This window comes from Pedobacter sp. (assembly GCF_040513095.1).
GTDB lineage: Bacteria > Bacteroidota > Bacteroidia > Sphingobacteriales > Sphingobacteriaceae > Pedobacter.
Genome location: NZ_JBEVDX010000056.1, coordinates 1 through 46325, shown reverse-complemented (window position 1 = coordinate 46325; position 46325 = coordinate 1). Strand labels below are relative to the sequence as shown.

Sequence of the window (46325 nt, the reverse complement as noted above, 5' to 3'; positions counted from 1 at the left end):
CGCTTAGCCCCGGACGCCCGCTGTATGCAATAGGTGCTCCATTGTTTCAATCAGTGAAGCTCCATCTTGCTGGTCAAAAAACTTTCACTATAGATGCCGCTGGACAGTCGCGCGCAAATAAGTATGTAAAGTCCCTTCAGTTAAACCATCAGCCTTATGAACAATTGGTAATTGCACACAAGCAAATCATGCAGGGTGGGACATTGGAATTTGTGATGAGTAAATCAGCTGATGGTAACTGGCCGGAAGACCGTGATCCCTCAGCTTTATCAGAAACCAAAACCGCTGCTGAAATCAGTATCATTAATTATAAATTGAGTAAAAATACAGTGGAGCCGAATGAACAGTTCCGGATTTTTTTTAACCTGATTAACAAAGGCAGTCTGGGTACTCAAAAAATCGTAGTATATGCCAATGGTAAACCACTGCTGTTTAAAAATGTGCTCGTTCCTGCAGGAGGTACAGTGCAGGATTCTGTGAGTTGCCGCCTATACGATCCGGGTAATCTGACGATAGGTTTGTCGGCCCAAAATGGTCAGCGTATTACTGTAGTGGAGCCGCTAAAGCCTGTAATTTCTCCATACCAGGTGTCTGGACTAAAGTTTAGCCCTATGGTTAAGCAGCATACCGCACAAAAAATCAGCTATGTGCTGCAAAATCTGACAGGGCATACACAGGAATTTAAAATTCCACTGAAGATCAATGACCTGGTATTATTTACAGATACAATTACCCTTGGCCCTGGAAAAACTAAGTTTACTGAGCATCAGTTTGTCGCGGGGCAGGCGGGTCTATATACTTTAACGGTTGGTAACATTCTTGTCAGCCTACATCATGGATCTTCACCAACAGGTTATCAATCTGCGAAATACAAAGTTTACAGCACTGACACTTCCTCATTACTGCTTGATCTTTCGCTGGTAAAAAATAATAATGATACCCTTGCAGACCGTTCCGGTTTTGAAAATCATGCTATAATCAATGGTAAATCAGGAACCACCACCACAAAAGGTAACCAGGTATTACTTGGTGAAGACAGCTTTGTGGAGGTACCCAGTGCCATAAGCCTTGATCAAATGGGGGAAAGCCTTACAATGATGTGCTGGGTTTATCCTGAAAAGGGAAACGAAAGCGGGCTGGTGGATATGCTCAGTAAAGGGGATCATCACGTGCTGCAAACAAATAATAACAAAACTTTAACGTTTTTTGCCGGAGGATGGGGGCGTGGGGATATTACTATAGACCTCCCTGCAAACTGGATGAACCAATGGCATCACCTTGCAGGCGTATGTTCAGGAGATATGCTTTATCTCTATGTAGATGGTAAACCCAGTGCTGCTGCGAAAGTGGATGGCCTGGTCAATCTGTCGGCAGAGAGCAGGTGGCAGATCGGCAGGAATGAAGAGTTTCCGTCAGAAAGGGTTTTTCATGGGTATATTGATCAGGTCAAAGTATACGGGCAGGCTTTAAAACAGAAGGAGGTTCTTGATATTATGTCTGCAGAAAAGAAATTTTTGCGTAGTTTTATTCCATAGCGAGCTCAGTTATGGAACAACTTATCCATCGTATCCAATTTCATAACGATGAGATGGCCTTTAACCAGCTTTATCAGCAAAACGTTGTTAAGATCTTTCAGTTCGCCTATTCCTTTGTAAAGGAGAAGGAGATTGCCGAAGAAATTGTAAATGATGTTTTTGTCAGGCTGTGGTTAGACAGGGCTAAGCTGGATAAAATACGGAATTTAACAGTTTACCTTTATGTTGCCGTTAAAAATGCTTCCCTGAATTATCTGAACAGGGTATCGTCCAGGAAAAACTCATTTATGACCGCTTATGAGCAGTCTTTTGAGCTGTTTGTCCTACAGCCTAATCCGGAACAGCTGATGATCGGCAAACAGATGAAGTTATCTATAGATCAGGCTGTAAATCAATTGCCGCCACGTTGTAGGGTGATCTTTAAAATGATACGTGAAGATAACCTAACGGCAAATGAGGTTGCGCAAATCCTGGAGATATCCAATAAAACTGTATTTGCTCAACTCAGTATTGCTATAAAAAAACTCGAAGAACTTGTCGTTAAAGAGACAAAACAAAGTTAGTTCGGCTGCTCAGGTTATTATGCTAACAACTTTCAGGCTTTCATATCCGGGAATGAAGATGTCCGGTCAACACTTTTTAAAATACCGGTATTTGATACTTCACACAAGACTGATGTATTTTTTACCTACTTCCTGCGGTTTGTTTAGGTCTGCGTATACGTAAAACATGTTTTTTTTGGGGATATACCCTCATTGTCTATCTTTTTCTTAAGAAACCGCCGCAAGTTTGATGTTATTTGAAATTTCTTTAGGAATTTTATTAAAATGTGTGTCCTCATTCAAGGAATAAGCAATAAATAAGGAAGAATGGAAAAGATCAGGATCAGAGAGCTGCTGGTAAAAAAGATTTCAGCAAATGCAACCGAAGAGGAGCTGCTGGAATTGACTGCCCTGCTCAAAAGATTTCCGGAATACCAGCAAATTGAAGAGGTTACACGGGTATTAAAGTCTGATATAAAAGCTACTCCCCGTGATGAGGAAGTTCAGCTCCAGCTCAACAGGATCTGGAAACAGATCAATGCTGCAACGAACAGGCCTTCCCCGGTTTTGAAGAACAGGAAAAGCTTAGATTATAAAAGGTGGATTGCTGCTGCCGCAGTGTTACTGTGTGTTTTTACAGCTGGTGTTGTACTTTATCAAAATAGATATGCTGACCGTCAAGGGGTATCTGGCGCGTACAAAACATGGAAGGTTCCCTTTGGAAAAACCCTTCGTATACAGCTGCCAGATGGCAGTACCGTAAAAATGAATGCAGGCACCATTCTATCGTACCCTGTACATTTCGCTGCCGGCAGCAGAGAGGTGATGCTGCAGGGAGAAGCATATTTTGAAGTGACTAAAAATCCTCACCGTCCCTTTCTCGTACACGCAGGAAACTTAACCGTTAAAGTGCTGGGTACAGCATTCAATGTGAAAGCTTATCAGGATGATGCGAATGTAGAAACCACGCTCATCCACGGCAAAGTACAGGTGGTAATGGATGGTGAACCGGATAAACAGATTACGCTTGTGCCAAATGAAAAGTTAACTGTATCAAAACGGTTTAGTAACATTAAGACGGCACATTTGCCCGGCGAGGTCAAATATAAACTGCAGACAATTGCCGGCAGTATAGCTGCAGATGATATTTATGAGATTGCCTGGCTGTCCCGCAAAGTTGCATTCAACAACGAATCTTTTGGCGAAGTGGCCAAAGTGATAGAACGTAAATACAAAGTAAAACTTGTCTTTCAGCAGGAGCAACTCAAAAGCGAGCTGATTACGGGAGTTTTTGAAACTGAAGATCTGAAGCGTGCATTGCATTTGCTGCAGATGATCACGGAGTTTGAATACGAACTAAAAGGAGATACAATAATTTTAAGCATCAGTAAAACCAAGTAAAGTATGGAAAAAATCTACTATCAGGCAGATCCTTAGAAACAGGGCAGAGCAAGCTCTCCCCTGAATGAAATTAATAAAAGGAGTAAGCCTTCGAAATCTTTACTCCAAATTTTAATACTCTTAACACAAATGTATGAAAAAAAACAAAAGGGCTACTGCTGTCCTACGGATATCCCCATGTCTGAAATTTCTCCGGATCATGAAATTAGGCTTTATCATTACGCTAGTTTGCAGTCTGCAGGTTCAGGCAGCAAAAGTTTATTCTCAAAACACCTTCAGCTTTGATATAAAGCAGGCTGAAATCAGCACAATTCTCTCTGCTATACAGCATGAAAGCGATTACCGTTTCTTCTATAACAATGCCCTGCTGAAAAGGTTAGGCAAAGTTAACCTGAAAGTTGATGAAGCGCCTTTGGGCCGGATACTCAATCAGTTGTTAAGCGGTCGGCTGGCTTATTCTATTGATAGCAATGTAGTTGTGATCTCGGGGCAGGTATCAAATGAATCCAGACTGACCGTTACCGGAAAAGTGCTCGATGAAAGGGGCGAAGCTATGTTTGGTGTAAGTGTAAAAGTACAGGGTACAACCAATGGTGTATCAACCGATGCCAGCGGTCAGTTTGTGATTACCGCACCCTTAAACAGTGTCCTGGAGATTTCCTACATCGGATATGAAAAACAAACACTAACAGTTAGCAGCGAAAAAAGCCTGTTGATTACTATGAAACCTTCCGCCGGTAATCTTAATGAGGTCATAGTGGTCGGTTATGGTACACAGAAGAAATCTGCGGTCTCTGGCGCTGTTTCTGAGGTACAGACTGATAAGCTAACCTCAAGATCTCTGGGTAATTTTACCGAGGCACTTCAGGGAAAAACTCCGGGAGTAACCGTAAGCAATGAGGGCGGGGATCCAACCGGAAAACCAAAAGTAAGTGTGCGCGGTGTAGGTGGTATCAATGGCGAAGAGCCACTTTACGTAGTAGATGGGTCGATTTATACAGGCACGCCAAACCTTAATCCAAATGATATAGAGTCTATGTCTGTACTAAAAGATGCTTCTGCTGCTATTTATGGCGCAAGGGCTTCTGGTGGTGTTATCCTGATTACCACAAAGAAGGGTAAAGCCGGAAAGATTGCTGTCTCACTGGATGTAAAGAATGGGTTCCAGAACGCCTGGAAGAAAGTACAGGCTTTGGACGCAGCGCAGTATGCTGCTGTTTCAAATCTAGCGGCAGACAATGCAGGTATAGCAAGGAATCCGGCATTCGACGCTTCGGTCTATCCCGATGGACAGCTTACCAAAACAAACTGGGTAGATGAAGTTTTCCGTACAGGAATGCAGCAGGAATATACCTTTGGCATGAGTGGGGGCAATGAAACATCCAACTTTTACAGTGGTTTCAACTACCGCAATACTGAAGGTATTTTACAAAATACCTATGGGCGCCGCTACAATTTCAGGCTAAATTCCAGTCACCAGATTACTCCCTGGTTAAAGATTGGTGAAAACATGTTTTATTCCAATACAAATGGTAATACTGCAAGTACAACGAGTGCTTACACAGGTGCCATTGTCTCGGCACTTTTTTATCCACCAAGTGTTTCAGTATATACTCCTTCCGGCGCATTTTCCGGATTGCCGGCACAGTATGCCGGTGCATATGGTGATGTAATCAATCCGGTTGCCTATCTGCAGCGTTTGGATATCAGCAATCCGGTTCAGGACCTTAATATCAACCCATACGCCGAAGTTACTATCCTGAAAGACCTTAGATTCAGGTCAAACCTGTCGATTACCAAGACATCTACTTTTTTCAAACAGTTTGAAACCAAAGTTCCGGAGATCGGAAAGATATTTGATTTTAACCAGCTTACACAGGAGTCGAAAAATAACGTAGACCTTCTGACAGAGCAAACCCTGAACTATGATCATGCTTTCGGTGCACATCACCTGAACCTGCTTGGTGGTTATACCTTTCAGAAAACTACAAATGAAAGATTGTATGTTTATGCACGTGGATTTGATGATGAGTCTGAGAATTACCGCTATCTCCAGAATGCCAATACAATTTTTCCTTCAACAAGTGAGAAAAATACAACCTCCCTGATTTCCTACATCGGAAGGGTAAATTACGATTATAATGCCAAATACCTGCTTTCACTGATCGGCAGACGCGACGGAAGTTCACTGGTATCAGAAGAAAACCGTTTCCAGAACTATGGTTCAGTGTCTGCAGGCTGGGTGTTGTCTAATGAGGATTTCCTGAAAAATACCACCTGGCTGAACTTGCTGAAGGTTAGGGGAAGTTATGGTGTTCTGGGTAACCTTGGAAGTCTGGAGGCTACTTCGGTTAATCCGCTGTTGAGCAAGAGCCAGATCTATATGGGGGCAACTCCAACACTTACTAACGGATATTATGAAAATGTGCTGGCAAATCCTTCGCTGACCTGGGCTACCTCCAAACAGACGGACTTTGGTATTGATGCAGGAGTTTTAGACAACCGCCTTACACTGAGCGCCGACTACTTCGTAAAGAAAACGGACAACATGATTATACGTAAAACTTTAACCAGTACAACCGGAGTGGAAAGCCAGTGGGTAAATGGTGGTTTGTTCAGGGACAGGGGTGCTGAGTTCGGCATCAACTATAAAAATAAGGAAGGACATGAATTTCAGTACAGCATGAACCTTACTTTCACGAAAGTAAGCAACAAACTACTGTCACTGCCTGACGGAAATTCAAGCCTGTCTATAGACCAGACGGTAAGAGCGATACTTGATCCGATCAGGATACAGGTAGACCAGCCTTTGTATTCCTATTATGTGATACAAACTGCCGGTATATTTCAGAGTACCGATGAAGCTAAAAATTACAAGTCTGCCAGCGGAACGGTAATACAGCCAAATGCAGTAGCAGGTGACCTGAAATTTGTTGACCAAAACGGCGACGGTAAAATTGATAACAACGACCGTGTATATAAAGGAAGTGCATTGCCGGATTTCTCTTACGGATTCAGTTTCAACGCGAATTACAAGAATTTTGATATCAATATTTTTGCCCAGGGCGTACAGGGCAGCAAAATCTTCAACGGGATAAAATATATGACATTGAATGCTGCGTCAGGCCAGAATTATAACAAAGATGCTGCTATACTCGAGGCATGGTCGCCGACCAATACAGGGGGCGAAATTCCACGGGTTTCAGCGCGTGATAACAATGGTAATTTCAGCAATACTTCTGATTTTTACCTGGAAAACGGTTCTTATCTGCGAATTAAAAACGTGACGCTGGGATATACATTACACAAGGCCTTCCTTGAAAAATTAAAAATGAGCAACATGAGGCTTTATGTAACTGCCAATAACCTGTTTACCATTACCAAATACACAGGATTTGACCCTGAAGTTGGCTCAGAGCTGAACGGTATAGATGTAGGCAGGTATCCGCAGGCCAGATCGGTAATGTTTGGTCTGAATGTTAATTTTTAAAAGGTTTTCACAAATAAAAATACTCCAATGAATATCAGAAATTGTTACATACTCTTTACATCCCTGTTCATGCTTGCCCTGTCTTCCGGATGTACCAAACAACTCGATATCACACCACAGGGTGAACCATCCAAAGGAAACTTCTGGCAAACTCCTGAGGATGCACTGAAAGGTGTAAATGCTATCTACAGAAATTTTGATGGCGAAGAATTTTACGGTCGTGGTTTCATGTGGTACATGAACGCCAGTGATGATATGGTTACAGGCCGCTCAAACGGACAGGCAGATAATCTGAGGAATTTTAACTCAGCCTACGTTTCAGGTTCGTACACGCGAGACCAGTGGTCAATGCGTTATGCGGTTATCAAAGCAGCAAATGACGTACTGATGAATATACCAGGCATTACGATGGACCAGTCTCTTAAAAACCGTTACCTCGGGGAAGCTAACTTTTTAAGCGGACTGATGTATTTCCAACTGTCTTATAACTATGCGGATGACCGTGCTGGAGTACCCCTGGTAACACCAGACAATTCGAATGATCCGAATCCCACGCCGCGGGCGGCGAATATTGCAGCAAACTATACTTATATTGAAAGCCAGCTAAAAAAAGCAGCCAGTCAGCTGCCAATGTTTGCAGCAATGGCTGCAGCAGATTATGGCCGTCCGCACAAAACTGCTGCCTGGGCCTACCTTTCGAAAATGTATCTCTATAAAAAGGACTATGCCAATGCAGAACTGTATGCAGATTCTGTAATCAGGTTTGGTGGCAGGGCCTTGAAAACTAATTATGCCGATGTGTTCACTGCAGCAGAGAACTGGGGGACAGAGTATATCTGGTCAGCTTACAGTACACCAAGTGGCGAAGGAGGCTGGGGAAGTATTCTTCCCGGAGTAATGCTTGAGAACAAAGCCTGGGGACTGTACAATGGCTGGGGCTATTATACACCAACTAAAGAACTTTATGATGCCTTTGATGCTGCGGACAAACGCAGGTCTGTTACCATCCTTAAACCGGGTGATACCTTCACTTTTTTTGGGGCAATAAGGACCTACAGTTCTGATAATAGCTTATCGGGCTACCAGTTCAATAAATACATGGATCCTTTTAAGTACGCCAGTCCCGTAGGAACACATATCAGTCCGAATGGCGACCACCCTACAACGGACCTGAACCCTCCTTTGCTACGCTATGCTGAAGTTCTCCTGATCAAGGCCGAAGCAGAATTGATGCAGGGTAAAAGTGCAGATACTGAAATTAACCAGATCCGTACACGTGCTGGTCTTGCTGCAATAAGCGGGGCAACCATGACCGAACTGAAAAAGCAGCGCCGTTGTGAACTTGCCGGGGAGTGGGCCGACCGTCACCGTGATCTTGTACGATGGGGAGATGCTCAGGCAGCCTATGCGCAGCCAAGTCATGGTGCAAACGGCGCGGTGATCTGGGCTGCACGTAACTTCAACCCTGTCACCAATGCGGTATGGGCAGTTCCGCAAAAGGAAATTGATAACAGCGGCGGGATTATAAAACAAAATGCGGGCTGGTAACCGAATTCGCTATGGCCGGTAATTCAAATTATTAAATATGTATTTAACTAAAAACATCTGTTCTTTGTTGCTGCTGCTCCTGGCACTTTCAGGCTATGGCCAAAGAACTAAACCTGAGCATATTCTTGTACATTCTCACAACGACTATGCACAGCCGATACCCTTTCTTAGTGCCTATAATTCAAAAATGAATTCTATTGAGGCAGACGTTTTTCTTACAGCAAACCAGCTTTTTGTAGCACACGAATTTAAACAGATCGTTCCGGGTAAAACACTGAAGAGCGTTTACCTGGAACCGCTTTACCAGCTGTATAAAAAGAACGGCAACCAGCCGTATGCAAACGACAATCGTAGCCTTCAGCTGGTAATTGATATCAAGGAAAACTATGCACAGGTACTCCCGGTGCTAATCAAACAACTGGAGGCTTACCGAAGTATGATCGATCCTTCGCTGAGTAAAAAGCCGGTGAGGATTGTGATCAGTGGAGATATGCCTGCTGCTGCCCAGTATAAAAATTACCCCTCATATATTTCTTTTGACGGCAGACCGGGGATCAACTATACTGCTGAGCAGCTCAAACGTGTGGCGATGATCAGTGATGACATGCATTCCTATACGGATTGGAACGGCAAAGGAAATCCGCCTGTAGCAGACACCCTGAAACTTTTAAAAGTTATAGCTGAGGCCCACCTGATGAAGAAGCCTTTCCGTTTCTGGGCTACGCAGGATAGTTACAATACCTGGATCGAGCTGGAAAACCTTGGGGTTGACTGGATTGGTACCGATCATCCGGAAATGCTGCACTCATTTTATGCTGCGCGCAATAAAACAGAATACAGCAGTCCCGAATCTTATCGTCCCTACAAACCGTCGTACCAATCTGATGGCAAAGCCACCTTAGTAAAAAATGTGATACTTCTCATTGGAGATGGAATGGGGCTGGCGCAGATTCAGGCTGCATTAACTGCCAATCATGGCAATCTGAACCTTGCCGGGATCCGGCACATCGGTTTTTCACTTACAAAGGCTGCCAACTCCGGGAATACGGATTCTGCCGCCGGTGCCACTGCTATTGCAAATGGTGAAAAGTCCAACAACAGATATGTGGGAGCGGACAGTCTTGGAAAGCCACTGACAAATATTCCGGATACATTAATAGGTTTTGGAATCAAATCGGCGATTATCAGCAGTGGTGATATTACCGACGCTACACCTGCCGCATTTTATGCGCATCAGCCTGAGCGCAACTGGTCTGATAAAATTGCGCGGGATTTTTTGAACAGTAAGGCAGAGATTTTAATTGGCCCCAACAGGAAAAGCTTTCTGGAAAATACTGATAAAGAACTGATGGCTAAAATCAAAGGCAGGGGCTATGAATACCTTCCGGATCTTAAATCACTGGAACAGGCTAAACCGGGAAAAAAACTCGTGCTTGTTGCCGACAGTGTAACCCGGCCCATCCTGAAAGGCAGGGGAGATATGCTTAAAACAGCTCTCGAACAAACAATCAGGTTATTGTCAGCTGATAAAAAGGGCTTTTTCATTATGGCAGAAGGTGCACAGGTAGATTATGGAGGTCATGATAATAACCTGCCATATATCGTTACGGAACTAATGGATCTTGACCGTACAGTTGGTGCTGCAATGAAATATGCAGATAAGGATGGACAGACTTTAGTTATCGTTACTGCCGATCATGAGACGGGAGGTTTGAGCTTGCTTGCAGCCGATCAGAAAAAAGGCAGGATACTGGGTAACTTCAGTACAAACGATCATACCAATATTATGGTTCCTGTGTTTGCCTATGGGCCTCAGGCAGAATTATTTACAGGTATGTATCAAAATAAGGAGATCTTCCATAAAATCATTCAGCTTTTAACTGCTTCTTCTGCCGCTGCACTGAAGTAATTTCACATTAAAGGAGCCCGTTCCTGTAAAGAACGGGCTTTTCAAATCTACCGGCTTCCTTAGTGTGATCTTACAAAGGCGATATAGTCGGTGCCTATCGGATCCAGCGCATTGATACGGAGGTCCTGAGCAATCTGGCCCCTGTGGTAAGTTCCGTGATTAAAGATCTGCATCAGGATATCATCCAACTGAGTTTCATAAGCTACCCCATTTGAGTTGGTATAAAAAATTGTTTGCTGTAAGCTGGCTGAGCGCAACATTAACACTTCTTTAATGCCGAGAGAAGCCTGTTCGTGCATCTTTCTGCAGCTTTCCAGATCGTGGTCATCCCATATGCCGACACTGTTCCGCAATCCTTTGATTCTCTCCAGCCATACGACCTGAGCATTCATGATATGGCTTAGCAGGTGCATTGTTTTATAAGGGATGTCCCCGGTCTGTTGCTGTATAGAATTCATGAGCAACTGATTAGCCCAATTGTTGTATAGCCATAACTTATTTAATAGTGTTTCCATCGTCATGTAAAGATTTGAATTAAGATACGGTTGCACAGACGTTTGTCATAAAATCATTGCAAACAATTTTGCGTCAAAATGTATTAATAAAGGTAAATTCTTCTTTTCAATATTTCATATTATGGAACATCATAACCGCAGAAATTTCATTAAAAGTTCGCTGTTGCTGGCTGCAATTCCGGCAATTTCTCCATTAAGTTCACTCGCTTTCGAACCTCCCGTACATTCGGCAGTTGCGCAGGAGGAGGGAGCCGCGGCTTTCGTCTTCTCACAAGTACCGTTACCATACGCCTACGATGCTTTGATGCCCTCGATTGATACTTTAACGATGGAAATTCACTATACAAAACACCATGCTACGTATGTGAAAAATGTCAATGAGGCTGTAAAGGCCGAAAACCTGACTTTTAAAAGTGCTGCGGATTTTTTTGGACAGGCCTCTAAATTATCTGCCAAAGCCAAAAATAATGGGGGTGGTGTCTGGAACCATAATTTCTTCTGGGAAACGATGCAGGCGGCGCCGGCTTCTGCACCCTCGGCTAAACTAAAAGCTGCAATAGATAAGTCCTTTGGTTCAATGGATCAGTTTAAGGACCTGTTTTCCAAAGCTGCACTTGCCCAATTCGGTTCAGGATGGGCATGGCTGGTAAATGACCATGGAACATTAAAGATTACCTCAACACCTAATCAGGATAATCCTCTGATGGATACTGCTGCTGTGAAAGGTACTCCTTTGCTTGCATTGGACGTATGGGAACATGCCTACTATCTTAAATACCAGAACAAACGCAATGATTATATTACCGCATGGTGGAATGTGGTCAATTGGGACAGAGTTTCAAAAAGGTTTGTATAACAGAAAATCCCCGGGCAAACTGTCCGGGGATTTTTATATAACATCAATTGCTAATGAAGTTAAAAGGTTTTAGCAAATCTTTAAATCACTAAAGAACTGCCTTAGCTATAACTTAAAACCTTCGCTGATTTCACTGTCTTGATGATACGTGCTGCCACCTTGTATGGATCAGCTGCTGAATTAGGGCGACGGTCTTCGAGATAGCCATTCCATCCTTTTTCTACAGTCATTAGTGGGATACGGATAGATGCACCACGATCAGACACTCCATAGCTGAAATCATAGATCGAAGCTGTTTCATGTTTACCTGTTAAACGAAGGTCGTTATCAGCTCCGTATACATCGATATGTTCAATTACTACAGGACGGAATGCTTCGCAAATTGCATCATACACTTCTTTGCTTCCTGCTGTACGCAGCAAGGTGTTAGAGAAATTCGCATGCATGCCTGAACCGTTCCAGTCTAAGTTACCAAGCGGTTTGCAATGCCAGTTGATTGATACATTATATTTCTCACCAATTCTTTCCAGCAGGTAACGCGCAAGCCAGATCTGGTCGCCAGCTTCTTTTGCACCTTTTGCAAAGATCTGGAATTCCCACTGTCCCGCAGCAACCTCAGCATTGATACCTTCAACATTTAATCCTGCATCTAAACAGGCATCAAGGTGCTCTTCTACAATTTCTCTTCCGAATGCATTTTTTGCACCTACGGAGCAATAGTATGGGCCTTGTGGGGCAGGGTAGCCAGCTGCCGGGAAACCTAGTGGTTTATCAGTTGCAGGATCCCATAAAAAGTATTCCTGTTCAAAACCAAACCAGAAATCGTTGTCATCATCTTCGATATGTGCACGGCCGTTTGATTCATGTGGCGCACCTGAAGAGTCCAGTACCTCACACATTACCAGGTACGCGTCTTTTCTCTGTGGATCTTTAACAATATAAACCGGTTTTAAAACACAGTCAGACGAACCGCCTGGTGCCTGCTCTGTTGAAGAGCCGTCAAAACTCCAGTTTGATACGTCTTCTAAATTGCCGCTGAAATCTTTTTCTATTTTTGTTTTGCTTCGGAGGCTTTGTGTGGGCTTATACCCATCAAGCCAGATGTACTCTAGTTTTGCCATTAGTGTATTCTTTATTAGTTGTCTTCGTGTGTTGATAAATTTTCGAACAAAAGTGTCAATTCTAACCGGATTAAACTATCCCCATATCAGGTAGAGTAATATCCCCAATATTGGGGATGTAAAACATCTTTACTTCACAGTTTTCATTACTTCTGTTGTAAATAAGTGCCAGTATGAATAATAATGCAATCACTAACGGTTAATCAGTTGCTAAATTTTATCCTTCAATTCTTTCTGTGACCGATCTTAAATAAATGCACTCAAATTAACTGAAAAAATCTGGTAAAAATGCATACCCGGATCACAATCATAAATGTCGGAACTATTTTTTACATGACAAGGGGTAATAGTATATTAAAATACATAGTTGTGTGTGAAATGGCTTTTACTTATTCCTGTTTTGGTTAGAATATATTATTTTCACATTCGTTTTTTGATTAGTTGTTGGTAATCAGGTATATCACCTGATTTGGGTAGGGAATAAAAACCAGCGCAAAGCCCTGGTTTGACGGAAGGCTTAATCAATACAAAAAAGTGGTTCTGGTCACACAGGGTACCATAGAGAGAGCTACAGAAAAGCGTATTGTACCTGCTCTTGATGCCCTGAAAGATACTGATGTGCTGGTGATTGTAACTACAAGCGGCAACAACACAGCTGAATTGAGACAACGTTTCCCGCAGAAAAATCTGATCATAGATTATTCTACTCCCTTTTCAGGTCGCGATGCCTGACAAACAAAAATGCCATCAGCGCGCCCAGAAAACCCAGCCCTGCTGATATCCGCATAATTTGTGCATAAGCGCTGATAAAACTTGTATGATACGCCTTCCTGATTTCCATTTCTCCGGCAGATTTTATCTGTTGCGGGACTTTAGCATTTCCAAGGTTCACTGCCTGTGCCATGATCATCTGTTTTTCTTTATTATTCAAAGGAAAGGCTTTGGTCTGTTCCTGCAATGCACCGGAGAAAAATACCACAGCCAGGGCGCCAAAAATCGCATTTGCAAAAACGTTGGCAATGCGTGTGATTGCATTATTGATGCCTGAGGCAGTACCCGATAGCTGTCCGCTCACTGAACCCATTACGGCAGCAGTGAGTGGGGCGACAGTTATAGACATTCCCAGTCCAAATACGAGAATACCAGGAAAAAATGTAGTCCAGTAATCAGATGGACCTGCCGTCTGCTCCACGAATGACAGGAGGAGTAATCCTGCTCCCGCTGTGGCAGGACCGGTAATAAGAAAGATTCTGGGGCCATATTTATCTGCAAGATTTCCTGCAAATCTGGCAATAATCACCATCAGCAGCGTAAATGGGAGGAAAGTAAGTCCGGATTCCAGCTGGCTGTATCCCTGCACCTGTACCATATTCAGGGAAAGGAAAAGCATACCCGCACCAAGTCCGGCATACAGGAAAAAGGTTAGCAGGTTAGTACCGCTAAAGGTCATATTTTTAAACAGGCCCAGAGGCATCATCGGGTGTATACTGCCGTGCTCAATCCAGATAAATGCCAGCAATAGCAACAATCCGGCAGACAATGATCCATAAACCTGCAGGTGGTTGATGCCCAGGGCCGGAATACGCAGAAACCCGAAAGTCAGGAACGCAAGGCAAAGTGCAATAGACGCGGCGCCCGGGAAATCCAGAGCATGGTCAGCATCCTGATCTCTGCTTTCTTTAACCTGCTTCCAGAGCATCAGGAGGGCTGCTATTCCTATGGGAATATTGATAAAAAAAATATAACGCCATAAACCTGCATCAGCAAGGGCACCGCCCATCACCGGGCCGCCCATGGTTACTACTGTGGTAAAGGCTGACCAGGTTCCGATAGCTTTTCCTCTTTCTTTTTCATCGATTGACGATGAGATGAGGGATAAACTGCCCGGGATCATCAGCGCCCCGCCAATTCCCTGTACCAGTCTGAAGACTACCAGAGACGAAACCGAGCCCGAAAAACCGCAGGCTGCAGAACCAACAATGAATACTGCAATACCGAACATAAAAACTTTTTTTCTTCCAAGCTTATCGCCCATGGCGCCGCCGATAAGGATCAGTGATGCCAGCATGAGCAGATAGGCATTAAGGATCCAGAAAAGTTCTGTTCCATTGGCATTCAGGCTTTGCTGTAATGCCGGTAGAACTACATTGAGCGCTGTGCCATCAATAAAAGCCATCGCAGAGGCCAATATGGCCGAAACCATAATCCATTTTCCTTCAGCACTTTTGAGTTGTACAGTAGCCATATCATCAAGCTACGAATTATTTTTTTTATCTGATTAAATTTAACCACTGACAGTAGGTTTTCGCTTAAATTCGTGACATAAGATTCATTTCGTTTGGTGCCGGATCTCATTATTGATCATTAATTTATTCACATGAAAAAACTGGTAGTATTAACGGGTGCCGGCATCAGTGCCGAAAGCGGATTACAGACATTCAGGGATAAAGGCGGGCTATGGGAAGGCTACAATATAGAAGATGTAGCTACTCCCGGGGCCTGGCGGCGAAATCCTGAACTGGTACAGCAATTCTACAACGAACGCCGTAAGGGCGTGATAGAGGCGGAGCCAAATGAGGCACACAGGACTCTTGCATCCTTCGAACAATATTTTGATGTACAGATCATTACCCAGAACATAGATGATCTTCATGAGCGTGCAGGATCAACACATGTATTGCACCTGCATGGGGTCATTACCCGTTCACAATCTGACTTTGATCCGGCCGTAACCTATCCCATTGAGGGCTGGGAGATTAAACCCGGAGACCTGTGTGAATACGGACTGCAGCTGCGGCCACACGTGGTATGGTTTGGAGAAGCAGTGCCCAATTTGCAACTTGCAGCTGAAATTTGTGCAGAGTCTGATATCTTTGCCGTTATAGGGACTAAACTGGCAGTTTATCCTGCTGCCGGATTGATCGATTATGTTCCGGATGACGTGGTCAGATATGTTGTTGATCTGGATATACCGTATGTGAGTGGCGGATCCCTGGTCAGGAAAATTGAAGCTTCTGCTACCATTGGCGTGGCAAGGATGGCCGAAGAATTATTGAAACACCCTGATGCCTGAATAGAAAGCCCCCGTATTTCCCTTGCTAATATCCAGGGGAAATACGGGGGCTTTGCAATTAAAGGTTGTTAAGATTTTTTTGCAGGTACAGCGCCTGCAGGTATGCCTAATTTTACTTTTACAGCCGCAGTAAGGTCAATACCGCTTTCCCAGGCCAGCATATTGTTTGCAGACTGTTGTGAATTGCTGTCGAATACATAAGCAATGCCTTTTTCTTTGGCCACAGCTTTTACAGCAGTAATAAATTTAGTTTGCAGGGGGGTCATTAACTCACCCTGTTTTGCACCAAGTACCTGTTGTGCATTCTGGGTTGCTTCGTCGATACTTCTTTTAATGGCATCGAGTTCAGTGCCCATAGCCTGCAGCTCTTTACCGACTGTTTCTTTATTTGCTTCGTTTAAGGTCTTATTTTTTGCTACCGCTGCGTTGTACTTAAGGGTATAACCACTTTGAAGTTTTTCAATTTCTGCCTGTTTTGTTTTTTGAAGGCTCTCCAGTGTTGTAGCTACGGCTCTTGCTTCGGGCATGCTGGTAAAGATTGCCTGTGAATCCAGATGGCCGATTTTCTGCTGGGCATTTACACTGTTGGCTGAAAATAGTATTGCAGCTGCAATAAGGTATCTGTTAATAAATTTTTTCATTTTTGAAAAGGTTAAATAGTTAAATATGCGCAGCACCATTTATCAATCTCAGGTAGAATTGATTCAGGCACTATAAACACAACTTATTAATTGCAGTATTGTTGTATGTCCATGTGTAGAAATAACCAATTGTATTCATATTTACATATACAGACAATATATTGTCTATGACTCAAACTTATAATGAAATAAATAGCAGATATTAGCTGCGCAATACAATTACACCCATGGCTACTCAGTTCAGACAACATATAGAAGAAATCTCTCCATTAACAGACGATGAGTATGCGTATATTCTCAGCCATTTCGTAAAGAAAACTTTCAGGAAACACCAGTTCCTTATCCAGCAGGACGAACCCGTCAGGTATGAATATTATGTACTGAGCGGTTGTGTGAAAGCTTATACAATGGATCAGGACAGTAAAATGCATATTTTACAATTTGGTATGAAGGACTGGTGGGTAGGCGATTATCAGGCTTATTATAAAAATACCCCTGCAACTTTATACCTTGATTGTATAGAAGATACTGAGGTATTATGCCTTACGCTCGAAAACAGGGAAAAGTTATGTTCAGAAATGCACAAGTTTGAACATTTTACCAGGAAAAAGGTAAATGCTGGTTATATGGCATTGCAGCAAAGGATTCTGAGCTTGCTCAACAGCACACCTAAACAGCGGTACGAACAGCTGCTGGCTATGTATCCAAGTTTATTTCAAAAAGTGCCTAAACAGTTTATTGCAGCATACCTGGGCGTATCAAGAGAAACGCTAAGCAGATTAAATGCTATTAATAAATAAAATGTCGTCAGAAAAATAATACTTTTGTATTATGAAAAACTTCAAATATATATTACCTGCAGCTATGCTGGCACTGGCATCGTGCAGCCCTGCTACCCGTAATGCAGATGACAATGCTGCTAAAACAGATTCAGCTGCTACCGCACCAGTTAGTGCCCAGGCCGAAGAAAAAGCATTGTTTGCAAAAATGACAATTAAGGATACAATCAAAGCCGGTGAGCAGATACAATTGAAATTTACCGTTTACAACAAAGCAGACAGTGTCCAGCAGTTTTGCAAATGGCACACTCCATTTGAGCCTTTGATGAGTAAATATTTAGACATTAAAGATGAAAACGGAGAAGAGGTAAATTACAAAGGCGCGATGGCTAAAAGAATGATGCCGCCTCCGGCAAGCAGTTACCAGAAACTCAACCCTAAAGACAGCCTTTCTGCAGATGTTGATTTGTTTAAAGGATACGCTATCACTAAACCAGGTAAGTATACAGTTGTATATAACAGCCAGAATATGAGTGGTCTGGTAGTTAAGGACAGCGTTGCGTTTGTGTACGGTAAATAACAGCTAATTACTCTTTCGAATCACATCAGGAACAATAAAAAAAATGCCTTTGTAAGCTAAACAAAGGCATTTTTGATGTAATCTATTTAGCCAGTAAAGCCATCAGGTGATCGGCAACCAATACAGATGAAGCAGGGTTCTGACCTGTGATCAGCAGGCCATCAGTAATAGCAAAGGGCTGCCAGTCGCCTCCCTTCTGATAGTTTCCGCCTTTTTCCTTCAGCATATCTTCAACAAGAAAGGGTACTACAGCAGTAAGGCCAACACCATCTTCTTCAGTATTGGTAAAACCTGTAACGCTTTTGCCTTTAACCAAAGGTTGTCCATCGCTGTCTTTTACATTTTTCAATGCAGCTGGAGCGTGGCATACAAAGGAAACAGGCTTGTTATGCTGATAGAATGACGCGATCAGACTGGCCGACTGAGCGTCTTCTGCAAGATCCCATAAGGGACCGTGGCCACCAGGATAGTATACAGCATCAAAATCTTGCTCAGACACATCACTCAACAATACAGTGTTAGCCAGTTTTTCTATAGTAGCAGGATCAGCATAATATCTTTTTGTATCTTCAGTACTGCTGTCAGGTTCTTCACTTTTGGGATCTATCGGGGTCTTTCCACCTTTCGGTGAAGCTATGGTGATGTCTACACCATGATCAAGCAAATGATAGTAGGGGGCAGCAAATTCTTCTACCCATAAACCTGTTTTGTTACCAGTGTCACCCAATTGATCGTGAGAAGTGACAACAAAAAGTATTTTAGTATTTTTTAACTTATCGTTGTTTTGAGATTCCATGTTTTTGATTTTATATCAGCCTGTAATTGAATGATAATACAAACATCCATTTAAATAAAGACAAACAACAGGAGGCAAATCACAAATTTGCTGTGATCAGGATCACAAAACTGAATGGAAGGTATTACATAATTTCACCTTTTTCCAGGCCATCTTTGCCAGGAGGGTTTCTATTGTAGCCTTCATCGTTAAAATGTGTGTGGTTATAGAAGTCGTCATCAGCATCATGCTTATAATTCATTACTTCTACAACATGTTCAGCGGTGCCTGTCAATACATCTCTGATTTGCAGTTCGTCAAGAGCAGTAATGTTTTCGCCGTCATATCCTGGCAGGAAGGCCAGTTTTGATGAAATGGCCTCAGTCAAAAGCACTTCGTCTTTATCCTCTTTTAGGGTAACCAGTCCGATCGGGATCAGTACCCGCTTTTCTTCATCCAGTTCATAACCTTCAAGTTTGGTGATGATATATCTTACTTTCAGCGCATCTACATCAAAGATCAGGTCTTCAACATCCCCGATATAGTCGCCCAGGGAATCGTATATTTCCCAGCCTGTAATGTCCGGCTGGTGATCAGCAATTTCAAAATCACTGCCGTCAAGTTCCTCAAGACGGTCATTATTATTTTCTTCTGTTGCCATAACTATTTGATTTATCAATTTAACAAATTAAAAATCCATAAGTTTTAGCATTCTGGTACTAATTTTTGCTGATCCGGAAGCCAGCTGGCAGCTCTTCGAAAAAGCCTATGCGGTTTTCCTGTACGCTGTAGACCAACAGAAATGTCTCCGGCCTTACCTGTGTATTTTCATTCAGCTGAAACATGACCCGTCCAAAAGAATGCTGTCTGACAGCGGCAGTTTTCTCCGGGGCAAGGATATTCAGTAACATGAAGCCATCAGAGCAATCCGGAGATTCATAGTTTTTTGAAAATATCAGTTCATCGGGCTCTAACTGTTTAATCATTTCGAAGACACTGTCTTCGCCCTTTCCTGAAGTATTAAGTTTTGCATCCTGAACCGCGTTGGATACCGACACGATATAATCTTTAAGTTTTCCCCTGATCAGCGCAATACGAACAACACCCATAAATTATCCTCCTTATTTGTTAAATTCATACGGATACATTTGGTGTTTCAGGTATTACTGACATAAATCCCTTAAAGTATCCCCGGCTTTCATTTGATGAAATGAAAATTGCAGCGCATAATAGGAGATATGTTTGTTTTAAACGAATCTATTCGTTGAAATGATATATTCAGTCGTTGAAAGATGAAATATAACCGGGGAATATATAGCGTTATTCGTTTGTCCCGGTTAAATTATTGTTTTTAATCAATTTTGTAAATATTCACCTTTCCAATATTCAAGCCCCTTTTGATAGCCGGAGAGCCTTTATATCCAACTTTAGCCTCGCCGAAAGAAGTGACCTTGATCTGGTCAGTAGCATTCAGTCGTAATTCAGCTTCTCCATATAATGTAGCCGTGCTTGTACTGTTCTTTATAGCCAGGGCATCAATCTTGCTTTCACCGTAGGAGGTAAATCTCTGATCTTCGATAGTTCCTGATTTGAGATTTAAAGCGCTCTCGCCATAACTGACGGTATGCATTGTTTTCAGACGCAGCTCGTCGATATTAACCTGTGCCTCGCCATACATCACCAGATTAAAATCATCCTGGTCGATTTTGCTCTTCAGATGTATCGTTTCTTCACCTCTTACGGAGAGATCATGCAGGGTTTTATAGGAAATGGCTACAGTAAGGACAGTGCCCTGGTAGAGCGACTTCTTCCCTTCATTCACTTTTTCATTTTTGGTTACTTCCTTCGCACCTTCCAGGTAAACACGTAATGTTTTGCCATTGGATTCAATATTCACTTTATCTCTGCTTACAGTACTGTTTTCTATGGTTACACTTTCTTTATCGCCTTTGGTAAAGGTAGCCTGCACATGCGGACTCACGATAACTCTGTCAAACTGAGCTACGGTAACTACTTCCTGTGCTTTTGTTATTTTTAAGCTGAACAGGGTAAGGGCGGTGGTGATAAGTAAAAATTTGTTCATGATGATATGGAATGATATCTAAAATAGCAAAAAATGTTGAAAAACAAAAAAGCGGAAATGATATTGCTACCATTTCCGCTTCATCTAAATTAACGCTCTCATATACTAAAGCGTCATTTGCTGCTAAATATTGTGCAGCAGATCAAATAAATTTACAAGGGTCTGTCTGCAGTGCTTGTTCCAAAAGTTTTTGAAGGCTTGTTCCCCATATAGAAAGTCATTGTACCACCTTTTACAATATCACTGTGTCTGATATATGATTTTGTATAGGGCAGGCCATTCATCACAATCTTCTGTACATATATGTTTTTCTTACCCTGGTTTTCAGTGCTGATAGTAAACTTGTGAGTTCCGGAAGTGATGGTTGCTTTATCCATCAGAGGGGAGCCGATCACGTAGATCCCGCTCATCGGGTTCATTGAATAAAAGCCCATTGAGGATAATACATACCAGGCACTCATTTGTCCGGCGTCTTCATTTCCGCAGATTCCGTCTTTTTCAGTTGTGTAAAATTTGTTCATCACATCTCTCACTACCTCTGCTGTTCTCCAGGGCTGGCCTGCAAAGTTATACAGGTACGCCACGTGGTGACTCGGCTCATTTCCATGTGCATATTGTCCGATCAGTCCTGTAACGTCATTCGGTGCATTTTTCATCTTTGATGACATGTTAAAGAAGTGGTCTAGCTTGGAGACGAAAGCCTGCTCACCACCATTGATTTTGATCAGGCCATAAGGGTCCTGCGGAACCAGCCAGGTGTACTGCCAGCCATTGCCTTCAGTGTAGTTGCTTTTTGCATCAGTAGGATCAAAAGGCATGCTCCATGAACCGTTTGCCAGTTTACCAACAAAATGGCCCTCATCAGCATTGTAATATTTTTCATAGAGTTTAGCGCGGTCTGCGAAATAAGCAGCATCTTCTTTTTTGCCTAATTTCGCAGCCATTTTGGAGATTCCCCAGTCGGCAATAGCATATTCAAGTGCCCAGGCTACAGATTCTTTCATGCTGTCTGAGGGGATGTAAGCTGGTTTTTTTACATATTCGATTCCCATTTCCGGCATCATCGCCGTAGTTCTGATGGCTTTATAAGCAAGCTCAACATCCGCAGGATATAAGAGGCCTTTCAAGTAAGCATCAGTAATCACAGGGATAGATGGATAGCCCACCATACAGAAAGTCTCGCTGCCCTGGAGTGGCCAGAGCGGCAATTTCCCCTGCTGCTGGAAAATTGCTAAAAGACTATGTACCATGTCTTTCACCTTTGCCGGCTCAATGATTGTCATGAGGGGATTCAAAGCCCTGTAGGTGTCCCAGAGGGAGAAAGTGGTATAATTTGTGAATTTCTGGTTGGTATAAACTTTTTTATCCGTTCCCCTGTAATCACCATTATGGTCATTGAAGATACCCGGGGAGAAATATGTATGGTATAAAGCTGTGTAGAACACCGTCTTGGCAGACTGATCTGCTTCAAACACGATTTTGTTCAGCGCTTTGTTCCAGGAAAGGTCAGCGGCAGCTTTCACTGTTTCAAAGTTCCATTTAGGGGCTTCAGCTTTGATATTGGCCAAAGCGTTTTCAGTACTTACAGGAGAGATACCTACTTTAACCCTGATGTCAGGATTTTTTACTGCATCAAAAAACAGCGCTGCTTTAGTACCAACACCAGTAACCACTTTTCCGGTTACGGGATCAAGACCGTTGTATAACTGGGCCCTGGTTACCGGAACCGATAAAACCATCGCGAAGAATATACGCTGATCCTTAGACCAGCCTGTTGAATAACGGTAACCTACGAAAGTACTGTCATTCACCTGTGTGATCGATGAAGCTACAGTTTTATCCCATAACATAGTGAAATCAAGATCCACCAGTAAATGCGCATTGTCAGTTTTATCATAATGGTAATGGTGAAATCCAACCCTTTCCGTAGCAGTCAGTTCTGCCTTTACCTTATACTTATCCAGATAGGCACTGTAGTATCCTGGTTTTGCCACTTCAGTATCTTTTGAAAAGAATGATCCGTAACCGCTGGCCATATTGTTGAATTTGGCTGGGCTCAGCTGTACTTCGCCATTGGCAGGAACAACCAGGACATCATTTAAATCTCCAATTCCGGTACCGCTCAGGTGGGTATGAGAAAAGCCTAAGATTTCCTTACTGATGTAATTATAGCCACTGCACCAGTCCCATCCGTTAAATTCGTCCCAGTCCTGCATTATCTGCGAAGGACCTAACTGAACTGCACCGGTAGGTACGTTTGCACCTACAAATACATGTCCGTGGCCCACTGAGCCGATAAAGGGATTGACATACTGGGTCAATGGCAGGGGTTTTTGCTGCGCCTGTGCCGAAACGCCGGTGGCAGTAACAGTGCTGATCAGCGTAACTGCTGCCAGAAGTGTAGTAATTTTAGTCTTGATCATTTATGGTGTGTTGAAGGGGCTAATATAGTACTCTTGACCGTTATGATGATAATTAAGATGTCATATCCCCCCTTAAAAGCAGAAGGCCAGGTTGATTTAGAAGGCATTCCATTTATATATGTAATTATTTGAACTCCCGAAACCCATCATACTATTAAATTACGTATTATTGGTTGAGGAGAAGGGCCGATGGCTCTTGCCAAATAACTATTTTTTACCAAACAATACCAAGGAAATGCTGATTACCTGATAGTCAGTTACTTCAAGAAGGCGCATGGCATTAGACGTAGACAATAAAGTAAAAGCCAATATAGAACCGTATGAACTGGAGAGCATTAAATCTGTTTTGCATTCATCGCCTGTTCCCAGCATTGTCATGGTTCCCGAGGGGAATAAATTTAGAATTACGGCTGTCAACAGTGCTTTTTTACAGCTCACAAGCTATACTGCCGAAGACTTTCTGGATAAAAATGTGGCTGATTTGTTCAGGCCTTTGCACTACGCTTCTTTTCAAAATAAATACGCCCTGATCAGTGCATTGCAGAATGTTTTGAACACTACTGTACCTTCCAGTCTGGAAATATTCCGGCCGGAACTTTTGATCAGCACAACTGAAGGCCCCTCAGGTGATTTTATTAACTGTGAGTTTTATCCTGTTCATGGCAATGACAAGAGCGTTCAGTTCCTGGTGATGCAGCTGGGAGAAATAAAGAGAGATCTGCCGGCTGTTGGCAAATTGCGCTCTGATGCTCTGCCGGCAATCAGTAAGATCGAAGATCCTAATGTTAAGTCTGAGCTGGAAACATTGAAGGATAAATATGATGATCTTTTTAATTTAAGTCCGCTGCCACAGTTCTTTTACGACCTTGATACACTCGATTTTCTCGATGCAAATGAGGCTGCTGTTGAGGAGTATGGCTACAGCAAAGCTGAATTCTTAACGATGAACCTGATGGATATCAGACCGGAAGAAGACAGAAAGCTGCTGACTGATATCATCAATAACAGAGTAGTAAAGGGGCACCTGGGGAACAGTACTGTAAGGCACATGAAAAGAAATGGCGAGATCATGCACGTCAATGTACAGGGTAATTCTGTACGGTATGGTGGCAAAAATGCCAGGCTTGTTGTAGTTGTAAACCTCACAGAAAAGATAAATGCCCGGAAGGCACTTGAGAGGAGTGAACAGCGCTTTAAAGCCCTTGCGCAGGAGGGCTCAGATCTGATCGCCATTATCAGTACCGAAGGCGTATACCATTATGTAAACCCTAACTCCAAAGCGATTATTGGTGTACCCTCAGATTTTTATATCGGGAGAAATGCTTTTGAGTTTATCCATGATGATGACAAAGCAATGGTGGCAGAACATATAAGTCTGCTTATGCACCATAAGCGCATCCAGTTGCCGCCCTTCCGCTTTGAAGTAAATAATGGAGAATACCGCTGGATCGAAACGGTCATGACCAATATGATAGATGACCACAGTATTTGCGGTATTATTGCCAATTCGAGGGATGTAACTGAGCGTATCAAAAACGATATCAAAGTTCAGGAAAGTATTGAGCGATTTAATGTGGTATCCAAAGCCACCAGCGATGCCGTTTGGGACTGGGATATGAGGGATGATAAGCTGATATGGAATAAAGGGATCACAGGTATTTTTGGGTATAAGGTAAGCGAGACCGAAGATTCCTGGTGGCAGGAACGCATCCATAAGGAAGATGTTGCTTACGTCCTTCACAGTTTTCAGTCTACGATTAAAAATAAGAAATCAAGGCTTGAAGTTGAATACAGGTTCCGTTGCCGTGACGGTTATTTTAAAAACGTTCTAGACAGAATGTTTATTACTTATAACGCCTGCGGTGAACCAGTAAGGATGATCGGTTCCATGCAGGATATTACAGACAGAACTAAATATACCAAAGAAATACAGGCGCAAAACAAACGTTTGCAGGAGATTTCCTGGTTACAGTCACATGGCGTGCGTGCACCCCTGGCCAGGGTCATGGGCTTAACGCAGCTGCTTTCTTCCACCGCTCTGGAGGAGGGCTCATCAGACGAGTGCCTGCGTTACCTGCTGCAGTCGGCCACAGAGCTTGATACCATTATCCGGGATATCATCAGGAAGACCGAGGGACTGCAGAATAAGAAGTAAACGGCTAACATTAAAGTTGATCCGGCTAAACCATTTTCTAACAAATACCTGATATTTGCAGCATGAGTCAAACCCAGCAGTACCGGATCAAATCGATTTCAGAATACCACAAACTAATGGGGCTGCCCAAGCCAGAGCATCCGCTGATCAGCGTAATCGATATCCGGACAGTGGTTCCTCCCTATATTGATGGTCCGGTGAGCCTCATCTTTGATTTTTATTCTGTTTCCCTGAAAAGAGCTTTCAATGCAAGATACAAGTATGGCCAGCAGACCTATGATTTTGACGAAGGCCTCATGTTTTTCATGGCCCCGGCACAGGTTTTTGGATTTGAATTTGAAAAGGACATTAACCAAAGGCCCGAAGGCTGGATGATTCTTGTTCATCCCGATTTTCTCTGGAATACCCCATTGGCAAAAACTATCAAAGAATATGAGTATTTCAATTATTCAGTGCACGAAGCATTGTATCTTTCTGATAAAGAAGAAACAATGATCACCGGGCTTGCCATGAGTATGGAACAGGAATATCATTCTGCCATCGATAAATTCAGTCAGCCAGTAATCATTGCCCAGCTTGAGCTGCTGCTTACCTACGCCGACAGATTTTACCAGCGGCAGTTCATCACCAGGAAAATTAACAATCATGCAATCCTTTCGCGTTTGGAAGAGCTGTTGTCTGCCTATTTTAAAAGCGATGCCATTGCAAAACAAGGTTTGCCGACGGTCACGTACATCGCAGAAACATTAAATGTATCTCCGGGTTACCTGAGCAGTTTGCTCAAATCCCTTACAGGACAGACTACTCAGCAGCACCTGCACCACAAACTGATTGAACTGGCAAAGGAAAAACTGTCCACAACAAATTTATCTGTCAGCGAAATCGCTTACGAACTCGGTTTTGAGCATTTGCAATCTTTCAGCAAGCTGTTCAAAACCAAAACAAATCTTTCCCCAGTGGAATTCAGGCAGTCATTCAATTAATCAACCAGTTTATCAACTACCTTGTTCAGTGTTAAACCCTGTACAATAATAGAGAAAACAACGATGATATAACTGACAGAAACAATCATTGGTTTAAACTCTGAGAAGGGCAGGGATAGCGCCAGCGCAACGGATATTCCGCCCCGCAAACCAGCCCAGATCACAATAGCAATCCGGTTATAGGGTAGGGCAAGCCTCCGGCTCAGCAATATGGCAGGGGCAGTAATACTGATGGCTCGTGCTATTAAAACAAATAGTATAGCAAGCAGACTAATTACCCAATAGGCACTATAAAAATGTATAATTGCGATCTGAAGGCCAATCATCACAAACAGAATAGTATTCAGCAGATCGTCTATCAATCCCCAGATCTTATCCAGGATCTCTTTCAGCGATCTGGAATCTTCAGTTTGTCCAAGTTTAACATTGCTCAGCATCAATCCTGCCGCAACAGCTGCCAGCGGGATCGATACGTGCAGTAATCCCCCAAGTACAGAAATACCCATGACCATAGAAATCGTCAGCATCAGCACCGTTTGCAGTTCGGTGACCTTCTTGATCATAAAAATACAGAGCATTGCGGAGCCTAAACCTAACAAAAGGCCTCCAAATACCTCCTGCACAAAAAGTATAGCTGTGCCGGATAAGGTAATTGCAGCTGTTGAAGTGTCTGTGACTTCGCGCAGTGTAACGAACAAAAGAATACCTACACCATCGTTAAAAAGAGATTCTCCACCAATAATGGTTTCAAGAGAGGCAGGTATTCTTGATTTTTTTAATACAGACAGCACTGCTACAGGATCGGTAGGGGAGATCAGGGCACCAAATAACAAACAATACAACAAAGGAACATCTATTCCAAAGAATGGCAATGTCCAGTAAAACAGAAAGCCGAAGATGGTCGTTGAACCAATAACCCCAACCGTACTCAGCATCAGTACCGGCAGTTTTTGTGCTTTGAGCTTTTCAACATCAAAGTGCAGTGCACTTGCAAATAGCAGGAAAGCCAGCATTACGTCGAGCAGCGTCCTGGTAAAATCTACACTTGATGTAAGTTCCTTAAAGAAGTGTGATGCCTCAGGAAATAGCTTTCCGGAGACCAGGATTACTATGGAAAGCACAATTGCAATCACCATAATACCGATGGTTCCGGGAAGTTTGACGTAGCGGTGGTTGATATAGGAGATGAATGAGCTGATGGTTACAAGAATGGCAATAGTAGTAAAAGTATCCATTAATATGATTCGCGTGTTAAATGAAAATATTGAGGTAATTCAAATTTATAGCTACACACGAATCGTGCCTGAACCTGCCCGGGCTTAACTGCCCAGGATTTTACTTATCCACCGGAATCTCTTTTTCTTGCGGGGAGCCGGAGGCGCAATAGCTCTCAGGAAAGCTGCAAATGCGAGGTAAGCTTGCTGATCGGGCACTATCTCAGTTTCTACATTTACCGGGTACTGAGCCAATTCAACGTCATACACATTGCTTACTCCGCAGTGTGTGCCACTGGCATCATGACCGATGTTTCTCACCAGGGATTGGCCCGGATACAGCGTTAATTTTCCCCGGAGAAATGCCGAAGCGTACCAGCGTATATCCCAGTGGCTGGTATTTCCTTTGGCCTGTTGTTCGAGTGCAGCAACATAGGGATAGGTGTTTTCGAAATTAAACTCTTGTTTAAGCTGCTCATCAGTAAACTGGTCGAACAGCCTCTGGCCCTCCAGTTCTATTAAATCCCATCCGCGTTTCCATGTTGCCCAGCCCCAGCAATCAGCACCTTTCAGGAAAAACGCTTCTTTAAGTTTGTCTTTTACCGGATAACTGTACCCGTGTATGGAAATAACCTGCTCTTGATGCTCATAATAAGCTAAAGCTTCGTTCATGTACTTTAAGAAATAGACTGAAGTCACCAGATCATCTTCAAGGACTATTACGCGGCCCTTTTCGTTAATGACTTCTGTTACCCCCAGAATCACGTTTTCGTCCACGCCAAGGTTAGTTTCGCGCAGTCTGATGTGGATGTTTTTAAAGCCTGTAACTGTACTCAGGTAGGATCTTACCAGCTGAACTGTATCTGCTGCAGCATCATTTTTTGCTGCATCTGCATAGATATACAGTTCGCTTTCCTCTGCAAGCAGGTTTTCCTGCAAAGCCTCTATGGTTTTCTTTGTGTGATCCAGGCGGTTATAAACGAAGAGAACAATGGGCGCGGTATTGAGCATGCTGGGCTAGAATCAAAAAGATATCCTAAATTGTTTTTTTTCTGAATCAAAGTTAGCTAATATTCCCAACATCCCCTGTAGATGGTAAAGCAATAGTTTCTTAGCGCTGCTCAGTTAAGGGCTTCATAATTACCCTTCTCAAACGTTCCTGATGTTCGTCGCCCCACAGCCCGATAAGAGAGATGACCGGTATCAGGCTTTCGCCAAATTCAGTAAGACTGTATTCTACTTTCGGGGGCATCACAGGATAGATAATTTTAGTCACCAGCTCATGGTCCTCCAGTTCTTTCAGCTGGATGTTCAATACCCTCCTTGATGCATCCGGTATTTTTCGCTGTAGTTCGCCCGGGCGCTGGTATCCTTTATAGATAAACCACAAAAGACGGATCTTCCACTTCCCGTAAAGCACACCTCCCACCAGATCGAGTCCGCAATTCAGATTTGGCAAAGTCTTCTTCTCATACATATACAAATATAATATTCTGTCTGCGCCGGATCAATACGGAACAATTTATCCCTATTTGAATCGTAATGCCGTACTTGCTTTGAGGTCACATACTACAGAAATTTGTACAAATAAATCTTTGGTTATGGAACAGAATTTTGATTTTAAAAATGAATTTGCCGGCAAAATTGCCCTCGTAACCGGAGGTACAAAAGTGCTGGCGCCGCAATTGCAGATTGCCTGCACTGGAAGAAGCCCAAACTATCAGACCGGCACTGATTACACCATTGTATGAAGAACAGGCCAAAGATCTGACCATCGGTTACTGACAATTAATTAATCAGTATATTTATTAGTATATTGGCTGACAGGCGGTTATAGCATTTCATCTATTTGTGTAGCGCTGGGAAAAATCTGCAAGATACTTCGCCTTTTGTCCATTCCCCTGCTTCCGGAATCTGCCCACCTTTGTATTGTCAACAAACAATATCCTGGAAACCATTAAACAAATCAAACATGAAAACACTAATCTCAACAATCAGTCTCGTACTCGCTTTAATTTTAAGTCAGTCAGTATCTGCGCAGGACAAAAGGATACCTGCATCTGCAGGAAGGGAAGAATACGTTGAAGTAGAGAAAAACGTGCGCCTCCACGTAACCGACCTGGGCGATGGACAACCCATTGTGCTCATACACGGATGGCCATTAAGCGATGAAATGTATGAATACCAATACCAATACCTGGTGAGAAAAGGCTACAGGGTAATCGGTATTTCGCTCCGCGGTTTTGGCAAGTCAGACAAACCCTATGGAAAATACAACTTTGATGTTTTTTCAGACGATATCCATATCGTTCTTGGTAAACTGAAAATTGAAAATGCCGTCCTGGGTGGATTTTCTATGGGAGGGGCCGTAACAATCCACTACGTGAATAAGTATAAATCCGCCCATGTCAGCAAGCTTGCCCTGTTTGCTGCCGCTGCACCATCATGGAAACAGCGTCCGGGATACGCTTTAGGAATATCTGAAGAAGGCGCCGCCGGACTGATCAAACAAACGATGACCAGCAGGGAAGACCTGATAGCAGGATTTGGTGCTGCATTTGCGGCCAAAGGAGGATCACTATCAAAAAACGTGGAAAAGTGGCTGGAGAACATCAATCTGTCGGCAAGTCCATATGCCGTTACTGAATCTATAAGCGCACTTGGTGATCTGGACCTGCGTCCCGCTCTGGCAAACATTACAATCCCTGTAACTATTTTTCAGGGTACAAAAGACCAGCTAATTGATTTTGCATTGGCAGAACAGCTCCAGAAGGGGTTAAAAAACTCTTACATCGTAAGGTTTGAAAAAAGCGGGCACGCGCTGTTCATAGAAGAAATGGATAAGTTCAATACCGAGCTGGAGAAATTTGCCAAAAAATAGTGCCTCATCCTTTGAATTAACGCATCCAAAGCAATTAATTTTTAACCAGCGTGTGTAATACACCTGGAATTTAGAAACGAGATGAAGAAGTTAAATATTTTTGAAGCCAGCCTGAAAAAGATCGGATTACTAAAGGTAAATAAAGATGGTCTGGAAGAAATCAATTCTGATGCCTACAAATCCTATATTAAAATACTTTACCTCTCAAAAGGCTGTAAAATTAAGGTTGATTTTACAACGTACAGTACCGAGGGACCCTCTTTGTTTTTTATCAGTCCCAATCAGATTTTCAGAATCGAGGGCATGTGTGCAGAAACAGGAGTGCTCATCTTTTACAACCGTGATTTTTATTGTATCCAGATACATGATGAGGAAGTGGCATGTGACGGACTGTTATTCAATAATATAAAAAATATACCGGTTACAACAGTTCCGGAACATGTAGCAGTCTCCATCAACCATTTATTTGCCCAAATTGAGGATGAGTTCGTTTTGCAGGACTCTTCGCAGGAGGAAATGATCCGCACTTACCTGAAGCAGATCCTGATTAAATCCACACGCTTATGGAAACAGGAGCATCTAAATAACGCAGGTGATGAGGGCAGTAACGATCTTGAGTTTTTCAGGCGGTTCACGCAACTGGTAGAAGCGCATTTTAAAGCAAAACACAGTGTTGCAGATTATGCAGATTTAATGCTTGTTGCACCCAAAACGATTACCAACAAATTTAAAAGGCTCAACCTGCCACCGCCCAACGATGTTATTAAAAACCGGATCATACTGGAAGCCAAGAGGCTCCTGGTACATACTTCCCTGACCGCCAAGGAAATTTCTTACGAACTGGGATATGAGGATCCTGCATACTTTAGCCGGCTTTTTTTTATTAAAACCGGAGAATCGCCCTCCGGATTTAAAAACAAATACCTGATGCAAAGCAGGGCAAAAACAGCTAGCCCTGCAACATCTTAGGCACTGTGCCCCCAGACATTTCCAAATTACATCTGTTCTGGCAGGAACTTAATTTTAAACAAATCATATCAAATCATGGAACAAAAGAAAACCCTTATACTGGGTGCTACAGCTGATCCCTGCCGTTATTCTTATCTTGCGGCTCACCTCTTGACCGTTGACGGACATGTCATTGTAAATGTAGGCAATAAAACCGGTGCAGTTGCCGGTATCCCTATCGAAAAACCTGAAGCAATCCATACGGATATAGACACTATTACATTGTATATCAGTCCACGGAATCAACCCTCCCTGTACGAATATATCTTCAGGACCAATCCCAAACGCATTATTTTTAACCCTGGTGCCGAAAATCCGGAACTTCAGCAAATGGCAAACGCACGTGGCATCCTGACAGACTTTGCCTGCACACTGGTATTACTTGCTACAGATCAGTATTGACCTGAATGCCCTTTATTGTTTTGATGTAAATCCTGCCTAAAAATGTGCAGGATTTTTTGTTCCTGTGTGTTTCTGCAAACGAAAAATTACATTTCTGAACTTTCGGATCGGGGCTTAAGGGAAATATCTCCAATATACAGTGCCTTTTCTCCATTCCCCGGGCTGTTTTCATTCGGCAATTTTGCAGCAGAAAATAATGGCGGTATCCCTGTCAGGATATTTGATCGGCCACCAGAGAAGAACTTTGAGCTGACATTAACGCCCGGGATAGTAATTAAACAGTATTAAAAATGGAAAACCAACAAAACCGCACTTTAGGTGCATTCGAGAAGACCTTTTGGCTGCTGGATCAGATAGACTCGAAAGATTTTGTACTTGCTGCAGAAATTGACGGCAGGGAAACCGAGGAGGCATGGCAGCTGGCAATCAAAAAAGTGCAGCAACGTCACCCCAACCTTTCGGTAAAGATTGTAATGGACCCTTTTCACAGGCCGGTTTTAAAACACGTACCGGGAATGGAAATTCCCCTTCGGACAGTAGATGTAGAGAACGACTATCGCTGGGAACAGGAAGCTGAAAAAGAGCTCTCCACAAGGTTTAATACAGAAACAGGACCGCTTGTAAGAGTAGTGTTGGTTCAGAAACCTGAAAACACAGTATTGCTGGTAGCAGCGAGTCATACCATTTCTGATGGTACTTCGCTTACCTATTTTATAAGAGATGTCCTGTCAGCTGTTACAGGTCAGGAACTGGAACCCATGAAAGCCCAGAGATCAAATGATGAAGAAGTTGGATTTCCGGAGGACGTGGCCATTGTCGGTCAGGAACAGGCCACTTCTCTGGAAAATAATTTCAAACCTGTTTTTCCAAAGGTGTCAACCCTTAGGATTGACCGGGAAACCACCCACAAGATCATTGAGAAATCAAGGCTGGAAGGAACAACAGTTCATGGTGTTCTGTGTGCAGCGGTCCTGATTGCAAGTAGAAAAATGCGCCCGGAATGGGCTGATAAGAAGATTGAAATGATTTCTCCTGTATGCAGCCGAAGAGCACTGAAGCTCGATGATAATTTTGGCCTCAACATCACCACTCAAGCCGTATATTTTGAGGAAGAGCAGCACCTGACATTCTGGGACATTGCACGATTGGCTAAAGCTGAGCTGGAAGGGACGCATACAGTAGAACATGTTAAAAACTATCTCGGTATTTTCAGGGACCTAACTTTTAACAGTGCAGACCTGCAGCGCATGATTGAAGTTTTGAAGGAGGCATTTAATCACCAGATTATGGTGACTAATCTTGGAAGAGCCAAATTTCATAGTGATTTTGGTAAGCTGCAAATAAAGGCGCTTTACGGTCCAATGGTACGCTCGGGAAAAGGACATGAACAGACGGTGGGTGCGATTACCTGTAATGGTTCCCTTTCCCTCACAAATACAAGTGATTCGCCTATCACAGGGCTACTACCGGCAATTGAAAAAATTGTAAGAGAAGCATGTGAATAATCTCGTTCTTATCAAAGCCTGCAAGTAATGCAGGCTTTTCTGTTTTATAACCATCCCGCCCGCATCCGGACAGTAAGGATGAAAGCCGTCTCAACTACAAAAAAGATACACATACGGTGGCAATTATCTTAAATATTTTCATAGTTTTAGCAGAGTAGCAGCAATTGACATAGTCTTTTCTGCGCAACCAAAGCTTAAACACGATGTCAGATAAACCAAGCGAAACTACTGCGGGTAATCCGGAATTATCTTCAATGGAGAAGATCCTTGAACTGAACCCCCGCTTCAGCCGGCGCGAAATGCTCGGAATAACAGGTCTAGCCGGTATAGCAGCGTTAACCGGAATCGGATCCGCTGCCTTTGCCCAAAATGAAACAAAACGTCCCCGCATAGCGTGTCTGGTCAGCTATTGGGGTGCTCCCAGGTCACATGCCGACTGGATCATCACCAAGTTGCTTGACGGTTACTGGTGGAATGGAGCTCATACTCCTTCACGCGTAGACGTAGTAGCTATTTACATTCATCAGCTTCCGGAAAGCGGACTGGGACAAAAAATAGCAAAAGCCAAAAACATTCCAATCTTTAAATCGGTAGGAGAAGCTGTCACGCTGGGCGGAAAAGAACTTGCTGTGGATGGCGTTGTCATTGTTGCTGAACATGGTGAATACCCAACCAATCTCAAAGGGCAGTGGATGTTGCCAAGGTGGTGGATCTACCAGCAGGTAATCCGCGTTTTCGAGCAGAGCAAACGATCTGTACCGGTGTTTAACGATAAACATCTCTCTTATAACTGGGACGAGGCAAAGTGGATGTTTGACAAATCCCGTGAACTGAACTTTCCCTTAACCGGAGGTTCATCTATCCCGGTTTATTACCGCACACCTGAAATTGAACTCGATAATGAGACGCCCATCAGAACGTCACTCCTGGTTGGAGACACAGCAGATGAAGGAGCGCTTTTTCATTGTGTCGACCTTTTGCAGGCTATTGTAGAGCGCCGCAAAGGCGGTGAAACAGGGGTGAAGTCCATACAGTGTATCCGCGGGGCAGAAACATGGCACTGGCTGGAACGCAATACCTGGGCAGAAAAACTGCTTGAATCCGTAAGGAAAAAATTCGAACTCAAACCGGGGCACTTCCAGGAAATTGAGTCTCCAAACGTCTGTATTATAGAATATAATGACGGTACAAAAGCCGCTGTAATCTCTGGCAAGGGTGTGAGCTGGACTTACGCCGGTGAAATCAAAGGACATAATGACCCTACACTTATTTCGATTCTCGGCTGGCCAGGCCCATTCGCCCAATACCATGCTTCAAATGCCCAGCCACACTGGATTACAGAAATGATGGTTACCAAGAAGGAACCATTTCATGCCGAACGGCTGCTGCTTTCCACCGGAATTGTAGCTTATAACATGGAATCAAACTGGGAGAATGGCCATTATTCTGCTGTTGGACGGCTGATCAATACACCTTTTATGAATATGACTTACCGTACAACCCGTGGAGCGCAGTTCAGTAAGGGACAGCGTCCGCCGAATACCCCATATATAAGGGGTTTCGACATTTAGACAATACGCAGTAGAGAAAAACCCAATTGAAAGAATATATAATATAATGAAACGCAGAGACCTCATTAAGAGCTTAACACTATTGCCGCTCGCAGGCAATTTTTTATCTATAGAAAACTTATCAGCTGCTCCTTTTGCCGTACATCAGGCTGAGGATAAGCCTATGCCTGCAATACATCGTAATGCATTTGTGATGGATGGCCATATCCACGTCATGACCCGCGAGTTGCTGATGAAAACCGATATAGGCCAGCGTTATACAGATGGAAATGTAGATCTGCCAAGGGCTAAAGAGGGGGGGATGGACGCCATGTTCTTTTCGGTTTACACACCTGACGTCTATTATCCCGGCAGGTTCGAAACAAAAAATACCTTCCGCGTGCTCAACCTGGCACTGGACCAGATCAAAAAAAATAACTCAGTTATTGAGCTGGCGCTCACGGCATCCGACATCGTACGCATAAATAAGAAAGGCAAAATTGCGGCTTTCCTCGATTTGGAAGGCGGATTTGACCTCGAAGGCGATCTCAACCTCCTCCGTGCAATGCATCATTTAGGACTAAGATGCATGCAGCTTACGGCGCATAATACAACGAATGCGTTTATTGATGCATGTAACGACATCAGCTACTGGGGCGGAATAAATGACCTCGGAAAAGAGATTATCGCCGAAATGAATCATCTGGGAATGGTTATCAATGTAGCCCACGCCTCCAATGATGCAATCCTGCAGACTGTAGAGGTAAGTAAAGACCCTGTAATTTACAGCCACGGAGGTTTTTACAACATTGTAAATCATCCCCGCTGTATAAGTGACGAAGCTGCAAAAGCTATAGCTGCCAAAGGCGGCGTGATCGGGGTTCAGTTTGGAAGTCTTTTCAACAATCCAAAGTACTACGCCTGGCAAAATCCTTCCCCTGCAGCTAAAGTTACAGTGCCAAAAGGAACCCGACCGGCCTCTTTGGTGCCTAAACCTAACCTGCAAACCATTGAAGAGGTAGACCGGGAACTCTTGAAAGAAGTTCCATTGAATTTCAGGGGGACTATACCTGATGAATACTGGATGCATATTGACCAGCTGGCTAAAGTGATAGATTACGGGGTGAAATTAGTTGGTGAGGATCACATTGCACTGGGTTCAGACCTGGATGGCGGGCCAGAACTGCCCCATGAAATCAAAGACATCAGCGATTATCCGCAGATCACTATCGCAATGCAAAAGCTGGGCTACAGCGATCAGCGAATCAGAAAGATCCTGGGTTTAAACTGGCTGCGTGTGATCAGGCAGGTTACTGAAGGCAAAGGATAGGCTTTGACATACCACCGTATACAATTACAGCGCATACGGTGATGGACATCACTAATGCATATCACCAGTTTTGGTTATATGCATATTTAAACGTTCGTTTAATTTTGCCGGACAGAGCAATGTTACATGAAACTAGTATCCTACAAAACCAAAAATAGCGAACACCTAGGTGTTTTTGTAAATGGGCGTATATATAATCTGAATGCCTGCGATCATCAGATTCCGGATGATATGAATTCTTTTCTGAAAAATGCTGAGACCGCAATGGAACGGGCCCTGGCAGTTGATGCAAATATCAAATCCGCTGCGCTCAGTCCTAAGGAAGAAACATTTTATGAGCTTGTTGCCCCGGTTCCGCATCCCGCGTCCTGTCGTGACGGATATGCTTTTCGCCAGCATGTAGAAACTGCCCGCAGAAACCTTGGGCTGGACATGAATCCTGAATATGACCAGTTCCCCGTATTCTACTTTACCAATCATCAGGCTATTGATGGGCCAGGCGACATCACGTGTATGCCTGATCATCTTTATGGTCTTGATTTCGAACTGGAAGTGGCAGTAGCCATTGGTAAGAAAGGAAAAAACATTACTGCCGCAGAAGCAGATACTTATATTGCCGGTTTCATGATCATGAATGACCTGAGTGCCCGGGTACTGCAGATGGAAGAAATGCAGTCCAATCTGGGGCCCGCCAAAGGCAAGGATTTTTCTACTGTGCTGGGCCCCTGGCTGGTTACAGCAGACGAGCTGGAGGAATATAGAGTAGCAACCAAAGCAGGACACACCGGCAATACTTACAATTTAAAAATGACCTGTACCGTCAACGGAAAGCAGGTGTCAGCAGGCAATATGGCAGATATGGACTGGACATTCGCTGAAATAATAGAACGCTGCGCATATGGCACCGTAATTTATCCCGGTGATGTGATTGGCTCTGGCACGGTAGGTACTGGTTGTTTCCTGGAACTGAACGGGACAGGACGTATTAATGACCCAAACTATCAGCAGCAGTGGCTCAAAGATGGAGATCTTGTAGAACTGGAAGTTACAGGACTTGGTATTTTAAGCAATACAATCAGGAAGGCAGATTCGGACTTTTCTATACTGGCGCTTAAAAAGCAATAAAACCTGTGGCAGGGTTTATCTGAAAAAAAAGATTGCTGGTAAAGAAAGTTTATTGCTATCTTTAAGTAAAGGGATTCTAACCAAACAGCTAAACTATTTTGCCATCTATATGCCGCCTCCTTCTGGTTGTTGTCTTTAGTTGTATGAGCGTTAACCTCAGCGCACAGGCAATTGCAACAACAAATGATTCAGTTCCTCACCATATCCTAAAATATGATGAGATCAGGTATTTTGAAGACACCAGTTCCAGATTAACTTTCAGGCAGCTCTCTTCAAAACAGCTACAGGGAAGGTTTATTTCAATTCACAACTTCCATGTGAACCGCCCCGCATCAAACCATTGGTACAGGTTTAAAATCCGGAAGGACAGCAGGTCCGGAACCAGCTGGGTCTTCGAGGTCTTTGACCAGACCATTCAGGACATTACCATTTTTGCACCCGACGCTGCGGGAAAGTATCAGGCACACAGGTTCGGTACTGCGTTTGGTTTCAGTTCCCGTCCCTTTGCCCATAAGAATTTCGTTATCACCATAGGTAATCAATCTGCTAAAAACATCACCTACTTCGTCAGGATCCACTCTTCCAGGCCTTTTACTGCACTTTTTGTAGTCAGAGATCTGAAGTGGTTTATCGGATATGCGCTAAAGGAATATCTTGCTTTCGGGCTTTTCTATGGGATGATCATTGTCTTCAGCATGTATAATCTGCTGATGTATCTTGCCCTCAAAGACAAAAAGTATATCTATTATATCCTCTATAACATCAGTATCGCCCTCTATGAACTGAGCAGCGATGGGCTGGCTTTCCAGTATCTGTGGCCGGGGCTACCATTTCTGAACACCTATGCAGACGGTTTCTTTTTATGCTGCAGTATTGTATTCTTCCTCTTATTCACCAGCGAGTTCCTGGGACTCAGGCACCGTTCAGGTCATTTCGCAGTAGCCGTATGGTTCATGATCGGGATTCGTAGTACCTATTTTATCCTGGCCCTGTTCAACAATGCATTGTTTGATTTTAAGGCGATAGAGATCCTGCCTTTGCTGCTTGCACTTGGAGCAGGAATACATGTTTTCAAAAAAGGCTATCGTCCTGCGAGGTTCCTGATCATCGGGTATAGTGTCCTCTTGTTCGGCTTAGTCATGAAAACAATCATTTACTTTGATTTTTCCTGGATGCCCAATGGCCCGGCTACGCACTACAGTTTAAACTACACCATCATCATCGAAATGATGTTTGTTTCTTTTGCCATCGGAGACAGCATCAGGACACTCAAAAGTAAAAAGGAGCGTACACAGCGCCGGATGATTGATCAGTTGAGGATCAACGAAAAACTGCAGCATACGCTCAATGCTGAACTGAGTGTCCTTGTGGATCAGCGGACAAAAGAGCTGTCTGATCAAACCGCTTTGGTTGAAAGGCAGCACCGGGAAATCTTAAAAATGAACGAGTTGCTGCAAAAGGACAACGAAGTTTTGCATACAGATATTCAAACGATCAGGAAATCACGGGTGATGGCTGATGAAGTGGATTTTGAAGAGTTCAGCAGGATCTATCCCGACCGCGAGACCTGTTTTAAGTATCTGGCAGAACTCAAATGGGCAAAGGGCTACAATTGTAAACGCTGCGGAAATAAACATTTCTCGGCCGGTCTTTTGCCCTATGCGCACCGCTGTACCAAATGTGGTTATGACGAATCTGTTCTCAGTTATACCATCTTTCATAACAGCAGAATTCCCATTAATAAAGCCTTTTATATCCTGTTTCTGGTCTACAGGACAAAAGGTAAAATTTCCAGTTATGAACTTTCCAAACAGCTGGACATACGGCAAAGTACCTGCTGGACCTACAACAGTAAAATGCAAAAGGTGCTCAACGAAAGGACATCCCTGATCAGCAAAGCTGGTAAAGGTGGCTGGAGTTTGCTCATCCTGGATTCAGCACAAAGCGCTGCAACTGCAAAGGAGCCAGTTCTGGCACCTGTAGCATCACATCAGTACTAAATAAATACGATAATCTGAATGTTTTTTTAACGTATTAAGCAAAACCCTTCATCCTGTTCCAGTTGATTCTATTCGCTGTTTATTGGTGATTTGTATGAGATTAAAGCGTATTGAGTAGGTGTTTAATGTTCTTAAAATCAATATGTTAACTGTATTTTATTTTGTCTTTTGATCAGAAATAGAATAGGTTTGTATCTCCAATTCTTTAACCAAATATTCATTGTATGAGAAAAAAAATTACGTTAACTCTAATTTGTTTTTTCTTCGCTGGCTTTTACTGTCTGGGACAGATGCTGAGGGTCACGGGATCAATCACAACCAAATCGGGGACACCTATCCCGGGCGTCTCCGTTAAAGTAAAAAATGAGCGGACAGCCGTATCAACAGGTTCTGACGGAAAGTTCTCCATTCAGGCACCCGCCAGCGCAATACTGGTCATTTCCTCAGTGGGATTCAGTACCCAGGAGGTTCCCGTTAACAGGCGAAGCACTATCACGGTCACACTTGCAGAAGAATCGCAGCGTCTGACAGAAGTTGTAGTGATAGGCTATGGAACCACCACAAAACGTGATGCAACCGGAGCAATATCAAGCGTAAAGGCCACCCAGCTGGAGAACGAAAATCCGCAGAGTGTTTCAGATGTGCTGCGCGGTAATATTCCGGGACTGTCCGTTGGACTAAATTCAAGCGCTAAAGGGGGAGGAGACTTCCTGGTCAGGGGCAAATCAACGCTCAGCGCCGGAACCTCGCCTTTAATTGTCCTTGACAACGTGATTTACAATGGTCAGCTCGCAGATATCAATCCCAATGACATTGAAACGGTGGATGTCCTGAAGGATGCCAGCTCGCTCGCAGTGTATGGTGCAAAAGCGGCAACTGGCGTAATCGCTATAACCACGAAAAAAGGACGTGGGGATGCCCCTACAATTACCCTCAATACGAACGTAGGCCTGGCACAGATTTCTAAAAATCAAAGGGTTTATCAGGGAGAGGAATTTTTGTCCTGGAGGGCAGATGTGATGCGCAGCGGGGCCACTACGCCAGAATACCTTTACAATAATCCGGGGAATCTTCCGGAAGGTGTTACCATTTCTCAATGGCTCAACGGGCAGACGGGAGATCCTGTGGATCTGTGGCTCAACAGGTTGGGTCTGGTAGCCAATGAAAAGGCCAATTATCTGGCTGGTAAAACCATCAACTGGTATGATGAGATTTTCAGGACTGGTTTCAGACAGGACCACACGCTGAGCCTGAGCGGTAAAAAACAGGAGATCAGCTATTACATGTCCCTCAACTATCAGAAAAACCAGAGTTTTGTTGAAGGTGGCGATTACACAGCAATCAGGGGCAGGATCAATCTTGAAGGGGAGGCCGCAAAATTCCTGACACTGGGGATGAATGTTCAGTTTGCTGATCGTGATGAAGCCAGAACCGGTGACGGTGCGCTGGAAGCCAACTGGTCACAACTGACCAGCCTTTCCCCATATGGTGATAAATACCTTCCAAATGGAGAATTGCGGCGCATCCCTACTGATGACAGCGGCCTGAATGCCAGGAACCCCTTTCTAAACATGACTTACAATGAGCGCATGAATAAACAGAATACGCTTTTTGCAAGTGTTTATGGACGGCTTAAATTGCCTTTGGGCATTACTTACCAGGTCAATTTTAGTCCGGGACTTGATTTTTACAGGACTTTCGACTACAGGTCATCCCGTAACCCGGATGTGATTACACCTGGCGGATCTGCCACACGTGCGCAGGAAACCCGGTACAACTGGCAGCTGGATAATGTGGTAAAATGGAATAAAACAGTGGCGGACATTCACAACTTTGATGTCACCCTGGTAGCAACAGCCGAAAAGTATCAGACCTGGTGGACACAGGCTTCAAATGAGGGTTTCGTACCTGGTGATGTGCTGAGTTATCACAATCTTGCCAGCGGCATCAAACCGGTAACCAACAGCGAGGACAAAGTGTATACCGGGGACGGACTGGTGGGAAGGCTCAATTACACCCTGATGCAGCGCTATCTCCTCACTCTTTCGCTGAGGCGCGATGGGTATTCTGTTTTCGGAATCAACTTTAAAAGGGCAACTTTTCCGGCGGCAGCCCTTGGCTGGGTCTTTACCGACGAACCATTCATGAAAAACCAAAAGTGGCTGGGTTATGGTAAACTGAGATTATCCTATGGTGTCAACGGAAACAGGGACCTTCGCAATCCCGATAATGGTACGGTAGACCCATATGCAGCACTGGCACAACTGGCGATAGCAAAGTATCAGACCGTTACCCCGGGTGGAACAGCTTCTGATGTAAATACCGTCCAGATTGGTTCCAGGATGGGCAATCCGGACCTGAAGTGGGAGGAGACTACTGCATTGAACGTGGGACTGGACTTCTCCGTGTTGAAAGACCGTATCACTGGTTCAATTGATGCATACAGCAAGAAAACCAGTGATCTGCTGGTGCGGCAAACCCTGCCAAATGTGATTGGTTATTCCAATGTGTATTCCAATCTCGCACGTATCAATAACAGGGGCGGCGAGCTGAATATCAACACTAAAAACCTGACCGATGGAAACATCAAATGGAACACCAACTTCAACTTCTCCTTCAACAGAAACAAGATAGTTGCATTGGCCCTGCCTACTGATGATCCGGGGAATGGCTGGTTCATTGGCCGTGACATTGATGTCATCTGGGACTATAAGGTGCTGGGGGTATGGCAGCAAAGCGAAATGGCCGAGGCAGCGAAGTTCAGCAAAGCTGCAATCAAAGCCGGTGATTTTAAACTCGAGGACGTGAATGGAGATTATGCCTATTCAGATGCCGATAAGAAATTTCTGGGTTACAAAACGCCACGGTACTTTTTTGCGCTGCGCAACGAGTTCAATATCTATAAAAACTTTGATTTTTCTTTCCAGCTGCTGGCCAACTGGGGTCAGCTGAAGGAATATAACCTCGCCAAGAACCAGCCTGGCAGTGTTGGTTTTGCGCGGTCGTCATCTTTTGTTTTGCCTTACTGGACACCTGCAAATCCCATAAATGATTATGCCAGGCTCAACTCCGGATCAAGCGGCACAAGCTTCAATGTGTACTGGAACAACTCGTTCATCCGGCTAAACACTGTTGCGCTTTCTTACACTTTACCACAGGCTTTAGCAGGAAAACTGCGGTTGAAGTCGGCAAAAATCTATGCTAATGTGAACAATGTGGCCTATTATGCGCCTACGTGGACTTACTGGGATCCACAGAGCGAGGGCACAACCCCGGGCCCGGCTCCAAGATATTATACCTTAGGCATGAACATCACCTTATAGTTTATCACCATGAAAAAAATCAATTCCTATATAGTTGTATTAATGGCTTTTCTCGTCCCGCTATCGGGTTGCAAGAAAACCTTCCTTGATTCTGAGCAGCTTTCTTCCTATGCACCGGAAAATTTAAATAGTGTTAATGCAATGAAGGCAGCGCTGAACGGGCTGGGTGCCTCAGCCAGAAGAGAGTTTTTTGGTGATTCTGCACCAATGTTAACAGAGTCAATATTTTCAGATGTTGCAGTTGAAGGTACAACAGATAAAAACACGCCCGCGCAGGACCTGATTTCCAGGATTACCCCTGACGCAAACTTAAACAGTGACGATTACAATAAGATTGGCTGGTATTGGGATAATGAGTTTATCGCTGTCAGACAGGCCAATACCATCATCACCAATATCAACCTGCCCAACTATGCTTCAGAGGCCGAGAAAAACGCCATCCTTGGTGCAGCTCTGTTTTACCGCGCCTTTAACTATTACCGCCTGGTTCATCAATTTGGCGACGTACCCTTTTTGTCAAAAGATTACGATGCCCCAAAGGCAGATTTTTACTCCACCAAAAGAGAGGTTATCCTAACTCAACTGAAAGCAGATCTTGAATTTGCGCAAACCTGGGTGCTTGATGGTGGCAATAAGGGAGAAGCCACAAAAGGTGCTGTAAGCCATTTGCTGACCAAAGTAAATCTTGCCTTAGGCAAGTTTGATGACGCTGTCACATCAGCAAATAATGTGATCAACGGGGGCAAATATGGTATGATGACCACCCGTTTTGGTAGTACTGCCTCTGATGCAGCTAAAAACGTGGTTTGGGATCTGCACCGTATGGATAACAAGTCGATCGCTGCAAACCGCGAAGCGTTATTCCTGGTGATTGACAGAGAAGCATTTGCAGGATTCACGCCTTCGGGCTCTCAATTAATGAGAAATACAGTGCCAGCGTGGCACTTCGCCAATGTTAAAACGCCATCAGGAGCAACGGCAATAGTGGATTTGGTCAGTGCCGAGATCCCACTGACCCGGATGTACGGAAGAGGCATAGGCCGATACCGCGGTACTCCGTACAGTACCAAAAACATCTGGACGGATAATACTGATTTCAGGCACGCCAAAGGAATGTGGATGGATATGACAGATCTTGTTTATAATAATCCTGCGCTCAAGACCTCCGCCAATGCTGCTGACCGCGCTTTATATGGTCAGCCATTACAGATGTATTCAGCTTCGAATCTGGCACAGCGCTTCACCAATGGGGGGCTGGATACAATCCGCCACTGGTTCGGGTGGCCACATTATAAGGTGTTCATTAATTCTACCAATGCCCTTGCCAATGATCCCTACTGGAGTCCTCCGCGCGGTACAAATACAGATTGGTATGTGTTTCGCCTGGCAGAAACCTACTTGTTGCGTGCGGAGGCATATTACTGGAGGGGGGATCTCGCCCTTGCCATGGCAGATTTGAATGTGGTACGTTCAAGGGCAAATGCTGCTTTGCTGACTAATCCGGCGCTGGTTACTATAGGGACAATTTTGGATGAAAGGGCAAGAGAGCTTTATTGGGAAGAGCCCAGAAAAACAGAACTGACCAGGATTGCCTATATTTTTGCGCAGACAGGCAAAGCGGCATACAATGGAAAGAGTTACACGGTAGCAACCTTTTCTGATAACAACTTTATGTACGACAGGATCATTGAGAAAAACGATTTTTACAGAAATCAGGTCCCAACCTTACAGGGGGTGAACTACAAGATTGCCCCTTATCATGTGCTTTGGCCTGTACCAGCCAGTGCACAGCGCTTTAACACCGAAGGCAGGATCAACCAGAACAAAGGATATGCCGGCTATGAACAGAATGTTCCCGCATTGGATAAGATACAATAAGATTATTTCAGGCAGCTGGTTGTCATTGACTTCCAGCTGCTTTTTTTAAATATTTACAATTCCTTAAGCATCCAGATCGTACAGGCAAAATGGCCGGAATTACCCAATGCACCATCCAAAGATTTAAAGCCTGCCTTATCATAAAGGCTTACTGCTTTTGCCAGTTGCGGGAATGACTCCAGGTACAAGTGGGTGTATCCCATCTCTGTTGCAGTTTCGTAACACTTGTCCATCAGCAACTTGCCAATGCCACGGCCGCGGGTAGCGTTTGTGAGGTATAGCTTTACCAGTTCGGCATAACCTGTAGGTAAACCTTGTGTTGGGTAAATGCCACAGCCGCCAATTAATACGCCATCTTCTTCAGCAACGTAGTAGAAACTGGCAGGCGCTTTTTCAAACAGTTCAAACAAGTGATCAGTATCAGGATCAGAATAAACGGTACCAATTTTCGGTACATCAAATTCAACCAGTGTTTCCCGGATAATCCGTGCTAAATCTTCATTATCCTGTTTTTTTATTTCTCTTATGTTTACAGCCATTAGGTTGTTGTTTTCCTGCAAACTTAGTTATTCTTATTATTTTTTCAGGAATTGCTATCAGGCCTTCCTCTTAGATCTGAAATATCCGCGTCAGCTCTTTCCGGTGCGTCTGTCAGCTGGTATATACTATCTGCAGAACAATTCTGGAGATTGAAAATCAGTTTGCCCGCCGCTGGTAGCATTCGTCAGGGAAAAAAGAATGCTTCTGCATTGCTTTGTCAATTCCTGTCAAAATGATAAGTACAGCATACCTTTGAAAAAGAAAATCCACGCAATGCCCTGAGGACAGCATCTGTAGCGCCTTTACGTTTATTTTCGTGTACTTCCACAATTATTCTTTTTGTCAGGTTAATCCATTCCGTCGAGGTTTCAAACACTTCCTTTTCAGATCCCTCAATATCCATTTTCAGAACATCGATCTGGTCTGTTGGCAGCTCCCTGAGGATATCATTGATTGATATTGCGCAAATATCACCTTCTTCATCAGTTTCTTCTACCATAAATGCCCAGGCGCCCTCGGCTGTATTTGTGATCTTCAGATTCGACTTTTTGTCCCAGAGTCCGTTATGATAGCAGGTGATATTCTGATATCCAGAAGTATTCAGCTTCAAGAGATCAAAGTTATCACTAACCGGTTCAACGCTAATGATCTTCGCACCGGGAAAAGTGCGCTGAAAATATAAAGCCGCCAGACCAATATTTGCCCCGGCGTCAATGATGTACCTGGGGTCAATGGTTCCGGGCTGCTTGTAGATTTCGTCAATAAATATTTCCTCAAACACCAGAAAATCTGTTGAACGCCTGCGTATGTATACTTTGTGTTCGAGTTTTGGTATGTGAAAACTGATGGTGCCTTTAGACCTTGAAGCACGTACTGTTAAAAACAGCTTAAGTCCATTTAGCAAGCCGAAACGAGCCACATATTGGTAGATTCTTTTGTTTAGTATCATCGTGAGAGAATTATTAGATTGCTGATTAATTCAAAAATTCCTGATCATGTCAAAAAACTTTTCTCTCAGCTACTGATATCCACTCACAATCCTTTAGAGATAAAAGCTTTATCTAAAAATAATAAATTTCTCAACAAAACAAGTTATACAGTTTGAATTATTCTTTCTAAATGATTTACAGTCCTCAACAGGCAGCAATGCCCAGTTTTAT

At 43.6% G+C, this 46325-nt stretch carries 38 protein-coding genes; 24 read left to right on the top strand and 14 right to left on the bottom strand.

Features of this window, described 5'->3' with window-relative positions; genetic code table 11:
* From ABWY16_RS07840 to ABWY16_RS07815, 6 genes are all read left to right on the top strand, one after another.
* A partial coding sequence (locus ABWY16_RS07840; RefSeq protein ID WP_353904091.1) for a LamG domain-containing protein occupies positions 1 to 1535 on the top strand: 1535 nt, incomplete at its 5' end.
* An 11-nt stretch (positions 1536 to 1546) separates the two neighbouring features.
* The gene (locus tag ABWY16_RS07835) at positions 1547 to 2098 is read left to right on the top strand and encodes an RNA polymerase sigma-70 factor (protein WP_353904090.1); all 552 of its coding nucleotides are present in this window, start codon (positions 1547 to 1549) and stop codon (positions 2096 to 2098) included.
* A gap of 306 nt (positions 2099 to 2404) precedes the next feature.
* Entirely contained in the window at positions 2405 to 3478 is a 1074-nt protein-coding gene (locus tag ABWY16_RS07830) for a FecR family protein (RefSeq protein ID WP_353904089.1), read from the top strand.
* A gap of 133 nt (positions 3479 to 3611) precedes the next feature.
* Positions 3612 to 6968, top strand: coding sequence for a TonB-dependent receptor (locus ABWY16_RS07825; RefSeq protein WP_353904088.1), 3357 nt, complete (start codon positions 3612 to 3614; stop codon positions 6966 to 6968).
* A gap of 27 nt (positions 6969 to 6995) precedes the next feature.
* Positions 6996 to 8516 (top strand): RagB/SusD family nutrient uptake outer membrane protein, encoded by a 1521-nt coding sequence (locus tag ABWY16_RS07820; RefSeq protein ID WP_353904087.1) that lies wholly within the window; start codon positions 6996 to 6998, stop codon positions 8514 to 8516.
* Positions 8517 to 8553: 37 nt separating this feature from the next.
* Positions 8554 to 10425: an alkaline phosphatase gene (locus ABWY16_RS07815; RefSeq protein ID WP_353904086.1), complete on the top strand. Its 1872-nt coding sequence runs from the start codon at positions 8554 to 8556 to the stop codon at positions 10423 to 10425.
* A gap of 59 nt (positions 10426 to 10484) precedes the next feature.
* Here the strand turns inward: ABWY16_RS07815 and ABWY16_RS07810 are convergent, their stop codons facing one another.
* A complete protein-coding gene (locus tag ABWY16_RS07810; protein ID WP_353904085.1) occupies positions 10485 to 10940 on the bottom strand; it encodes a DinB family protein in 456 nt (151 codons plus the stop codon).
* Positions 10941 to 11061: 121 nt separating this feature from the next.
* Here ABWY16_RS07810 and ABWY16_RS07805 point away from each other — a divergent pair, with 121 nt between their 5' ends.
* On the top strand, positions 11062 to 11796 hold the full coding sequence (locus ABWY16_RS07805; RefSeq protein ID WP_353904084.1) for a superoxide dismutase: 735 nt from the start codon (positions 11062 to 11064) through the stop codon (positions 11794 to 11796).
* A 101-nt stretch (positions 11797 to 11897) separates the two neighbouring features.
* Here ABWY16_RS07805 and ABWY16_RS07800 read toward each other — a convergent pair whose 3' ends face one another.
* Positions 11898 to 12917 carry a glutamine synthetase beta-grasp domain-containing protein gene (locus ABWY16_RS07800; RefSeq protein ID WP_353904083.1) on the bottom strand — a complete coding sequence of 340 codons (1020 nt, stop codon included), beginning with the start codon at positions 12915 to 12917 and terminating at the stop codon, positions 11898 to 11900.
* Between the two features lie 534 nt (positions 12918 to 13451).
* On the opposite strand from ABWY16_RS07800, the gene ABWY16_RS07795 reads away from it, so the two are divergent.
* Positions 13452 to 13649 (top strand): hypothetical protein, encoded by a 198-nt coding sequence (locus tag ABWY16_RS07795; protein ID WP_353904082.1) that lies wholly within the window; start codon positions 13452 to 13454, stop codon positions 13647 to 13649.
* On the opposite strand, the gene ABWY16_RS07790 is transcribed toward ABWY16_RS07795, so the two are convergent.
* Entirely contained in the window at positions 13621 to 15162 is a 1542-nt protein-coding gene (locus ABWY16_RS07790; RefSeq protein WP_353904081.1) for an MFS transporter, read from the bottom strand. The two genes, ABWY16_RS07795 and ABWY16_RS07790, sit on opposite strands and share 29 nt — an antisense overlap.
* 132 nt (positions 15163 to 15294) lie before the next feature.
* Here ABWY16_RS07790 and ABWY16_RS07785 point away from each other — a divergent pair, with 132 nt between their 5' ends.
* Positions 15295 to 15990: an SIR2 family NAD-dependent protein deacylase gene (locus ABWY16_RS07785; RefSeq protein ID WP_353904080.1), complete on the top strand. Its 696-nt coding sequence runs from the start codon at positions 15295 to 15297 to the stop codon at positions 15988 to 15990.
* A 68-nt stretch (positions 15991 to 16058) separates the two neighbouring features.
* On the opposite strand, the gene ABWY16_RS07780 is transcribed toward ABWY16_RS07785, so the two are convergent.
* Positions 16059 to 16631, bottom strand: coding sequence for an OmpH/Skp family outer membrane protein (locus ABWY16_RS07780; protein ID WP_353904079.1), 573 nt, complete (start codon positions 16629 to 16631; stop codon positions 16059 to 16061).
* A gap of 227 nt (positions 16632 to 16858) precedes the next feature.
* Here ABWY16_RS07780 and ABWY16_RS07775 point away from each other — a divergent pair, with 227 nt between their 5' ends.
* Together ABWY16_RS07775 and ABWY16_RS07770 are read left to right on the top strand one after the other, a co-directional pair.
* Positions 16859 to 17431, top strand: a complete 573-nt coding sequence (locus ABWY16_RS07775) for a Crp/Fnr family transcriptional regulator (RefSeq protein ID WP_353904078.1) — start codon at positions 16859 to 16861, stop codon at positions 17429 to 17431.
* Between the two features lie 31 nt (positions 17432 to 17462).
* Positions 17463 to 17990 carry a protease gene (locus ABWY16_RS07770; protein WP_353904077.1) on the top strand — a complete coding sequence of 176 codons (528 nt, stop codon included), beginning with the start codon at positions 17463 to 17465 and terminating at the stop codon, positions 17988 to 17990.
* A gap of 82 nt (positions 17991 to 18072) precedes the next feature.
* Here ABWY16_RS07770 and ABWY16_RS07765 read toward each other — a convergent pair whose 3' ends face one another.
* The 5 genes from ABWY16_RS07765 to ABWY16_RS07745 all read right to left on the bottom strand — a co-directional run bounded on the left by ABWY16_RS07765 (position 18073) and on the right by ABWY16_RS07745 (position 23271).
* Complete coding sequence (locus ABWY16_RS07765; protein WP_353904076.1) at positions 18073 to 18786, bottom strand: type 1 glutamine amidotransferase domain-containing protein; 714 nt, start codon at positions 18784 to 18786, stop codon at positions 18073 to 18075.
* Between the two features lie 124 nt (positions 18787 to 18910).
* Positions 18911 to 19426 carry a PRC-barrel domain-containing protein gene (locus ABWY16_RS07760; RefSeq protein ID WP_353904075.1) on the bottom strand — a complete coding sequence of 172 codons (516 nt, stop codon included), beginning with the start codon at positions 19424 to 19426 and terminating at the stop codon, positions 18911 to 18913.
* Between the two features lie 58 nt (positions 19427 to 19484).
* Positions 19485 to 19874: a hypothetical protein gene (locus ABWY16_RS07755; RefSeq protein WP_353904074.1), complete on the bottom strand. Its 390-nt coding sequence runs from the start codon at positions 19872 to 19874 to the stop codon at positions 19485 to 19487.
* 242 nt (positions 19875 to 20116) lie between these two features.
* Positions 20117 to 20848 (bottom strand): head GIN domain-containing protein, encoded by a 732-nt coding sequence (locus tag ABWY16_RS07750; RefSeq protein ID WP_353904073.1) that lies wholly within the window; start codon positions 20846 to 20848, stop codon positions 20117 to 20119.
* A gap of 152 nt (positions 20849 to 21000) precedes the next feature.
* On the bottom strand, positions 21001 to 23271 hold the full coding sequence (locus ABWY16_RS07745) for a GH92 family glycosyl hydrolase (protein WP_353904072.1): 2271 nt from the start codon (positions 23269 to 23271) through the stop codon (positions 21001 to 21003).
* Between the two features lie 274 nt (positions 23272 to 23545).
* Between ABWY16_RS07745 and ABWY16_RS07740 the strand changes: the two genes are divergently transcribed.
* Both ABWY16_RS07740 and ABWY16_RS07735 read left to right on the top strand, forming a co-directional pair.
* Positions 23546 to 25426: a PAS domain S-box protein gene (locus ABWY16_RS07740; RefSeq protein ID WP_353904071.1), complete on the top strand. Its 1881-nt coding sequence runs from the start codon at positions 23546 to 23548 to the stop codon at positions 25424 to 25426.
* Positions 25427 to 25488: 62 nt separating this feature from the next.
* Positions 25489 to 26409 (top strand): helix-turn-helix domain-containing protein, encoded by a 921-nt coding sequence (locus tag ABWY16_RS07735; RefSeq protein ID WP_353904070.1) that lies wholly within the window; start codon positions 25489 to 25491, stop codon positions 26407 to 26409.
* Here the strand turns inward: ABWY16_RS07735 and ABWY16_RS07730 are convergent.
* The 3 genes from ABWY16_RS07730 to ABWY16_RS07720 all read right to left on the bottom strand — a co-directional run bounded on the left by ABWY16_RS07730 (position 26406) and on the right by ABWY16_RS07720 (position 29100).
* Positions 26406 to 27644 (bottom strand): cation:proton antiporter, encoded by a 1239-nt coding sequence (locus tag ABWY16_RS07730; RefSeq protein ID WP_353904069.1) that lies wholly within the window; start codon positions 27642 to 27644, stop codon positions 26406 to 26408. The two genes, ABWY16_RS07735 and ABWY16_RS07730, sit on opposite strands and share 4 nt — an antisense overlap.
* A gap of 84 nt (positions 27645 to 27728) precedes the next feature.
* Positions 27729 to 28634: a glycosyltransferase family 2 protein gene (locus ABWY16_RS07725; RefSeq protein WP_353904068.1), complete on the bottom strand. Its 906-nt coding sequence runs from the start codon at positions 28632 to 28634 to the stop codon at positions 27729 to 27731.
* A gap of 100 nt (positions 28635 to 28734) precedes the next feature.
* Entirely contained in the window at positions 28735 to 29100 is a 366-nt protein-coding gene (locus ABWY16_RS07720) for a winged helix-turn-helix transcriptional regulator (protein ID WP_353904067.1), read from the bottom strand.
* Positions 29101 to 29224: 124 nt separating this feature from the next.
* On the opposite strand from ABWY16_RS07720, the gene ABWY16_RS07715 reads away from it, so the two are divergent.
* The 11 genes from ABWY16_RS07715 to ABWY16_RS07665 all read left to right on the top strand — a co-directional run bounded on the left by ABWY16_RS07715 (position 29225) and on the right by ABWY16_RS07665 (position 44625).
* A complete protein-coding gene (locus ABWY16_RS07715) occupies positions 29225 to 29374 on the top strand; it encodes a hypothetical protein (protein WP_353904066.1) in 150 nt (49 codons plus the stop codon).
* Positions 29375 to 29595: 221 nt separating this feature from the next.
* A complete protein-coding gene (locus tag ABWY16_RS07710) occupies positions 29596 to 30504 on the top strand; it encodes an alpha/beta fold hydrolase (protein WP_353904065.1) in 909 nt (302 codons plus the stop codon).
* 81 nt (positions 30505 to 30585) lie between these two features.
* On the top strand, positions 30586 to 31473 hold the full coding sequence (locus ABWY16_RS07705; RefSeq protein ID WP_353904064.1) for a helix-turn-helix domain-containing protein: 888 nt from the start codon (positions 30586 to 30588) through the stop codon (positions 31471 to 31473).
* 75 nt (positions 31474 to 31548) lie between these two features.
* Entirely contained in the window at positions 31549 to 31914 is a 366-nt protein-coding gene (locus tag ABWY16_RS07700) for a CoA-binding protein (RefSeq protein ID WP_353904063.1), read from the top strand.
* A 290-nt stretch (positions 31915 to 32204) separates the two neighbouring features.
* Positions 32205 to 33419 (top strand): condensation domain-containing protein, encoded by a 1215-nt coding sequence (locus ABWY16_RS07695; protein WP_353904062.1) that lies wholly within the window; start codon positions 32205 to 32207, stop codon positions 33417 to 33419.
* Between the two features lie 203 nt (positions 33420 to 33622).
* Entirely contained in the window at positions 33623 to 34990 is a 1368-nt protein-coding gene (locus ABWY16_RS07690) for a hypothetical protein (protein ID WP_353904061.1), read from the top strand.
* Positions 34991 to 35036: 46 nt separating this feature from the next.
* Positions 35037 to 36299: a dipeptidase gene (locus tag ABWY16_RS07685; protein WP_353904060.1), complete on the top strand. Its 1263-nt coding sequence runs from the start codon at positions 35037 to 35039 to the stop codon at positions 36297 to 36299.
* 126 nt (positions 36300 to 36425) lie between these two features.
* Positions 36426 to 37424 carry a fumarylacetoacetate hydrolase family protein gene (locus tag ABWY16_RS07680; protein ID WP_353904059.1) on the top strand — a complete coding sequence of 333 codons (999 nt, stop codon included), beginning with the start codon at positions 36426 to 36428 and terminating at the stop codon, positions 37422 to 37424.
* Positions 37425 to 37567: 143 nt separating this feature from the next.
* Positions 37568 to 39424, top strand: coding sequence for a 7TM diverse intracellular signaling domain-containing protein (locus tag ABWY16_RS07675; protein ID WP_353904058.1), 1857 nt, complete (start codon positions 37568 to 37570; stop codon positions 39422 to 39424).
* 224 nt (positions 39425 to 39648) lie between these two features.
* A complete protein-coding gene (locus ABWY16_RS07670; protein WP_353904057.1) occupies positions 39649 to 42747 on the top strand; it encodes a SusC/RagA family TonB-linked outer membrane protein in 3099 nt (1032 codons plus the stop codon).
* Between the two features lie 9 nt (positions 42748 to 42756).
* Positions 42757 to 44625 (top strand): RagB/SusD family nutrient uptake outer membrane protein, encoded by a 1869-nt coding sequence (locus ABWY16_RS07665; RefSeq protein WP_353904056.1) that lies wholly within the window; start codon positions 42757 to 42759, stop codon positions 44623 to 44625.
* A 53-nt stretch (positions 44626 to 44678) separates the two neighbouring features.
* Here the strand turns inward: ABWY16_RS07665 and ABWY16_RS07660 are convergent, their stop codons facing one another.
* On the bottom strand, positions 44679 to 45164 hold the full coding sequence (locus ABWY16_RS07660; RefSeq protein ID WP_353904055.1) for a GNAT family N-acetyltransferase: 486 nt from the start codon (positions 45162 to 45164) through the stop codon (positions 44679 to 44681).
* A 218-nt stretch (positions 45165 to 45382) separates the two neighbouring features.
* A complete protein-coding gene (locus ABWY16_RS07655) occupies positions 45383 to 46114 on the bottom strand; it encodes an FkbM family methyltransferase (RefSeq protein WP_353904054.1) in 732 nt (243 codons plus the stop codon).
* Positions 46115 to 46325 lie beyond the last annotated feature (211 nt).

What these genes read in the sequence shown, in the direction of transcription:
- ABWY16_RS07835 (WP_353904090.1), top strand. Translation starts at nt 1,547, where the DNA reads ATGGAACAACTTATCCATCGTATCCAATTTCATAACGATGAGATGGCC.
- ABWY16_RS07830 (WP_353904089.1), top strand. Translation starts at nt 2,405, where the DNA reads ATGGAAAAGATCAGGATCAGAGAGCTGCTGGTAAAAAAGATTTCAGCA.
- ABWY16_RS07825 (WP_353904088.1), top strand. Translation starts at nt 3,612, where the DNA reads ATGAAAAAAAACAAAAGGGCTACTGCTGTCCTACGGATATCCCCATGT.
- ABWY16_RS07820 (WP_353904087.1), top strand. Translation starts at nt 6,996, where the DNA reads ATGAATATCAGAAATTGTTACATACTCTTTACATCCCTGTTCATGCTT.
- ABWY16_RS07815 (WP_353904086.1), top strand. Translation starts at nt 8,554, where the DNA reads ATGTATTTAACTAAAAACATCTGTTCTTTGTTGCTGCTGCTCCTGGCA.
- ABWY16_RS07810 (WP_353904085.1), bottom strand. Translation starts at nt 10,940, where the DNA reads ATGGAAACACTATTAAATAAGTTATGGCTATACAACAATTGGGCTAAT.
- ABWY16_RS07805 (WP_353904084.1), top strand. Translation starts at nt 11,062, where the DNA reads ATGGAACATCATAACCGCAGAAATTTCATTAAAAGTTCGCTGTTGCTG.
- ABWY16_RS07800 (WP_353904083.1), bottom strand. Translation starts at nt 12,917, where the DNA reads ATGGCAAAACTAGAGTACATCTGGCTTGATGGGTATAAGCCCACACAA.
- ABWY16_RS07790 (WP_353904081.1), bottom strand. Translation starts at nt 15,162, where the DNA reads ATGGCTACTGTACAACTCAAAAGTGCTGAAGGAAAATGGATTATGGTT.
- ABWY16_RS07785 (WP_353904080.1), top strand. Translation starts at nt 15,295, where the DNA reads ATGAAAAAACTGGTAGTATTAACGGGTGCCGGCATCAGTGCCGAAAGC.
- ABWY16_RS07780 (WP_353904079.1), bottom strand. Translation starts at nt 16,631, where the DNA reads ATGAAAAAATTTATTAACAGATACCTTATTGCAGCTGCAATACTATTT.
- ABWY16_RS07775 (WP_353904078.1), top strand. Translation starts at nt 16,859, where the DNA reads ATGGCTACTCAGTTCAGACAACATATAGAAGAAATCTCTCCATTAACA.
- ABWY16_RS07770 (WP_353904077.1), top strand. Translation starts at nt 17,463, where the DNA reads ATGAAAAACTTCAAATATATATTACCTGCAGCTATGCTGGCACTGGCA.
- ABWY16_RS07765 (WP_353904076.1), bottom strand. Translation starts at nt 18,786, where the DNA reads ATGGAATCTCAAAACAACGATAAGTTAAAAAATACTAAAATACTTTTT.
- ABWY16_RS07760 (WP_353904075.1), bottom strand. Translation starts at nt 19,426, where the DNA reads ATGGCAACAGAAGAAAATAATAATGACCGTCTTGAGGAACTTGACGGC.
- ABWY16_RS07755 (WP_353904074.1), bottom strand. Translation starts at nt 19,874, where the DNA reads ATGGGTGTTGTTCGTATTGCGCTGATCAGGGGAAAACTTAAAGATTAT.
- ABWY16_RS07750 (WP_353904073.1), bottom strand. Translation starts at nt 20,848, where the DNA reads ATGAACAAATTTTTACTTATCACCACCGCCCTTACCCTGTTCAGCTTA.
- ABWY16_RS07745 (WP_353904072.1), bottom strand. Translation starts at nt 23,271, where the DNA reads ATGATCAAGACTAAAATTACTACACTTCTGGCAGCAGTTACGCTGATC.
- ABWY16_RS07740 (WP_353904071.1), top strand. Translation starts at nt 23,546, where the DNA reads ATGGCATTAGACGTAGACAATAAAGTAAAAGCCAATATAGAACCGTAT.
- ABWY16_RS07735 (WP_353904070.1), top strand. Translation starts at nt 25,489, where the DNA reads ATGAGTCAAACCCAGCAGTACCGGATCAAATCGATTTCAGAATACCAC.
- ABWY16_RS07730 (WP_353904069.1), bottom strand. Translation starts at nt 27,644, where the DNA reads ATGGATACTTTTACTACTATTGCCATTCTTGTAACCATCAGCTCATTC.
- ABWY16_RS07725 (WP_353904068.1), bottom strand. Translation starts at nt 28,634, where the DNA reads ATGCTCAATACCGCGCCCATTGTTCTCTTCGTTTATAACCGCCTGGAT.
- ABWY16_RS07720 (WP_353904067.1), bottom strand. Translation starts at nt 29,100, where the DNA reads ATGTATGAGAAGAAGACTTTGCCAAATCTGAATTGCGGACTCGATCTG.
- ABWY16_RS07715 (WP_353904066.1), top strand. Translation starts at nt 29,225, where the DNA reads ATGGAACAGAATTTTGATTTTAAAAATGAATTTGCCGGCAAAATTGCC.
- ABWY16_RS07710 (WP_353904065.1), top strand. Translation starts at nt 29,596, where the DNA reads ATGAAAACACTAATCTCAACAATCAGTCTCGTACTCGCTTTAATTTTA.
- ABWY16_RS07705 (WP_353904064.1), top strand. Translation starts at nt 30,586, where the DNA reads ATGAAGAAGTTAAATATTTTTGAAGCCAGCCTGAAAAAGATCGGATTA.
- ABWY16_RS07700 (WP_353904063.1), top strand. Translation starts at nt 31,549, where the DNA reads ATGGAACAAAAGAAAACCCTTATACTGGGTGCTACAGCTGATCCCTGC.
- ABWY16_RS07695 (WP_353904062.1), top strand. Translation starts at nt 32,205, where the DNA reads ATGGAAAACCAACAAAACCGCACTTTAGGTGCATTCGAGAAGACCTTT.
- ABWY16_RS07690 (WP_353904061.1), top strand. Translation starts at nt 33,623, where the DNA reads ATGTCAGATAAACCAAGCGAAACTACTGCGGGTAATCCGGAATTATCT.
- ABWY16_RS07685 (WP_353904060.1), top strand. Translation starts at nt 35,037, where the DNA reads ATGAAACGCAGAGACCTCATTAAGAGCTTAACACTATTGCCGCTCGCA.
- ABWY16_RS07680 (WP_353904059.1), top strand. Translation starts at nt 36,426, where the DNA reads ATGAAACTAGTATCCTACAAAACCAAAAATAGCGAACACCTAGGTGTT.
- ABWY16_RS07675 (WP_353904058.1), top strand. Translation starts at nt 37,568, where the DNA reads ATGAGCGTTAACCTCAGCGCACAGGCAATTGCAACAACAAATGATTCA.
- ABWY16_RS07670 (WP_353904057.1), top strand. Translation starts at nt 39,649, where the DNA reads ATGAGAAAAAAAATTACGTTAACTCTAATTTGTTTTTTCTTCGCTGGC.
- ABWY16_RS07665 (WP_353904056.1), top strand. Translation starts at nt 42,757, where the DNA reads ATGAAAAAAATCAATTCCTATATAGTTGTATTAATGGCTTTTCTCGTC.
- ABWY16_RS07660 (WP_353904055.1), bottom strand. Translation starts at nt 45,164, where the DNA reads ATGGCTGTAAACATAAGAGAAATAAAAAAACAGGATAATGAAGATTTA.
- ABWY16_RS07655 (WP_353904054.1), bottom strand. Translation starts at nt 46,114, where the DNA reads ATGATACTAAACAAAAGAATCTACCAATATGTGGCTCGTTTCGGCTTG.